The 57,671-nt window shown below is 54.9% G+C and carries 34 protein-coding genes, 1 tRNA gene and 1 pseudogene; 19 read left to right on the forward strand and 17 right to left on the reverse strand.

Annotated elements, in window-relative coordinates; genetic code table 11:
• Positions 1 to 323: 323 nt before the first annotated feature.
• Positions 324 to 2,852: a hypothetical protein gene (locus RBB63_RS10975; protein WP_309384113.1), complete on the forward strand. Its 2,529-nt coding sequence runs from the start codon at positions 324 to 326 to the stop codon at positions 2,850 to 2,852.
• Positions 2,853 to 2,925: 73 nt separating this feature from the next.
• On the opposite strand, the gene RBB63_RS10980 is transcribed toward RBB63_RS10975, so the two are convergent.
• The 3 genes from RBB63_RS10980 to RBB63_RS10990 form a co-directional block, all read right to left on the reverse strand.
• A complete protein-coding gene (locus RBB63_RS10980) occupies positions 2,926 to 4,479 on the reverse strand; it encodes a xylulokinase (RefSeq protein ID WP_309384115.1) in 1,554 nt (517 codons plus the stop codon).
• A 133-nt stretch (positions 4,480 to 4,612) separates the two neighbouring features.
• Positions 4,613 to 5,431 carry an alpha/beta hydrolase gene (locus RBB63_RS10985; RefSeq protein WP_309384117.1) on the reverse strand — a complete coding sequence of 273 codons (819 nt, stop codon included), beginning with the start codon at positions 5,429 to 5,431 and terminating at the stop codon, positions 4,613 to 4,615.
• A 16-nt stretch (positions 5,432 to 5,447) separates the two neighbouring features.
• A complete protein-coding gene (locus tag RBB63_RS10990; protein WP_309384119.1) occupies positions 5,448 to 6,518 on the reverse strand; it encodes a 3-deoxy-7-phosphoheptulonate synthase in 1,071 nt (356 codons plus the stop codon).
• A 411-nt stretch (positions 6,519 to 6,929) separates the two neighbouring features.
• Between RBB63_RS10990 and ygfZ the strand changes: the two genes are divergently transcribed.
• Positions 6,930 to 7,811, forward strand: coding sequence for a CAF17-like 4Fe-4S cluster assembly/insertion protein YgfZ (gene ygfZ, locus RBB63_RS10995; protein ID WP_309384121.1), 882 nt, complete (start codon positions 6,930 to 6,932; stop codon positions 7,809 to 7,811).
• A 34-nt stretch (positions 7,812 to 7,845) separates the two neighbouring features.
• Here the strand turns inward: ygfZ and RBB63_RS11000 are convergent, their stop codons facing one another.
• Positions 7,846 to 7,974, reverse strand: coding sequence for a hypothetical protein (locus RBB63_RS11000; RefSeq protein WP_309384122.1), 129 nt, complete (start codon positions 7,972 to 7,974; stop codon positions 7,846 to 7,848).
• 194 nt (positions 7,975 to 8,168) lie between these two features.
• Here RBB63_RS11000 and RBB63_RS11005 point away from each other — a divergent pair, with 194 nt between their 5' ends.
• Positions 8,169 to 8,450 carry an HU family DNA-binding protein gene (locus RBB63_RS11005; RefSeq protein ID WP_309384124.1) on the forward strand — a complete coding sequence of 94 codons (282 nt, stop codon included), beginning with the start codon at positions 8,169 to 8,171 and terminating at the stop codon, positions 8,448 to 8,450.
• 917 nt (positions 8,451 to 9,367) lie between these two features.
• Entirely contained in the window at positions 9,368 to 10,528 is a 1,161-nt protein-coding gene (gene galK, locus RBB63_RS11010) for a galactokinase (RefSeq protein WP_309384126.1), read from the forward strand.
• 25 nt (positions 10,529 to 10,553) lie between these two features.
• Here galK and RBB63_RS11015 read toward each other — a convergent pair whose 3' ends face one another.
• Entirely contained in the window at positions 10,554 to 12,905 is a 2,352-nt protein-coding gene (locus tag RBB63_RS11015) for a PAS domain-containing hybrid sensor histidine kinase/response regulator (protein WP_309384127.1), read from the reverse strand.
• 300 nt (positions 12,906 to 13,205) lie between these two features.
• Between RBB63_RS11015 and RBB63_RS11020 the strand changes: the two genes are divergently transcribed.
• Positions 13,206 to 13,283, forward strand: a tRNA-Pro gene (locus RBB63_RS11020).
• Positions 13,284 to 13,601: 318 nt separating this feature from the next.
• On the opposite strand, the gene RBB63_RS11025 is transcribed toward RBB63_RS11020, so the two are convergent.
• Positions 13,602 to 14,693 (reverse strand): integrase core domain-containing protein, encoded by a 1,092-nt coding sequence (locus RBB63_RS11025; protein WP_309384129.1) that lies wholly within the window; start codon positions 14,691 to 14,693, stop codon positions 13,602 to 13,604.
• A 77-nt stretch (positions 14,694 to 14,770) separates the two neighbouring features.
• Between RBB63_RS11025 and RBB63_RS11030 the strand changes: the two are divergent.
• From RBB63_RS11030 to RBB63_RS11050, 5 genes and pseudogenes are all read left to right on the forward strand, one after another.
• Positions 14,771 to 15,027 (forward strand): annotated as a pseudogene (locus tag RBB63_RS11030) (transposase); the annotation flags it as partial.
• Between the two features lie 120 nt (positions 15,028 to 15,147).
• Positions 15,148 to 16,314, forward strand: a complete 1,167-nt coding sequence (locus tag RBB63_RS11035; protein WP_309384130.1) for a hypothetical protein — start codon at positions 15,148 to 15,150, stop codon at positions 16,312 to 16,314.
• Positions 16,314 to 17,459: a hypothetical protein gene (locus RBB63_RS11040; RefSeq protein WP_309384132.1), complete on the forward strand. Its 1,146-nt coding sequence runs from the start codon at positions 16,314 to 16,316 to the stop codon at positions 17,457 to 17,459. Before RBB63_RS11035 ends, RBB63_RS11040 begins: the two co-directional genes overlap by 1 nt.
• A 3-nt stretch (positions 17,460 to 17,462) precedes the next feature.
• Entirely contained in the window at positions 17,463 to 18,845 is a 1,383-nt protein-coding gene (locus tag RBB63_RS11045) for a hypothetical protein (protein ID WP_309384133.1), read from the forward strand.
• Between the two features lie 76 nt (positions 18,846 to 18,921).
• A complete protein-coding gene (locus tag RBB63_RS11050) occupies positions 18,922 to 19,794 on the forward strand; it encodes an MBL fold metallo-hydrolase (RefSeq protein ID WP_309384135.1) in 873 nt (290 codons plus the stop codon).
• A 306-nt stretch (positions 19,795 to 20,100) separates the two neighbouring features.
• Here RBB63_RS11050 and RBB63_RS11055 read toward each other — a convergent pair whose 3' ends face one another.
• From RBB63_RS11055 to RBB63_RS11070, 5 genes are all read right to left on the reverse strand, one after another.
• Positions 20,101 to 20,406 carry an integrase core domain-containing protein gene (locus tag RBB63_RS11055; protein WP_309384137.1) on the reverse strand — a complete coding sequence of 102 codons (306 nt, stop codon included), beginning with the start codon at positions 20,404 to 20,406 and terminating at the stop codon, positions 20,101 to 20,103.
• Between the two features lie 203 nt (positions 20,407 to 20,609).
• Positions 20,610 to 20,801 (reverse strand): hypothetical protein, encoded by a 192-nt coding sequence (locus tag RBB63_RS23660; RefSeq protein ID WP_425503896.1) that lies wholly within the window; start codon positions 20,799 to 20,801, stop codon positions 20,610 to 20,612.
• Positions 20,726 to 21,190, reverse strand: a complete 465-nt coding sequence (locus RBB63_RS11060) for a hypothetical protein (protein WP_309384139.1) — start codon at positions 21,188 to 21,190, stop codon at positions 20,726 to 20,728. The genes RBB63_RS23660 and RBB63_RS11060 overlap by 76 nt, the downstream gene beginning before the upstream one ends.
• A gap of 440 nt (positions 21,191 to 21,630) precedes the next feature.
• Positions 21,631 to 24,873, reverse strand: a complete 3,243-nt coding sequence (locus RBB63_RS11065) for a cellulase family glycosylhydrolase (protein WP_309384141.1) — start codon at positions 24,871 to 24,873, stop codon at positions 21,631 to 21,633.
• Between the two features lie 159 nt (positions 24,874 to 25,032).
• Complete coding sequence (locus tag RBB63_RS11070) at positions 25,033 to 25,728, reverse strand: hypothetical protein (protein WP_309384143.1); 696 nt, start codon at positions 25,726 to 25,728, stop codon at positions 25,033 to 25,035.
• A gap of 319 nt (positions 25,729 to 26,047) precedes the next feature.
• Here RBB63_RS11070 and RBB63_RS11075 point away from each other — a divergent pair, with 319 nt between their 5' ends.
• The 5 genes from RBB63_RS11075 to RBB63_RS11095 all read left to right on the forward strand — a co-directional run bounded on the left by RBB63_RS11075 (position 26,048) and on the right by RBB63_RS11095 (position 33,843).
• On the forward strand, positions 26,048 to 26,932 hold the full coding sequence (locus RBB63_RS11075) for a helix-turn-helix transcriptional regulator (protein ID WP_309384145.1): 885 nt from the start codon (positions 26,048 to 26,050) through the stop codon (positions 26,930 to 26,932).
• A 256-nt stretch (positions 26,933 to 27,188) separates the two neighbouring features.
• Entirely contained in the window at positions 27,189 to 28,385 is a 1,197-nt protein-coding gene (locus RBB63_RS11080; protein ID WP_309384147.1) for an exo-alpha-sialidase, read from the forward strand.
• A 10-nt stretch (positions 28,386 to 28,395) separates the two neighbouring features.
• Positions 28,396 to 29,691, forward strand: a complete 1,296-nt coding sequence (locus tag RBB63_RS11085; RefSeq protein ID WP_309384149.1) for an FAD-dependent oxidoreductase — start codon at positions 28,396 to 28,398, stop codon at positions 29,689 to 29,691.
• Between the two features lie 139 nt (positions 29,692 to 29,830).
• Entirely contained in the window at positions 29,831 to 33,013 is a 3,183-nt protein-coding gene (locus RBB63_RS11090) for a hypothetical protein (RefSeq protein ID WP_309384151.1), read from the forward strand.
• Positions 33,010 to 33,843: a hypothetical protein gene (locus RBB63_RS11095; protein ID WP_309384153.1), complete on the forward strand. Its 834-nt coding sequence runs from the start codon at positions 33,010 to 33,012 to the stop codon at positions 33,841 to 33,843. Before RBB63_RS11090 ends, RBB63_RS11095 begins: the two co-directional genes overlap by 4 nt.
• Before the next feature lie 39 nt (positions 33,844 to 33,882).
• Here RBB63_RS11095 and RBB63_RS11100 read toward each other — a convergent pair whose 3' ends face one another.
• The 3 genes from RBB63_RS11100 to RBB63_RS11110 form a co-directional block, all read right to left on the reverse strand.
• Complete coding sequence (locus RBB63_RS11100) at positions 33,883 to 34,926, reverse strand: LacI family DNA-binding transcriptional regulator (RefSeq protein WP_309384155.1); 1,044 nt, start codon at positions 34,924 to 34,926, stop codon at positions 33,883 to 33,885.
• Positions 34,927 to 35,052: 126 nt separating this feature from the next.
• Positions 35,053 to 37,800, reverse strand: coding sequence for a PKD domain-containing protein (locus tag RBB63_RS11105; protein ID WP_309384158.1), 2,748 nt, complete (start codon positions 37,798 to 37,800; stop codon positions 35,053 to 35,055).
• 246 nt (positions 37,801 to 38,046) lie between these two features.
• The gene (locus RBB63_RS11110) at positions 38,047 to 38,742 is read right to left on the reverse strand and encodes a PEP-CTERM sorting domain-containing protein (protein WP_309384160.1); all 696 of its coding nucleotides are present in this window, start codon (positions 38,740 to 38,742) and stop codon (positions 38,047 to 38,049) included.
• A 415-nt stretch (positions 38,743 to 39,157) separates the two neighbouring features.
• Here RBB63_RS11110 and RBB63_RS11115 point away from each other — a divergent pair, with 415 nt between their 5' ends.
• From RBB63_RS11115 to RBB63_RS11130, 4 genes are all read left to right on the forward strand, one after another.
• Positions 39,158 to 41,482 (forward strand): GH36-type glycosyl hydrolase domain-containing protein, encoded by a 2,325-nt coding sequence (locus tag RBB63_RS11115; RefSeq protein WP_309384162.1) that lies wholly within the window; start codon positions 39,158 to 39,160, stop codon positions 41,480 to 41,482.
• A gap of 48 nt (positions 41,483 to 41,530) precedes the next feature.
• On the forward strand, positions 41,531 to 43,891 hold the full coding sequence (locus tag RBB63_RS11120) for a hypothetical protein (RefSeq protein WP_309384164.1): 2,361 nt from the start codon (positions 41,531 to 41,533) through the stop codon (positions 43,889 to 43,891).
• Between the two features lie 110 nt (positions 43,892 to 44,001).
• On the forward strand, positions 44,002 to 44,709 hold the full coding sequence (locus RBB63_RS11125; protein WP_309384166.1) for a PEP-CTERM sorting domain-containing protein: 708 nt from the start codon (positions 44,002 to 44,004) through the stop codon (positions 44,707 to 44,709).
• Positions 44,710 to 45,021: 312 nt separating this feature from the next.
• Positions 45,022 to 47,580, forward strand: coding sequence for a GH116 family glycosyl hydrolase (locus tag RBB63_RS11130; RefSeq protein ID WP_309384168.1), 2,559 nt, complete (start codon positions 45,022 to 45,024; stop codon positions 47,578 to 47,580).
• Position 47,581: 1 nt separating this feature from the next.
• Here the strand turns inward: RBB63_RS11130 and RBB63_RS11135 are convergent, their stop codons facing one another.
• From RBB63_RS11135 to RBB63_RS11145, 3 genes are read right to left on the reverse strand one after another with little or no spacing between them, the layout of a single operon-like run.
• Complete coding sequence (locus RBB63_RS11135; RefSeq protein ID WP_309384170.1) at positions 47,582 to 49,240, reverse strand: sugar-binding protein; 1,659 nt, start codon at positions 49,238 to 49,240, stop codon at positions 47,582 to 47,584.
• 58 nt (positions 49,241 to 49,298) lie between these two features.
• On the reverse strand, positions 49,299 to 53,597 hold the full coding sequence (locus tag RBB63_RS11140; protein ID WP_309384172.1) for an Ig-like domain-containing protein: 4,299 nt from the start codon (positions 53,595 to 53,597) through the stop codon (positions 49,299 to 49,301).
• Between the two features lie 54 nt (positions 53,598 to 53,651).
• A complete protein-coding gene (locus RBB63_RS11145) occupies positions 53,652 to 57,179 on the reverse strand; it encodes an immunoglobulin-like domain-containing protein (protein ID WP_309384174.1) in 3,528 nt (1,175 codons plus the stop codon).
• Between the last annotated feature and the right edge of the window lie 492 nt (positions 57,180 to 57,671).

Genomic DNA, 57,671 nt, shown 5'->3' on the forward strand with positions numbered 1-57,671 from the left:
TCCATCCGCCACGAAAAGCTGCATGGCTCAGGCTAACAAATCTCGTGACCCGCTTTGCGTGGCGAGGTCGCCATAAGTGGACGCTTGATAATTTTTTTTGGCGCATTTTCCGTTATTTCAGCGTGTTAGAATAATAATGATTAACAAACGCCCTGCCCCGCCGAGCCAGTAGTGTCTGGGAGAGCAGCGCATCTATCGATTTGATGAAGAGAGTTAAATCAAATCTTCACACACTCCAACAACAACGGTTTATGATAGCGCCACTAGAGATAAAACCGCACACCATCCGGACCTTAACGCTGGCTCTTGCAATAACAGGCATAGTGGCCTCTACAGCCAACCTTGCATCCGCTGATCCCGATGTCTATGGGCCAACGCCTTTCTATAAAATATTGGAATCTAGCTTTTCCAAATCTTGGACGCCCGCCGCCAATGACGTCATCGACAATCGCGAGCATATCCTGCTGCTGGATGCGGCGACACAGTCCTACTGCCTAAGCATAGATTCAACCACCTCCCACACGCTCACCGTTACCAGCGTATCGGACATCACGAGCGGCACTGGGACGTACGGGACGGTCTTGCGCAGTATGTTTCAAATTCTTGATCGGCATACGCATGAGCTTTTCGAGGAGAGCCTGAGTGGCACTTACTCAATTCAACCCGAGCTCATGTCCTATTTTTCGATCGACGCCGACGCCGCGACAGGTGTCAGCGCCGCCACGTCTTTGACCGTTCGTGACCGCGCCTCTTTCTACATGGAAGAGCAAAGCATCATCGCCTACCTCATTTTCACGTTCACGGGCGACGCCGAGTCGACCAAGGTTCAGGCGACGACGCGCTTGATTTATAATGCAGTTACGGAGGAATATGAGGAAGACCCCGCCTGGTCTTCCGATCAATGGCTGGTCATGAACTCAACTTCCGTTTCGCTGACCTCAACCGAAGCCGACGCCACCGAGTTCCTCCTCGCCAACTCATTTGATCTCATTGATTTCAGCCTTGAGGATGGTTCAGATTTCAACGCCGGGAGCATCCCTTGGCAAACGAACTCATTCGCCAGCTATCCAACCGATAGCGAAGGAAATCTTGCGGTCTGGGATTTCTACGACAGCGCGCTGTTTAACTTTTTTCCCAATAAGGTTGATGACTTTTACCAGGCCCAATTTGGCGACAGCGATGACGCCGCCGAAGCAGCCGAGCAAGCGCTCAATGCGATTGAAACAATGCTGATCGCTGAGGGTTCTGCGCTGCGCTATGACAAATCGGTTTACCTCGCTTATCGCGAAAACTCCTTGAGTCATCGCTTCGGCGCCTTCGACATCTACAACGCCGCGCTGGGCGAGCGCACCGTCGCCGACATCTATTTCGTCAACGCGACGGATGACGACGGCGTTTACCATCCGTTCATGGTGATTTTTTCGCACAACGCCTCCGGCGGCCCGAACTTCCTGATTGATGTAGCCCGCCCGCCGGGAGACGGAACAACGAGCGGCTATGAAAGCCAGACCATTACGCGCAACGCGATACTTGAGGCAAGAATCACGAAGATTCCCCTAAAGGATTATGGCCTGATCACAAACCTGACCGACAATGACATGGCGGGGCTGGGTTTGGCGACATTGGCGAGCGACGCGGGGCTGCCCGAAGCAGACTGGAATGTCTTAAACTACGCTGGTAACGCAGCCACCGGAATTGGCATCGATGGCGCGAAAATATACCCTGCGATGAACAACGAAATCGTGTTGGCGACCAGCGTTGCCGAAATCACCTCCACAGGACTGCATGTTGGTCGTGGCATGAGCCTGCACTCGCACGCAGATGGGCATGGCTACAATGGCAATGGCATAAACCTTTATAATATCGAAGACTATGAGGGGCGCACACACCCGCCGCTGATAGGCTTCTCCTTTGACGGCGTGGCCATCTATGGCAAATACGAATCGGCATACAGCATGGACGGCGATGACGTGGCGCTCGACGAATTTGGCGGGCATAGTCACGGAGACTATGGTTACCATTATCACGCATTTGAGGGTTCCGTTACGCAGACGATCAGCATGCCCACAACTCCGCCATTTGATGTCACTTATAATCAGCACTATTTTTCGGTTGGTGCCTGGAAAGGCGACGTGAATGAGATCCCTGGATTCGCCGTCAACACGGAGAATCAATTTGAAGACGACGACACTAAAAAATACATCGGCGGTAGCAATACCGCCACGGCGACCATCGCCGTGATCACCACCCAACCCCAGGACGTCGCCATCACCAGCGGAGATGCGACCACCCTCACAGTCGTTGCCACGGACGCCAGTGGCTACCAGTGGTATTCCGGCGAGAGCGGCGATACGACCAACCCGATCGATGACGCCACCGCTGCTTCCGTTGCTGTCAGCCCGACCACCACCAGCACTTACTGGGTTGCCATCAATGGAACCGAAGGCTTCGTAACCAACTCTGACACCGTCACCGTTACCGTTGCCGACGCAACCTCCGCCTATGAAATCTGGGCGGCGGCCAACGTTCCCGACGCCACTGGCGAAAACGAGGACCCGGACGGAGACGGCATCGAAAACATTATCGAATACGCTCTCGGTTTAAGCCCAACGGTCACTGATTCCTTTCCACTGGTCCTCAATATCACGACCCCCAGCGCCGCTGAGTATAGCCGCCCCGAAGGAGGCGCCGAAGGCATAACCTACATTCTTCAGACGTCCGAGGACTTGGAAATTTGGACAGCCAACACCGACTTCTCAACCACTTCGCAAGGCAACGGATTTGAAACCGTGACGCATCAACTCTCCATTAGCGGCATGATCTTCGTTCGCTTGAATGTTCAATCAGAGTAAGCAGTGCCTGGGATTTTAAGAAGTTGATGGCGCGAGCAGGAACGAACGCCGCACAGGACAAATTGCTGTTCCTTTAAGCCTCTCTCAGCAATTGAGCAAAGCGCTCGGACTGCGCCTCATACGTGGCAGCACTTGCTTGCGGCAATACCTCGCTACCGGGCTCCGGCTGGCAAAACTGCGCCTCCAACTCGGTGATCGGCAAGCTGAGGCTACAGTTGGCGGCGCGCATCGCCGCGCCCAGCGCCACTGAGCCACTGATCGCCAAGCGCTGAACCTTGGTCTGAAAGACATCTGCGGCGACCTGGGCAATGGCGTCATTCGTCGAGGCGCCACCAGTCAGGTAAATCACTTTCGGCTCCAGTTGCATCCAAGCGCTGCGTAGCTTCAGGTTGATGCACTGCCCCTCCACACAGGCGCGGATGGCGGCATCGGCGTCGGCCCATTCCTCAAACGTGCTGCTGCCCGATAACACCGGAGCAATCCAATCCAGGCGCGGGCTAATTTCCGGTCGAAAGAACGGCAGCATCACGTTGCCGCCATTGCCAGGAGGCGTCGCTTGCAACGCCGTCGTAAACCGTGACCAATCGTAGCCAAACCGGTTCTTCACCTCTTCACGGGCCAGCGAGCCATTAACGAAGCACTGCAACGACATCGGCCCGCCCAGCGGATTGCCAAACACGTGGCCATAGCCAGCCGGATCGGTCACGATGCCCGGCATCGCAGCAAAGAAGGTGTCCGAAGTTCCCAGCGACACCACCACTTTGCCAGGTTGGCTCGCGCCCATGCCAACGAGGCTGCTCGGGTTGTCCCCGGTAAACACCGTCACCGGAATGCCCGCAGGCAGGCCATATTTCTCCGCGAAAAACTCAGACAAATAGCCGACTTCGGTCGCCCCGTCCACCACGGGCGGCAACTTTTCTTTCAGCCCCGGGGCCGTGGCGTCCAGCAATTGCGCATCCCAGGTCCACGTCGAGACGTTGAGCAAGTTCATGCCAGCGCCATCGCCGGTGTCCAGCGGCGCATCCGCCCCACACAACACCGAGCAAATGAACGAACTCACCAGGTGAATACGCTCCGTCCGCGCATAGCCGCCGGGATCCATTTTATAAAAACGCCGGATCTGCGGGCCGGTAAATCGCTCGATCGCGACTGAGCCGGACTTCTCGCAAACGGCCTGTTGGCCGCCCACCGCCGCCGCGATTTCGGCGCATTCCTCCCCCGTCGAGGTATCCATCCAAATCGGCGATGTGCTGCACGCCAGGCACTGGGCAAGCTGATCGCTGAGTGTGCCGTTTGCGTCGAGCATGCTCACGCGGTCCACCCATTTTCCGTTGAGATAAACCGAGCCATGCTGCTGCCCGGCGCCGGAAACCGCCGCGATCTGCGAGAGGTCGCACAGGTCGGCCAACTCCGCCAAGAGCAGCTCCAAGGCATCGAGCCACATCAGGGGGTTGGCGTGCACTTCACCTGCAGGCCCATCCGGGATAAAGCCCGACGGGGCGTTGTATTGAGGAAGGCTCTGGCCGAAATTCACCGAGGCTTCGGCCACAACGGACCCGCTGTCGGTGTCGATCACCAGACCGGAAAAACTTTGCGTGGACGCATCGAGACCTAAGACATGGGGCATGGCGAAACTTCCTTTTTGGGATTCAAGTACTTACACTATTTTAAACCGATTGGGTCAATTTGGGAATAGCGCCGCTCGCCAAAAACTTTGCAGTTTCAGTCAATTCACACCCCAGCTAATCAAGCGCCGAGTGCTAAATCAACGACTGCAAAAACTCGCCCACACGCACCGCGACCTTGCAGAGTTGATCACGGTTGTCGCCGACGATCGCGTGCCCGATGTTGTCAAACTCGGCGTACTCGGCGCGGCTGCCGCCCGCCCGCCAAGCCGCTTGCCCCAACGCGCCCTGTCGCTTATGCACAACCGGGTCCTGGCGGCCATAGATGAACACCGCAGGCGGCAAACCCGGCGCCACGTGCGTCAACGCGCTCGCTTGATGATAAAGCGACGGATTCTCCGGATAATTGACGCCGAGCAAATTCCGCTCCGCGCCCGGCTGCTCTCCATTATCAAACCAGCGCGTTATGAAATCCAATGGCCCCCAAAGCTCAACCAAGCCCTGACAGCCCGGCAGTCTGCCGGTCGTCAAAGACAACGCAGTCAACGCGCCGCCAGCAGAACTGCCGCCGACAAACAACTTGCCCGCATCTACGTTCCACGCGGCGGCGTTTTCCCTCAGCCAACTCCACGCATAGGCGACATCGTCCACCGGCTTGGGAAAGGTCGGCGACTCGGGCGTGCCCAAGCGATAATTCGGCGCAAAAACCGTCACCCCTAAATGCAGCGCTAAATAACGCCCCAGGTAAGAGCATGCCTCGGGATGCCCAGTCTGAAAACCACCGCCATGCACGAGCATGATCGCAGGCATCCCAAGCGTGGATGCTGCCGGCTGGAAAATCATCACCTGCTGTTGCCAACCATCGATTTCGCGAATCGGCAAAGCGCGGGCAGTTAGGACACCGGGGCAATCCGCCTCGACTGGCAGCGCGACGATTTCCTCAATGCTCAGCATCGACCAGCGACTGATTTTAGGCGAAGCGCGGCGCGAGCTTTTCGTAAGCGGCGCGCAGGCTCTTTTCGGTGTCTTCCCAGCCCAGGCAAGGGTCGGTGATCGACACGCCGTACTCCAAATCAGCGATCGGCTGCGGAAATTTCTGGCTGCCATGCTTGAGGTTGCTCTCGACCATCGCGCCGATCATGGCGTGGTTGCCATCGAGGATCTGCTGCACGGCTTCGTCCAGGATCTCCGGGCTCTTCGCCGGGTCCTTGCCGCTGTTGTCGTGCGCGCAGTCCACCATGACGGCTGGGATCAGCCCCTTGGCCTTAAGCTGCTCGGCGTAGTCCTTGACCTGCTGGGCGGAGTAATTCGGGCCCGCCTTGCCGCCACGGAGAACGAGGTGGCAGTTTGGGTTGCCCTTGGTGGTCACAGCCGATGCGCGGCCATTGGCCCCGATGCCGAGGAAAGTCTGTTGCTGGCTTGCCGCTTTGATCGCGTTGATCGCGGCTTCAATCGAGCCGTCTGTGCTGTTTTTGAAACCGAGCGGCATGGAGAGGCCTGACGCCATCTGGCGGTGAGTTTGGCTCTCGGTCGTGCGCGCGCCAATGGCGGTCCAGCAAATGAGGTCGGCAATGTACTGCGGCGTAATGGGGTCGAGCAGCTCGGTCGCGGTCGGCAGGCCGATGTCGATCACTTCGCGCAGGAAGCAGCGGGCGATTTTGAGCCCTTCGGGGATGTCGCACTGGCCGTCGAGCTGCGGGTCCATGATCAGGCCCTTCCAGCCAACCGTCGTGCGCGGCTTCTCAAAATAGACCCGCATGACGATGTAAACGCGGTCTTCGAGCTCCTTGGCGAGCTTGACGAGCTTGCGCGCATAGTCGCGACCAGCCTCCAGGTCGTGAATCGAGCACGGGCCCACCACCACGAGCAGGCGCGGATCATCGCCAAAAATAATGCGGTGGATGGTCTGCCGCGCCTCGGTGACGAATTCCGCCTGCGCGTCGGTCTTGGGGATGGACGTGAGCAGCTCTTCCGGGCTGGGCAGCTCCCGGATGGATTCGATGTTGATGTCGGTCGTGTTGATCACTGGCTGAACTTGCATGTTAACGAGGGCCGAAATTGGGCTTGGAAAAAACGGTCAATAACGCCCATGCCAGCGCCGGACTCAAGCCAAAAACCGGATAAGCTTATATATCGCAGCGCAGCCGATCAGGACTAAAACTTTATTGAATGCGCATTTTTCAACCACGAAGCGCACGGAGCGCACGAAGGGTGTAGCTAAATGATTTCTGATTAAGGTGGAGCCTGCTGTCCCCAGCAGGCTGTTCCATCATGCTGGCAGAGAGGCAACTGAAAGCCCGGTAGGGACACGGGCTCCACCTTTGCCACCTACTTTTTTCATCTACTTCGTGTCCTTCGTGGTTAAAAATCCCCCTGCCTCGCCGCTCACCACCTCCACGGAAAGCCCCGTCCTCGATTGACAACCAGCCCGCTTTCGCCTTGTTAATGCCCCATGCCCGCCCTCCAGGCCTACACTTCCCAGCCCGCCGTACTCGCCGTCACCGATGAAGATGCGGCCGCTTATCTGCAAAGCCAATTCTCCAACGACCTGCGCCGCAGCGAGGCGAACCCCGTCACCTACGGGCTCTTCCTCGACCGAAAAGGCAAGGTGCTCCACGACGCGTTCATCCTCCAGCGCGCCCCCGAAGATTTCCTCCTCGTCAGCTACCACAGCGACGCCGAAGCTTTGCAACGCAAAGTAGAGGAGAACATCATCGCCGACGAAGTGGAGATAGAAAATGTCTCCGCTCAATATCGCTTAGTGACACTCTTCGGCAGCGAGGGGTTGAGTGACATTACGCCGCCGGAAAAATGCTTTGCTGAGCGCGACGGCGTCCTCGTGTTCTCCGGTCGACTCGCAGGCGCAGGCAGTCTGGACTGCCTCGTTCCGTCCGATGCCGAATGGCCGCCATCCTTCATCAACACTGTGCCTGCGGACAGCAGCGCTGCACTGGCCGCGCGCATTGCCAGCGGCATTCCGGCCATTCCGCAGGACATCGGCGAAAGTGATTTACCGCATGAAGGCGGTGATTTGTCCACGGCCGCCGTGAGCTACACGAAGGGCTGCTACCTCGGCCAGGAAGTCATGGCCCGACTGCACGCGATGGGCCGGGCGCAGCGCGCGATTTACCGCGTTAACTTTGCATCGCAAAGTAATGACGGCTCACCGCTGCCAGTCTTTTCCGGCGAGCGCCAGATCGGCGCCGTCACCTCGCATCGCGACGGCGCAGGCCTGGCCTTACTCAAGCGACGTTACGTGGCGAACGACGCCCAGCTTTGCATCGCAAAGCCCGGTGGTCCGGCGCTGGAAATTTTTTCTGAAATCACGGCTTGAAATGGCGGACGACGAAGGTCAGAACGAAGACAGTTTAACGCTGCTTTGTCAGCGTTTGGGCGCGCCCGAAGAGCAGGCGCGGACGATGGCTCGTCAACTCCTGAAACGATCCGAACAAATCGCCCGAGAACGCGGTATCAAGCGGGTTGAGGCGATGGATCATCTCTTACGCCTTTTGATAAGCGGGAGTCAAGGGATTAATCCTCTAGATCCCCCACCAGAAAAAGGCTAGAGCCGACTGAAAAACTCTAAAAAAAGCAGTTTCTCGTGCTAATTTCGTTGACGAGACAAGGCACAAAGCCTCATAAGGGCATCGGTTAACACCAACTAACTAACGCAAATCCTAATCTAAATAATATGAATAAAGCAGAACTCGTAGTTGAAGTGCAAAAGAATCTCGGCAAAGACGCCACCAAAGCTTCCGCCGAGCGCGCAGTAGAAGCAGTCCTCGATGCGGTCAAGAAGGGCCTCAAGAAGGACAAGGCTGGCGTTCAGCTCATTGGTTTCGGCACCTTCACCGTTGCGAAGCGCGCAGCTCGCATGGGTGTCAACCCGAAGACCAAGGAAAAGATCAAGATCAAGGCTTCCAAGACGGTTAAGTTCAAGCCAGGCGCTGGCCTCAAGGCTCTGGTCGCCTAACCCCAAAGCGATTCATACCCAAAAAACCCGCGCTGGCAACGGCGCGGGTTTTCTTGTGCCCAGCGTCCAGCTGAATTTTGCAGTGCGAAAGCACGGAGAGGCAGGCCGGCAATGATGATCCATTCAGCGGCCAGCCCTGCGCTCTAAGTCGTTGATTATCAGCGCGGATTATTAGTCAGAGCTACTCACTAATAAAATGCTCGGACGTTCACTTTTAAGTTGTAGATCCATGCGACTCGACTAGTATTCAATCGATCACTAAACAAGTAGCACAGGCGTCCCGCCTGTGTTGTTTCAGTCAGATTGATCCGGGGCACAGGCGGGACGCCCGTGCTACTCATAAGCGGCCACGCACACGCCCCACCTTACCCACCTTACCCACCTTACCCACTTTCAAACTCATGAACATCCCCCCAAAACATCCGCCTTAGCAAACTAGAGCAGGTATCCCAGTCGACGCCATGCGAGGTCATTCGGGCCGCGCGTGTCGGCGCTCCGCGTTAGCGGGCACATTCGCCGCCGGGCTTGGTGTAAACATCCCGGTTGCGACGCCCCTTGCTGCGCGGAACCGCCCGACGCGCGACGCCCTATTGCCAGCCTGATCAGCGCAGCATCGACGTTTCCGCGCGGCCCCTGAGCTGCGCGACCAGCCTCCTGCGCCGGACTCCCGGCGATCGGGCAGGTTGTATCGTGTTCCTTGAAATGAAATTTGCGGGTAGCCCCCCCCCCCCCCCGGGGGGTGAACGTCGGGAGATTCAAAAATGAAGTTTCCTGCTGACTTTAATCTCCCACCCCAACGCGTGGGGGCATAAGAGCAGCTACACGGAGCCTGACCGCTGAACTGTAAACAACGCCCTCATCGGAGTCTGGTGAAAATTTAGCTTTAAATTTTTCTAGAACCTCCTTGCCTAGGGTACGTGATTGAAGACCTCTTTATTAAACGCTTTGGCCAGAGCCCCAAAGTCATTGCCCAGGCGCCTGGCCGTCTGGAGTTCATTGGCAACCACACCGACTACAATGGCGGCCCAGTGTTGGGCGTTGCCGTAGATCGGCGCGTTTCCGTCGCCCTCTCCCCCTGCGATGGACGCCAAGCCACACTCTGGAGCGCCAGCATGGATAGCGAGGTCACCGTGGACATCGACCACATCGAGCCACTGTCCGGCAAGGACTCCTGGGCGAATTACGCTCTCGGAGTGCTCAAGGAATTGATCGCCATCGGCATGGAGACGCCTCACGGCTTCACGATGGTCGTCGACAGCGACTTGCCCGCCGGAGCCGGTCTGAGCAGCAGCGCCGCATTCGAGCTGGCCAGCGGTTACGGCTTCACCGGCCTCTACGACTTCGAACTGGACCGCGCCGACATGGCCCGTGTGGGACGCCGCGCCGAAAACAGCTTCGTCGGCATGCCCTGCGGCATTCTCGACCAGGGAGTATCGGCCTTCGGCGACATCAATCGCCTGGTGAAAATCGATTGCGCCTCTGAAACCTTCACCCAGCTCAAGCTTCCTGAAGACGTGCATTTCTGGGTTTTCAACACCGCGAAAAAGCACTCACTGGTCGACTCGCTTTACGGCAAACGACACGAGGAGTGCATGGAAGCGCATCGCCTGCTTAAGCATCCGCTGCCCCACGCCCAAAACCTGGCGCAAGTCTCGTCCGCTCAGTTGGAGCAACACCAGGGCCTTCTCGGCGACGTGCTGACCCGCCGCGCCCGGCACATTGTGGGCGAGAGCGAGCGCGTGCTCGCCGTCGAGTCTGCGTTACAAAAAGGCGACATGGCCGCAGTCGGCAAGATGCTGTTCGAATCGCACGGAAGCTCACGCGTTAACTTCGAAAACAGCATCCCGGAGCTTGATTTACTGGTCGAGACGCTCAAGCAGTCAGAACATGTCTGGGGCGCCCGCCTGACTGGTGGCGGTTTTGGCGGCGCGGTCATGGCGGTGACCAATGGCCAATTCGACCAACACGACGCCGAAAAGATTATCGAAGCCTACGAAAAAGCCTTTGGCCAAGCCTCAACCTACTTCCACACCACGACAGGACCTGGCGCCAGCGAAGGCCACTTGGTATCGATTTAGAGCACGCTTCATCTAGCTTGGCCGATCAGGTGTTAACCGCGTCGCGCCCAATGGCGATCTTGCGCAAGACCGCGCGCACGTTACGGGCTATGATCGGCTTATTGATGAAGTTCAAGCTGGGCTGCATTGGCGGCGTTGAATTCTTGTTTTGCGGGCTGCTTTCCATCAGCACCACCAAGCTGGCTGACTCGTTTTCGTGGCCAGCCTGCCCCCCCTTGATGATTTCCGCCATCTCGCCGATTGAGAAGTCCGCAATGTCGTCATCCATCATGATGATGTCGTAGGCATTGTCCTGCAGGTGGCTGATTGACTCAATCCCGTCCTGCTGAATGGCGATCTCATAGCCCAGGCTAGCCATGATTTTTTGCATGATTTCAATCGTCGCGTGGTTGGAACACTGCATGAGGATTCGCAATGGGAAAATTTCCGCAAAACGGCGGTCTTCGATTTCCTCATAGAGCAGGCTGCTCGCGCTGGGCGCCGCCTCATTGGCATTCACCCGCGTGGGCAGCGTGAAGTAAAAGGTGGAGCCTTCGTTGATGTTGCTTTCGGCCCAGATCCTGCCGGACCAAAGCTCGACAATGCGGCGACAGATCGCCAGCCCCAGGCCCGTGCCGCCAAAGCGCCGCGTCGAACTGGAGTCCAGTTGGGTAAACGACTGAAAGAGCTTGGCCTGATCGCAGTCTTCAATGCCAATACCAGTGTCTTTGACGGCAAACAACAGCTCCGAACTCCATGGCTCGCCCTTGGGTAGCGACTGCGCGCCAACACTGATCGTGACTCCCCCCTCCTGCGTAAATTTGAGCGCGTTGGCGGTGAGGTTGAGCAACACCTGACGCAGCTCCGTGTAGTCCGCCATGATATGGTGAGGGGTTTCCGGCTGAAACTCGACCCGAAAGCTCAAATTCTTCTCCTGAGCTTCCGCTTGCGTCACTTCCTCTATCTCCTGAAACAGAGCGTCTAAATCAGTTTCCTGCTCCCTTAAGTCGACCTCTCCCGCCTCCAGACGGCTGTAGTTCAGCACATTATTGATCAGCTCAAGCAAGTTGAACGCATTGGCTTTGATGATATTGACCAACTCAGCGTCTTCCTCGCTTTTCAACGACTCCATCAGCAGATCGGCAAACCCGATAATCGAGTTCATCGGCGTGCGCACTTCATGGCTCATCACCGCGAGAAACTCGTCCTTACTCCGGTTGGCGGCGTGGGCAGATTCCCGCGATTCCTTGAGCTCGGTTTCAATGCGAATCTGATCCGTGACGTCATTAACAATCGAGGCAAATCCAACGACTTCCCCCTTGTCGTCGACCAGCGCAGAGTTCGTCCAGTCACAAATAATCACGCGGCCATCTCGGGTTATGTTGTCGTTCTGGCTGCGATTACCGCCTTTCTCTTGGCGCATTTCACGGAAGATGCGGCGACACGGCTCGATAAACGCCTCTCCGATCAGCAAAGTGAATGGTTGCCCAATCGCCTCACGCTGGCTGTAGCCGAAGATATTCTCCGCCGACTGGTTCCAGGCCCGTATCGTCCCATCAAGCTCCCATTCAATGAAGCCGAGGGGCATACGCTCGATGAAAAACGTCAACCGCTGAAACGCTTCGCGACGCTCTCCTTCCACCCGCCGCCGCAAACTGATGTCACGACAACAGCAGATGACGCCAATAATGTCCCGCTGAGTATTTTTTTCCAGACTCAGTGAAACAAATATCGGCAGCACATCGCCATTTCGCCGCCTGATATCCGTCTCAAACTGATGCCGGTCATGGATCAGCAGCGGCTCCAGCAACGAATGCATGCTAAAATCCGTTGCGCGGCCTTTCTGGAAGATCGCGGAGAGAGGCTGCCCCATGACCTCATCGCTTCCAAAGCCAAACATGGACTCCGCCCGTTGATTCCAGGACTTGATGCTCCCGTTCAAATCCGTGCCAATAATTGCCATCGAAACTTGGTCGAGCATTCGTTTCTGTTGGCTCAACTCCCTCGTTTTCTTGGCTAATTCATGGCGAGTCTTTGCCAGTTGCATCAATATCTTAAGCGTAGAGGCGGCCTCACTGACGCCCTGAGGAGCCAGAGTCGCATCGATGAAGTCAACTGAGGGATATTGACCACCCTCCTCAATGAGCCCCAATACAGCCATCGTCTCTGAGCGTAGCTGAAGCAAATCACACACATCCTTCGGCAATTCACTGGACAAAGAAACCACAACAACCAAGGCAACATCTCCTTGACTACGAATGGCTTTCAGAATTCCAGAAGCCTCCATTGGGCAGTCACAACACTCCGTCCCTGTGAGTTCGCCCAGGGTAAATTGCTCGGAAATCTCGCCCACCAACAGCAGCTTAACCGTGGTGTCGAATGGTGAATTTGAGCCCATAAATAGGAACAACACTCTATTGTAAAAAATTTGTTTGTCCAACCCAATCCTGCGGCCGCTTTGCCACAATTAATAGACAAATAAAATCCTTCAACAGAATTGGCACGCCCACTGCTTAATTATTTGCGAAGGCGGCTTCCGCTAATGCGAAGTCACCAATTGTTAAGGGGTCGACGTTTCGGGGTTTCCGTCGACCCCTTCTTTATTTTAGGTGTCCAGATCACGTCGGGAAAATTTCTCCTGAAGAATGGTTTGACAAGGCAGCCCCGGCGCCCTGTTTTCTTGCCTTTCCGTTTTAGGCGGGCTGTAGCGCAGTCTGGTTAGCGCACTACACTGGGGGTGTAGGGGTCGGAGGTTCGAATCCTCTCAGCCCGACCATTTAGAAAGGCTTCGATTTATTCGAGGCCTTTATTTATGCCCAATGCGGCATGATTGCAGGGATTGAGGCGATTTGCCCGTACGACCTAGAAATTCATCCAAACCGAAAAACATCAAAAATCATAGCCACCATCAGGCATTGAGCACCGCCTGAGAATCCGAAAATAGCCAAACTTTCATCCGAAACATCGTTCCTTGACAGTCATCTCTCACAAATGTCAGCCCAACGCAGACGTTTTCACTGAATCCGCACAGCAATAAAGAACAAGCTGACTCAACTCGCTTTCAGTGAACAACGGAATCAAACCGGCAAAAAGACTACGCAGCCTCGCGATGGTAGTAGTTCAACAGCCCGCCTAAACGGGCACTCTTGACCATCCTACCCTCGCCGTTCGACGATTGCTCATTCCCTGTGGCTGGAAATGGGATCATATTATCAAAACCATGGTGATTCCGTTCTGAGTGATAATGCTCCAGATACTGCTCAATGGCTCGGCGCACAGAGCCTTCACCGATCAAAATCAGCTGGTTCAGGCATTCATGCTTGATTGATCGCACAAACCGTTCAGCAAAAGCATTCAAATTTGGTGAACGCGCCGGAAGCTTGAGCGGCCTGATATTCACGCTGCGAAAAACCTTACCAAAGGCTCTGGTAAAATTACTGCCACGGTCATGAATGAGGTAGCCTCGGCGACCAAAGCCTTGGATCGGCCCATCAAAGCCGGTGAGTTCTCGGGCTCGTTGCTCGCACCATTCACCGGTTGGGTGTTCGGTCATATCACCGAAGATAACTCGACGACTTTCCAAGTGAATAAAGAACAGCACATCGTAGGTTGCCAGGTGGAATCCAGACCAAGCCTCGGCCGTAAAGAAATCACAGCCCCAGATCACCTCCTTGTGGCGAGCAATGAAGTCGGCCCAACTCGTTTGCTTTCTACGCTCAGGCGCTGGATTAATCCCATTACGCTCCAGAATCTGACGAACCGTTTCTTTGCAGATCGAATGGCCGAGATTACACATTCGATTCGCGATATCCAGAGAGCCAGACCTTGGATTCTCACGAGCTATTCGCATGACCAGATCCTCCACTTCTTTCGGTTTTCGCGGTCGGCCTGGATACTGACGTTTCTTGGAACCATCAAACTTCTCTGCAATGAGTCTTCGATGCCAGCGGTATAACGTATCGGGTGTCACAAGGTTTGCGTATTTCTCGATGGCTTTGCCTAATTTCTTGGCTTTCTCCGCGAGCACCTTACGTTGAGCATCGACCAGTTTAGGACACTTCCTTTTGAAATGATACTGCAATACGCGAACCTCTTCCTGAAGATAATCAATTGCATCCAACAGCTCCTGATTTAATTGATTCGTGAACAGCGCCAGCAGCTTCGCCAACAAGATTTTTCCTTCCATTCGAATCAATTTGGCGATACCGCAAGAAAGCCGCAATCCTTGCATTTATGCAGCCGGACGAATTTCTAGGTAGCACGGCCTACAATGCGCTCGATGTGACTGATTTTCACCACATGCAAATCAACCACTCAGAACTCTTCGCCGACAAGCAAAACCACATCAATGGCATCGAGAACTTTTGGAACCAGGCTAAGCGCCACCTACGCGATTTAACGGCATCAAACCAAACAACTTTTACTACTTCCTAAAAGAGTGCGAATGGCGCTTCAACGCAGGCAACCACAAAATCCTCCTCAGCCAGCTTAAACAATGGTATTCAGAGTCCAATCACTAGCCTTAGCTACTTCAGCCCTAACTATAATCAATCAATGTTCATTGGTTTTCCTAAAAAAAAATCGAACAGGATAAAATTTGGCACTTGAAATCCAGATCATTCATAAATAATGAATATCCCGTGATTCACCTAGTATTCGTTCACGGCGTTAATACTCGCTACTCAAACAATGATCCACTGAACGACGCAGAAGTAGTCGGCCGCCAGGGGGCATTCACCAAGTATTGTTTTGGTAATGGTAAGGTTACTTATTATGAGCCTTATTGGGGCCTTCATGGACCACCGCAACGAGACACCTGGAATTCATTACCCGGAACCGACGATGTCTTGCTCGCCATTGGCGGAGGTATCGGAGCCGTCCAAGCTAACGCGATCGCATCCGAAAATCATCTGCTAGCTGCAGCCCAAAAAGACTTCGGCGGCCTACTTAATTCGCTCAGCCTGACACTAATACAGGACGGCGTCTCAGAGAACGATAAGAAATTAGCTGACGCTATCGGCACATATGCGGCGGACATTGATAGTGATGGAGAAACCTCGACCGCACCTAATTGGATCAATGAAATTACGAGCGACACTGAGTTGATCGAAAGAATTGAGCAGGAGGTCACTCCTTTCATTGAAGGTCAGCCAGTCGTCGCGTTAGGCTTCGGAAACTGGATTGGCGGCAAACTACAATCCGCTAAAAACCGTGTCCTTGGCGCCGGAATCAGTTTAATCGACGACAGGCTTGTGAAATGGATACGGGGCTTCACCCCAAACTTGGCGGTATTCCTCGGAGATGCATTCATTTACATCAAACAAGACCAGCCCAGAGAAAATATTCGGGCCGCAGTTCTGTCTAAGATACTGGATGCTGCAAGGGCAGCTAAACAGGATCAGGGAAAGCTCATCTTGGTCTGCCACAGCATGGGCGCCAATATTGTCTATGACCTGCTTAACGACCCAACTGTCATTCAAAACTTGAACCATCAACTGGGACAACCCTTCAAAGTTGATCTACTGCTAACCGTCGGTACTCAGGTGGGGCTGTTTCAGGAACTCAACCTTTTCGCCAATCCAATCCCCAGTCATCTCAGTGATATGCGGTGCGACCACTGGTGGCATGTATATAACCGCATGGATATCTTATCGTTCGCCGCAAAAGAAGTTTTCAATGGCCTCGATATCAAACAATTCCGCGTCGATACCTCGGCAAACATCCTCAAGGCGCATTCCGCCTACTTCCTATCGCCTGTCTTCCAAAAACGTCTAGCTAAGCGCCTGCAAAGTGCTGGCCTGATCTAATGAGCTTAGTTTGGGAAAGAAATACTGCGGAAGACCAGCCGCGCCTCCATTGCCTGATTTTGGGCATTGGGCGCTACGAGCATCTGGATGCCGTCTTAGATCGCCAATGCTGTGTCGATAGCGCCCAGGAGTTTATTCGTTTTCTTGTTAAGAATGCGGATCGCTTTGATGCACCGCTGCAAAGCATCGAATGCGTCATCTCCGATCCCAGCATTGATCCCGCACAGACGAAGGATAAAATTTCCATTCCCGATGATCCGCTGGGTGATAAAACCGTCGAAGTCGCCAACGGCAAACTTGAAAATGTCCGAGATGCCTGCAGCGATTGGTTGGATCGGTGTCGCGAGGGGGATATCATGCTTTGCTACGCGTGTTCCCATGGCGTTGCGGGACTAGACAATTCCCATCTACTTGTGTTGGAAGACTTCGACTTAAACGCAGGTAATCCAGCCGAAAAGCTCCTTGATGTGGGAGCCATTGCACGCTTTCTGCCTGCACGAAAAAAGGCGGGGGCGTGCTGGGTTTTTTACGATGCCTGCCAAGAGGTGCTGCCCCAACTCGTAGGGCTGGTGAACGGCGCAAGCGCCTATACGCCTGTCGCAGCCACCGTTCAGGAATTGGTGAGCTGTCGCGTGCGAAGCGTGGGTTTGGCCGCCTCTAGATTCGGTCAATATGCAGAGGCAGCAAACCATGATGGGCTGACTAATTTATCACGTGCATTGCTCCATGGGCTAGAGAAATGCCTGATCGAAGACGACAGTTTGCCATGGCTTGTTACCAACAGCATCTTTCACTACAATCGCATTGGAGATCTGGCTCGCAATTTCTTTGGTTTGCGACTGGAAACCGATTTGTTCAGCGATGACCTCAAGAAAGTATCCCTGATGGAGCTGGAGGAGCTGGTCATTCCCGTCGTCGTATCGAGCAATCCTAGCCATCTAATTAGGAATGCCACGCAGGCTGAGATCCACAATGGCGACCCGAATCAGCCGCCCTTGACCCGGCCAGATGCAGCTTCCCCCTGGAAGCTTGAAATCAGGCATTCGCCAGGCGTGCATACGCTTTCTGTAACGAAAGATGATGGCAAACGAATCGACCAAGAATTCACCTTATCCCCGCCTTTTGTCTGCATTGAACTTACTTAACCGATGAAGCAGTCTTCGAATATTTATCAAGAGCGATACACGTTCCACTCCCCCGGAGATGGAGCCTACCAGTTGCAGCTCAAACATACCGAAGGGCTTGATCATGCCAGTCTGTTTCTTGCCGGTTGGAACGACACGAAAACCGTTATCCTCGCACCAGGCAGTTATTATGGCGCCATGCATCGGATAGGTTCTCAAAAAAGTGAACGACAATTTTTTGAGCTTCAACTTACAGAAAATCAGACAGAGATCCGGCTTTCGGAAGTCCATCCGCAAGAGAGGATGGAATCGACGATACAGTCGGCTACATCTAAAAGCCTTGGCCCCCGAAGAGTCCGCCGCAGCAAAATCGGCCAGCTTAGCTCGGAAGCAACTATGTCATTCCTGCAGAAGCAGGAATATCTTGAACCACCAATGGCAGCACCTGATAGTGACGCAACTGCTATCCCAGACCGCAAGAACATTGTCGTCAAAACCAATGATCAAAGCCTACCTTTTGCAGTCGCTCTCTCGGAGACTGAATCCTTCGGCGCCGAGGCAATCTGGCGACCCGCCCCCCCCCAAAGCGTAGCTGTCACAAACGAAGACGGTGAATTGGTCATTGATCTTGGATTCGATTTTCAGATCAAGCATCGATTACGAATGAACCTTAGCATTTGGGAGCGAGAGACCCTCAGGCTGAACCTACCTAAGTACCGAGACGGCATTCGTATTACGATACGCCCTTCCGAAGACGGCCAACTGGATGGAATCATCGAGTTGACACCCCTTGACGAAAGATTGCAGGTCCTGCTTGAGGCTCTTGTCAACATGCATTCTGACGATGCGCTTAAAGCTCTCTCATGGGCAACGGAAAGCATGTATTGCATAGAGGCGCGCGAATTTCTGGCGCAAAAATATGATGATCCCTGGGCCGCCGTCGTGGGTGCAGTCCTGCTCGCCAATACATCCCAAGCGGGTAAGGTTCTAGAATGGATGGATAATCTTTCCCGCATATTGCCCAGCGTTAGCGATGTTTATATCGCATCGGCGTGGGCCTGTGCATCTCAACAAGACCTTAGCCGTGGCGAAATAGAAGCAGCAGTTCTCGGTCGATTGGGAAAAGCCATCCATGTGGGGGCTCCGACCTTTCAAGCCTCCAGTTCTCTGGCGCAGCAGCTACTTGATAGCCTATCTCTAACCGCAACAGAAACCGAAACACGTACCGCCGCAAGACGCTACCTCGAAGAGTTTTCCCAGCGCTTCAGCAGTCGCGCTTACCCGGGCCCCTACTTAGTCTGGGTGGCACAAGATGCCTTCCACGAAGCCCAATTTTTAGAGGAGGATGGCTACAGCGTTATTGCGAGTGGCATGCTCAGTAAAACAGGTTTTCGATGTTACGGGTAACTTCTGGTCAATGTGCAACCGCACTCAGTTTCGCGAAGTTAATCCTAACTTAGATTTACTATAGTATAAAAATAGCATGTCAGGTTTGATCTATCATGAAATTGTCGACAAGAGGACTGGTGATTACGATCCCCTCAAAATAAGATTCTTGGGCACGGCCAGTTTCATAATCCAAAACAAAAAACGTAGCATCGTACTGGATCCTTTTGTAAGTCGCCCCTCATTCCCAAGATTGCTATTTCCACTTAATTGTAATGCAAAATTTATAGCTGACAAGTTCCCTCAGGCTAACGACATACTGATTGGCCACTCGCACTACGATCACCTCATGGATGCGCCACACCTCTGTTCGATCCGATCAGGTAGCCGCATCATTGGAGGTCGATCAACCGCTTTGATTGCTGAGGCACTTGGTGTGTCTAGAGATTCAATCATCGAAGTAACTGGCCATGAAACAATTGAGTGTGGATGTGCCCAGGTTCGCCCGATTCCATCTAAGCATGCTCCTGTCATCGGAAATAAGATATTCTTTGATGGATATGTCACGAAAAAGCCGACCCCTCCTCTCTTCATTTGGGATTATAAAACTGGTGAAGTTTTCGACTGGCATATCAAAATTGACGGCAAACAGATTGTCCACATTGGCTCATCCGACTTCATCGAAGAAGAAATCGAGAAGATCGAAACTACTCCCATTGATGTCGTATGCCTCTGCGCCGCCAATTGGCGACACCGCAAGGAGGAGTACATCCGCATGGTCATCGATAAGCTCCAACCCAAATACATCTTGCCTTGCCACTGGGACAACATCTTCAAACCATGGGGAAAAGGCAGCAGAAGACCTTCAATTTTTTTCAGACTCGGTTTACCCAACCTAATCGAAAGAATTCATGCCGAAGAAAATGTTGAGGTAATTTTATTAGATTTCGACGGAGTTCTTTTGCTATAGAACCGATTTCAACACTTAGGCTTTGACAAAATTAATCAGTACATTCGTTAGCCTAGCTAGTGTGGTCGTACTACCTAGAAATTCATCCGATAAGGAAAATACCGCAAATCCTAACAGTCATCGGTGCTTGAGCATTGCCTGAGGCATCGGGAATGGCCAAACTGTCATCCGAAACATCGTTCTTTGACAGTCATCGTCAGCAAATTTCCGCCAAAATCAGACGCTTTCACTGAATCCGTACAGCAATAAAGAACAAGCTGATTCAATTCGCTTTCAGTGAACAACAAAATCGAACCGGCAAAAATACTACGCAGCCTCGCGATGGTAGTAGTTCAACAGCCCGCCCAATCGGGAGCGCTTGACCACCCTACCCTCGCCGCTCGCTGACTGCTCATGCTCCGGCCCTGGAAATGGAATCATTTTATCCAAACCTTGGTGATTCCGTTCTGAGTGACGATGCTCCAGATACTGCTCGATCGCTCGGCACACCGAATCTTCGCCAATCAAGATTAAATGATTCAGGCATTCATGCTTGATAGATCGCACAAACCGTTCAGCAAACGCATTCAGGTTCGGTGAACGAGCAGGAAGCTTCAGCGGCCTAATATTCACGCTGCGAAAAACCTTACCGAAGGCTCTGGTAGAATTACTGCCACGGTCATGAATCAGGTAACCTCTGCGACCAAAGCCCTGAATCGGTCCATCAAAACAAGTCAACTCCCTTGCTTGCTGCTCGCACCATTCACCGGTTGGGTGTCGGTCATACCACCGAAGATAACTCGACGACTTTCCAGGTGAATAAAAAACAGTACGTACTAGGTTGCCAGATGGAATCCAGACCAAGCCTCAACGGTAAAGAAATCGCAGCCCCAGATCACATCCTTGTGACGCGCAATGAAGTCAGCCCAATTCGTTCGTTTTCTACGCTCAGTCACTGGATTAATCCCATTACGCTCCAGAATCTGACGAACCGTTTCTTTGCAGATCGAATGGCCGAGATTACACATGCGATTCGCGATATCCAGAGAGCCAGAGCGTGGATTCTCGCGAGCCATTCGCACGACCAGCCCTTCACATTTTTTGGTTTTCGTGGTCGCCCAGGATACTGCCGTTTCTTCGAACCATCAAATTTCTGAGCAACCAGTTTTCGATGCCAGCGATATAGCGTATCTGGTGTGACAAGATTCGTGTATTTCTCAATGGCTTTACCTAATTTCTTCGCTTTCTCTGCAAGCACCTTGCGTTGAGCATCAACCAATTTGGGACATTTCTTTTTGAGATGATGCTGCAACACGCGAACTTCTTCCTGCAGATAGTCAATCGCATTCAAAAGTTCCTGATTCAATCGATCCGTGAACAGTGCCAGCAGCTTCGCCAACAATACTTTTCCTTCCATTCAAACCAATTTGACGCTGAAGCATCACGTCCGCAATCCTAGCATTTATGCGCTCGGATGAATTTCTAGGTAGTACGAGAAAGGCCATTGATCAATATATGAAACATTTTCACCATGAGCGAAATCACCAGGGATTGGACAATTTGATCCCATTCCCCTACTCGCCCGCTAAGCCCGATCAATCCTCAGAGATTCGTAAATTTGAACGGCTCGGCGGTCTGCTAAATTACTACTACCGAGACAACGGAAAGGAGGAGCTTAAGGCAGCCTAAAAAATCGTCAACGCAACCGTTTTTGAGGCAATTTTTCTATTTTCGCATTTGCTTTTTTAGGTCCGCCTGAGTGGATAAAAAAGCGAACTCAATGCGAAACGGTTCGGAAACCCATCGCTTTAGCCCGACCATTAAAGCCGAAGCGATCCAGCGCTCAAGCTTGTGGCATTATCTGTCTGAATCTACAGCCTCGAAGAAGGTTGTTAGCACGGCCTCGCTGTTTCTATCCGATCCCCATGGCGAGTCACCGATCCACCAAAACCAGTTCCAATCCCGCAGATAAGCTGGGCGCGATGCGCCCTCTTCACTCTGTACCGTAGCGAGTAATGCTACGCCCTCAGACACAGCATCGGCCAGCAGTAAAGTGCTGTGTGGTGAAAGCTCAAGAGGATAGTCCAACGCGGTATCTGACCAAACGACTCGGGCTCCGTTGGAACTGCTGATGCGGACAGGCCCCTTGTAAATGCCACCGTCATCATTGGTGTTGCGCACACAGATTTCGAGCGTGTTGACATCGCCCCACCGAGTAAGGTTTGAGGGAAGCTTATAGCTACGTGGCGCAGACCACCAATTCGCACGATCCTGCGTCGTCTTTCCGATCAACTTGCCGTTGAAATAGACCCAGTCAAAATCATCGATTGCACCGGCTTCAAGCGTAAGATCGCGGCCTTTCCAGCTAGCCGGCAGCTCCACCTCTTTGCGATACCAGACATCGCCCATGTGATAGAGCGACGACCCCAAAATTTCCACTTCGCCCCAAAAGGACGGGACGTGGATTGGCCGCCACTTTGCCCCTGAGAGCACTGAGCGCTTGGGTTCGCCTTCAGACGAGTCAACAAATGCGGCCTGCCATTGCCCCTCCAAGTCGATAAAATCCAGCGCCGCAGCCGCAGAGTGAGCGAAATCAACCTCTTTAAAGAAACGGCCCGCAGCGGCCAACTGGCTGATGGTTGAAAAAGTTCCACCGCGGGCAAAAGCGTCGTAATCTAGAACACCATAGAGCAGCACATACCCGTCATAGTTCTGGTTGAGTCTTTCCAGCAGCTCAGAGTCGAGCCAACCGCTGTCGAGAATCACGCCATCGTACCCCTCGAGCAGCTCCGGATTTCTTACTATACGCAGCCCCTCAAACACAGCCAAATCGATATCGTAGCGCGCAGCGATGGCGTCCAGTTCACCGAAAGTCTTTTCCCCTGCAGCCACGCGCTGAGTATTCTCGATAAACGCGATTCGCCGAGCATGGCCAGCGTTTTCTTCCGGCCAATAGGTGCGGATCCACTCGGCCATTTTAGGCAGGTATGCCACACTCTCCTTCAGATACCAATCATCATCAGAGAAGAGCATGCCGCCCCCGCCACGAGCATGGAAGGCAAATGGGCAAAAGCCCAGCCCAAGCGCCACGTGACGATAGACCTGATCCCGTCGCCCCTCCATCTGTTGCTCTGAGTCATAGCTCTTCAACGTCAAGGCGGCTGCCTTACGAGCAGCCACGCCGCCCATGCCATAGTGCGTACCGGGTAGCGTTCCCTCTCCATACAGGGTCGAAATGGCCTGATAGTTCACCGGCACGGAACTTTTATCCCAAACGTCCCCAATCGTGTATTGAAACATGCCCTCTGCGCTCGGAATGTATTCACGAATTTCCGCCAAGATTTGCCCCGTGGTCGACTCTTGCACCCAAGCGGCCCAGCGAACGTGATCCCAAAAACGTGGGTTGTGCTCATAGGCTTCCTCAGGCGAGAGGTCACCTTGAAAGCCCAGCGGCTCAATGCTGTTGTCGTCCCAGCTCTCAGTTGCTTGAAGCATATAAGTGCGTCCCAGGACGTCATTCTGCCAAGCCGCCTCCAGCGCCTCACGGGCGCCGTAATCATCCTTGAGCCATTGATTCCATGACTCCAGCAGCGCCGGGTAGGCCTTGATGCCCAACTCGCCACGGCCAATGGGCGTCTCATTGGCAGGGACTTCGAAAGCAACGATATTGGGTATATCCTGCATCGCTTCAGCGAACAGGCTCCATGACTCAGCAAGGGCCTCAGGCCAATGGTAGGCATTGTGGTGGTCAATATTGTCGCGCAGCGGCCCCCTGCCCTCCGGACCATTCATAAACCACTGCGGGTAGGGCCAGTGGAGATCAATCGAGACACCCAACCCATAGCGCTCGGCCTCCTGCATAATTTCCCTCAACATAGCCACGTAGGCCGGATCGAGCTTTCCACGTTCAGGCTCAAGCCACTTCCAAGTAACGGTAAGACGAATCCCATTAAACCCTAGGGCTGAGATGTAGCGCATGTCCCACGGGTCCCATAGGTTATCACGCCCATTGCCTGGCCGGTAAATGCTACGGAAGAAGAATGGCCCAAACATCCGGTAAAGTTCCCCGTTTGCACGCAGAAAACGTTTACCAGTTTCATCCGTAGTCCAGCGCCTATCCTCGAGCGAAATCTGTGACTGCACGGACGTTATCCAGGCATCGATAGCTTGCTGTAGGGAATCAATACTCGACTGTTCCGGTGCGCGCTCAAGCGACGTAAAACCAGCAGTAAGGGACTTCAGCTCATCCTGAAACTTGTCCCCTTCCTCGCATACAGCGTCTGACAAGTGGTGGTATTTGGCCATACTCAGCCAGTAGTTGACTTGCTCTACCATGCTCAGCAACTGGGCCGCACGCCAGATCGTGCGCTCATCCTCTACGGTCTGTATATCCTCTGCAGCCACGACAAGCGGCACACCGCGCACCTCTACCCAAGAGAGCATCGTCTCCAGCTTGCGACGTTTATCATTGAGCATTTGCCGTGCATAATCCTTGGCCGCCGCTTCACTGGAGAAAACAAGCGAGAGTGACTCCAACGAGATCTGAACCGGCGCCTCATCCGTTTTCAGGCCGAAGCTATTTATGCGATTCCCCCACTTTTCCAACTCATCTCGCCCAACGTAGAAAGTCAGTTCGTTGAATCCGCTCTCGTAGCGAAGCTTCTCTTGACTCACCAACTTGGCGGGCCAAAAGCCTTTCCCCTTCGGCTCTGCACCACGAAAGAACTGCCCCCTCACCTCACCCGACTGCGACGCGTAAAAACACACCCGCACGCCGACAACTTTTCCCCAGGCAGCATCGGGGAACACTCCCCGGCAAAGCGCCCAAGCCTTACGCGCCCTTTCTTCGCTCACCTGATCCTTTAAACTAACCGTCCAATTCAAGACTGGGACACCTCCCTCTCCTTGCTCGATCACGAACTGGTTGACGGCCCCCGATGACTGATCCGTTCCACGTGGAGTCACCATGAAGGTGTCATAAATACGCGCAACCGGCGCCCCCGACGCCTCAGAGGATATCCACGGCTCGACCGCCTCAACAGCAGCCAATCTACTCAGACCAACGAGCAAAAACAGGACGATAAAAAACGAATGGGGCATTTTGTGTAATTTAGAAGAAAACATACATTGCTGCCGTATCCATCTCAAGCCAGAGGGAGGCCATGTTCAGGTACAGCATCTCGAACAGGCAGCATTCACGCAGCCTAATAATTCACAGCCATTGAGGTGCTCAACAGCTTAACAGAAGAACGCTTGCCTCTACTTGAGGCGGCGGCGGCGGTATACCAGCACGCCCAGCAGGGCCAAAGCCGGCAGCACAGCGCTCGAAGGCTCGGGGATCGCGGCCGTGCCGTTCAGGATCACATTATCAATGCGTGGCGTACGCAGGGAGCTGCCTGACGTATCCCAGATGTAGATGCGAAATGTCGTGGCCTCGGTCAAATCCTGATATGACGCTCCGCTGAGAGTAACGGTACGATTATCCACCTGGTCAAAAGTGAAGCTGTTTACATACTCTTGATTAAAGGAGTCAATGGTCGTCGCATAGTTGTCTACACTTGAGCGAACGAAGAAGGTCACGTTAGCGGAACCGCTCAGGCCCTGCGTCGCATTAGCAATGGTGTCAAAGGTAAGCGTCGTCAGACTGACTTCGTTGCCCTCATCTGGAGTAAGGGTAAAACCAAAGTAGCTGCCATTTGTCACTGCATCTGCCTCGCTGGCCGGTGTGCTGTTAGCGTATCCGAGCGCCATCTCAGTGCCGCCGCTAATGATCCAGGCGGGACTCCCGTCGGCGCCTGCAGGTCCGATATCGAATTCAGAAGCATCAATGCCTATGGCACTCGATGTCGCAATGGCTGAGCCAGCATGAAATTGGTAATTAATGAGTACATCATCGGCCAATGCAGGTGAAACAAGACCAATCGTAAGGAGGGTAATCGTCAGGGGATTTTTCATAGGTGTTAGTGGGTATGTAGATTTTGGGTAGTAAGCCCAAGTTGAAGAACCAGGGCAGGTTATTACTGAGACGGTCAAAGAATACCCCATCTATGTCCCAAATCGTGACGTATAAAAAAAACGAGATAAGTGTTAAAAATGTAGCACTCGAGATTTCCACAAAGAATCAGCCCCCAAACCCACATCAATCACAGCCATCTGGTAAAAAGCGGCTCACCGCATTTAAATCCTTCTAACCCTGAATCTTCTGGACGCAAACACAGTGGATAGTAAATTCTGACGGTTGGAGCTAAGCGATTTCTCCGGCCAAGGGCGCAACATGAGCCAGAGCAAGGCAAAGACTCAGATACTGAATACACTCCAGAACCGCCTGCAGGACCCAGCAGAGCGGCCCATTATACGCATCCTCCAAGGGAAGCGCCCCATCGGGAACCAGTCGTCTTTTTTCATGGAAACGGCTCGCATTATCGTGGTCCTAAAAGGCACCGGCACGTTTTGTACGATTGAGGAAGAAAAGGAAACGACACTGAACATCTCCCCCGGCCAGATGCTGTTCCTCTCGGAAGGGACTTGGATCTGCCCCGTCCCCAAAGCCTCATATACCTCACTGGGGATGATCTTTAGGGATACCTCCACGCGCATGACGATACACTCTCGAAAAGTCATTCGAAGCGGCAAGCAGCGCGTGATCCCCAGCTACGTCGCACAGTGGCAAACACGTGAAACCTTGGGCCAGCGCGGCAAGCACATTTTTGCACTGCTGCGCGAAGCGGCTCCAGATACACTAGCGTCCTCAGCCGACACTCACTTGGCAAAAGTCCTCTACGCGAACCTCATCTCATTAATCGAGAACGCGTCCGAGTCCTTCAGCCAACCACAGTCCATCCTCTGGCAGAGCGTATGCGACTACCTCTCAGAGCACTGGTCCGATAACGACCTCACACGCGAGTCCGTTGCCAGCTACTTCAATCGGCACCCCAGCCACTTTTCCCGCTTCTTTCACAAGCACGCAAAGAAGAACTTCCGCTCATACGTGAATGAGCTACGGCTCCAGCGAAGCCTAATCCTCTTAAAAGACCTCCGCTACAACGTTACCGACGTGGCAGCTATGTGCGGCTACACGGACTTACAATATTTCATACGTTGCTTCAGGGAGCGCTACGGCCTCACCCCCGGACGATACCGGAATCGAAAAGAGCTCTAGCTAAAAGCAAGCATCCGCCCTGCATGAGTGCGGAAAGCGCTACTTATTTTTATCCTCACGGCCTCAGGGGGATACCCAAACGAGGAGTCCCGTAGCGCCAGGGCACGGTCAAATCGCTACATTTTTCACAAGATTGGTCGTTATTTCCCAACCCCATATTGCTCCATATTCTTTAGAGTAAGGCTCAGAATAGTCCTCTTCGGCTAGCCAATTCCAGACAGCGTTCCGAGAGGCGCCCTCACCCCAGCCTAGTAATATGAGCCTGAACTGCGACACAGCGCACACTCCAAGAAAACCACAGCCAGCAGCACTGGCGTCGAATGAATCGGCCATCACCAATGCCTTTGAGCGTACCCTGCGATGCGGCCGCCCGCGCTTAAGCTCCGAGCGCGCCTGGATACACCTTCCGCAGGAGAACTGGGCATACTCACATCACCCACATCTAGTTTTTTTTCAAGGTCGCTTATACGCGATGTGGTCCAATGGCCACAACGATGAAGATGCTCCAGGGCAGCGCGTCCTCTTGGCCCATACGAACGACTTTGTAAATTGGTCCGCCCCCACAGTGCTCTTTGGACAAGGAGCACCCACCAACACTCCCGTTTTCGATGGAAGCGTGATGACAGCTGGCGGGTTTCACGTGCACGAAGACTCCCTGATAGCCTACGCCGGTTGCTTTGAATACTCAGGCAATAGTTTGTCTGATGGCAAACGCCCAACAGCGGACACCGGTCATACAGACACCCGACTCCTCGTGCGCACTAGCGAGAATGCCCGCGACTGGAGTGCGATTGAGAACCTGGAGCTCCCCTTCATCCCAAACCACGGCCCCCAAGCAACCGCCTCAGGTCGGCTCATCCTCAGCGGGGGCATCACCTTTCCCTATACCGATGACCCACGCGGCCTGAGCGGCTGGACGACGACGGGGATCGTGCCCGGTGAGCACATCGTGGATGATTCGGGCAACTTCCAACCCATCCAGGAGCAAATGGGCTGGGATGGCATGCCCTGCGAGGGCTCCTTCTATCAAACCGACGACGGCCACCTGCACATGCTCTTACGCACAGGCACAGGACGGCTCTGGGTGACAGAGAGTCTTGATGACGGGCAATCCTGGAGCGCTCCCTCGAAAACCACCTTTACCGACAACAGCACCAAATTCCACTTTGGACGACTTCCGGACGGGCGCTTCTACCACGTAGGTAACCCCGACCCGCAGCCGGAGTTTCACCGCAGCCCCCTTGTGCTGTCCCTCTCCACCGACGGTGTGACATTCGACAGCCCACACATCCTGGCCGACGAGCCCTACTTCCAGCAATACGAGGGTTTGCACAAGGTCGGGCAGTATGGCTACCCCCACACTCTTATTCACGACGATTACCTCTACGTCATTTTTTCCCGCAAAAAAGAGGCCATCGAAATCCTGCGCGTTCCCTTAGACTCGCTTAGCTGATCTGATATCTATGGAATTTATTAACTATCAAGAATCCGTCCCCCTGCGTTACGACGTAGATGTCGCCGTGATCGGCGGAGGCATCGCCGGTGTATCAGCCGCCTGTGCCGCCGCGCACGAAGGAGCCCGGGTTCTCCTCGTAGAATACTTTGCCACCACCGGAGGCAACGCCACGATTGGCGGCGTGGCCAACTGGAGCGGAGAGACCCGCGGCCAAGGAGCCATCTTTGACGAAATCATCGCCATGCAAGAGGCCTGGGGCGCAATCGACCCCTATCTGGGCGAATACGAACACTTCGCGCTGAGCAGCAACCGTATCTTTGAGCACTCAATACTCGAGATCATCCTGCAAAAGCTACTCCAGCGACACAAGGTACACACGCTACTGCATACCTGCTTCGTTGGCGCGCGAATGGATGGCAACCGCATTGAGGAAGTCGTTATCAGGGGAAATTCTGGCCCGGAAGCCGTCCGAGCAAAGGTGTTTATCGACTGCACTGGAGAGGCGCACGTCGCCCGCTCTGCGGGTTTCGCCACAAGCAGAGGTCGCGACGGGGATGGCATGCCCCTGCCCGCCTCACTGATGTTCTTTGTGCGTGAAATGATGGATGGCAAGCCCGTGCCACAGCTCCCGGATGGTTGGTTCAAACCCGTTAAGCATAAGGACGACCTGCCGATGACCAGCATATGGCCTCACGGCTCTCAGGCCAAGGCGCTCAAAGTGAAAATCCCTGGTTACGACAGCACCGACACCGAGGAAATGACCCGTATGGAAATGCGCGCTCGAGAGCGCATGCATGAAGTGCTAGACTACTACCAACGCGTCGAAAAGAAGCCCTGGCGGTTTGACCACTGCTCGCCGCGCATCGGCTTACGCGAAGGTCGACGCATCATCGGGGACTACGTGCTTACCTTGGATGATATTCGGGCAGGAACGGCATTTGAGGACGGCGTGGCTCGGGGTGTATTCTACCTCGATGGCATGACACCCGACTGCGAGAAGCGCACCTACATCATTCCAAAGGAAGAGCAAGGCGTACCGCCCTACCACATCCCCTTGCGCAGCCTGATCGCCCGCGATGGCGTCAACCTGCTCATGGCCGGTCGTTGCTTCTCGGCCGACCAGCTTACACTTTCTTCGGCCCGTGTCATGCCGACCTGCTCTATGATGGGGCAAGCCGTTGGGATATGGGCAGCCCAAAGCGCAGATCAGCATTGCGCACCACGAGAGGTGGAAGCAAAATACGTTACGACTAAACTGGTCCAATACGGCGCCAACTTGGAAGTCGGCGCTCACGCGATTTAGCATACATCCAACTCATAAACCATCGCCTCTTACCCCTTACCCTAACGACCTCGCGATGCCGCCCTGCAACGATAGTAATTCAGTAAGTTCTAGCCTAGTTCAAAAAATTCATAGAGCATCAGACAGAGGCTTCGCGCTCATGATCAGCCTGGTGCTGATGGCGTTCATACTGCTGCTCATCATGTCGCTGTCATCAATGGTCAGGATTGAGTTAGCAGTTTGGAGCCAATCAGAATCTCAGCAACTGGCACGACAGAACGCCCTACTTGGGCTTAAGGTAGCCCTCGGAACCCTCCAGGAAGAGCTCGGTCCCGACAGGCGGATCAGTGCGACGGCGGAACGTCGCGACACCGACCCCTATGACACCGACGACTTCGATCCGTCCACCGGCTCCACCCAAGCAGATGGCGTAAAACAAAACAGGCAACACTGGTCGGGAACGTGGGAAACCTCGGTCGACGCAGATGGCTTTGTCGACACGACATTTCGCCGCTGGCTGGTCTCAGGCTATCCGGACTCGCACCAAGCACTCCTAACGGATACCAATGCGGATGCTGCCGACTTTCCAAGCAGTGTCGATATTCTCGGCGGCCCTAACCCAGTAGAAGTCGGTATCATCGAACTGAATTCGCTGGACGGATCAAGCGGCGGCTACGCTTTCTGGATTGGCGACGAGGGAGTCAAAGCAAAAGCAAATCTGACCGCGAGCACGGGCTCCGAAAGCACGCTCAGCGCACAACGTTTTGGCATAGAAGCAATGCGAGATCTAGCCTGGTATTCAAACTACTCTGACAGCATACGCGCGCGCCTCCATGATTTCTCCAGTTTCGACGGTCTCGTCCAACAGATGACAAACTCAGACACCATTGCTCCTGAGCACTACCATAACGTTACCTTCAACAGCTTTGGCGTTTTGGCCAATACTCGTGATGCCGGCCTAAAAAAGGACCTGACAAGCGGATTATTTGACAGCAATACCAGCCCGTCCGGGCTGATCTTTGGCACTGCAAACGACTCCGCCCCCAGTATCGTTGACCCTGGGGGCCCTGATTGGGACCAACTTCGTTCATGGCTCAATCTTCAGCCAGACCCTGTCACCAACGAATTACCCATCCAGCCATCCACGACAAAACAAGCGGGTGCATATCCCTCTATAATGGTATTTCAGCTCTATGTTGTGCCATCGGTTGACGCCAATACGGGCGAAGTACGCCTGCACATGATGCCCACACTTGTCCTGTGGAATCCCTACAACGTCCCGCTAGAGGACACAGAGTTGATGATCACTTTCCTTCGCCCCGGTGGCGACGGAGCAAGCTTGAACAATGAGACAAACCTCTGGTATCGCTGGCGAAACATTCGATTCAAAGACAACAGTAACAGCGATGTGTCCATCAACGGCCAGACCCAGATCGAAATGGATTTCAGCGAAAGCCTGACCCTTTTCCTCGATAGCGGGCGCATTGAGCCCGGCGAAGCTGTCGTCTTCAGTCCCCCTGAAAGCCACACGGTCTACGACCCCACAGCTCTCAACCCGTCAATCCACATCCTTGAGCGTGGATACCACCCGGGCTTTGGCTACTACGTGGACACTGGCATACAACTCGATCCGTCAATGACACCCTATAGATACGAGATGTTTGGCGGAGGGAAACGCGCCAACGCATTTCGCCTATACAAAGTCACCCCCTCAGACAATGAGCTGCTGCAAACAACGATCTACCAGCATGATTACCCCCTCATGCGCCATTACTCAGGCTATAGAAACCTCGTCCCCTTTAACCCGGCAGTGCCATTGGACATGACCTACGCGGCGGGTTTCAAATCGATGCGTACCTTTGCCGATAACGAGATATTTTGGGACAGCTCAAAAGTCACACTGACGCCTGACGTCCACAAGTGGATCAGCCAGCTTAATCCACGCGCACAGATCAACGGCCCCACACCTCTGGTCTACGGCGGCAACATCGACACCGTGCTAAGCCCCAACCCAACCTTTCCCTCCACTGGCCAGTTTGGCGATAACGACATGGGAACAGGCGTTACGCCATGGTCTGGCAGCACCGTCAGCGTAGGCACTGTTAACGGCGCACACATTGATCACGTCTCACTCTTTCAGCCCGCGCCCGTACGAGAAAATCTGCACTCGATTGGCCAGCTGATGCACGCCCCGCTCTACAACGAATTCGACTCCGCCACTTATTATCAGCGGGTGCGGAACAGCCGATTTGGCAACCTCATTCCCGCTTACGCCATCGGTAGCAGCCTGGCAAACCGAGCCATCGACCTCGGCCAGACAGAACGTTACTGGGATGGGTCCTATAGCCCCGTAGAGTCCTTTTTCGACTTCGGAGGTGTCCTGCACGACTACTCCTACAAACTGAACAATGCCCTCTGGGACCACTACTTCTTCTCCACGCTACCCAATACGGCTGCAGACAACATGCCGCAGAACCCACGCCTCGTTGACATCACCCAAGCCGACGCAACCCCCCGATCCAATATCGATACCGCGGCGGCAGACTTAATGGTGGACGGCGCCTTCAACATCAACAGCACCTCAGTGGAAGCCTGGAGCGCCCTACTTGCTTCGTTCTACGGAACAGAAGTTACGCGCCAAGGCAACATGGTCGATGCAGCAGATGCGCAAACACCACAGTCTCCCATCACACGTCACGACAATCCGCTCGGCCCTAAGATAGGCACAGTAGATAGCATGACCTCGGCCTCACAATATACCGGCTATCGGGCTCTATCGTCTGCTGAAATTTCGACGCTTGCCCAGTACATCGTAGAGGAAGTCAAGCTCCGCGGCCCCTTCGGCAGCTTGTCTCAGTTTATAAACAGAATGCCAAACAGGCAGGACAACACCTTTAGTGAACCCGTAAATGCCTTCCGCCTTCAGGGCACACTGAGTGCCGCAATAGAGAAAGCCAACCTCAACCAAAACCTGAAGCACACTGCTGTCGCCGCACAAGCTAGCGGGATGGTCAACACCGAAGCCGAAGTCGAAGCCGGTTGGACCAGTGAAGGCCTCCCCGGGTGGCTCACCCAAGCCGACCTTCTTGCCCGACTAGGTAGCACCCTGAGTGCACGGTCAGACACGTTCCGCATTCGGGCCTACGGAGAGTCGACAAAATCCCTTACAGGAGAAAAGAGTTACGCATGCTGCGAAGCGATCGTCCAGCGTACCCCTGAGTTCGTAGATGCAAATGCAAATACTCCTGAGGCAGATTTCGATAATTTAAACCAGACCAATCGCCAGTTCGGTCGACGTTTTATCGTCGTGAGCTTTCGATGGCTAGAGGACTTTGAACTATGATCAAGCGTCTGCTAAAATATGCATGCCTTTTCCTGTGCGCCAGTGTTCAAAATATACAGGCAAACCAGGAAGAAGCCGTCTCCGTGGACTTCCGCATCTACTATTGGCCAGAGCAAACACCGATTGCCTTTCCTGGCCAAGAACCCCTGCACATCCGCCCTTCATCGCAACCGCAGAGCCAGCAGAATGCATCGGCCGAGATCCCCGAAGACGAACAGTTCGACGCACCAGAACTTTATTTCGCCAACGGCCAAGGCGAGGGCAAAGCCGTACCCCTGCAGCTCAATGAAGGCCAACTCTCAGCTTTGTACCACTATCATGGCCCGCCCCAAATTGTCTTTTTCGAGGAAGCACATTCATCGGAAGATACCCAACTGCGCATCCCCAAAGCCACGACTACCCTACCCAGCGTCTCTGCCTCTTACATTTTCATTCTCTACCCCAAAGGCGACGGAGACTACGCGATTTTTCATATCAGTAGCGAGAAACTGCTTCGGGGAAAAGACAATGTCATGGCCATCAACCTGACCGCATCTCCACTTGAATGCGCCCTTGGCGATGTCCAGTTCAGCCTGCCAGTTAGAGGCCACGCTGTCCTCGACGCGCAAAGCAAATCAGGCGTATACTATCAGGCGCTGCTGGTAGCCTCGCCCGATACAGAAGGCAATATTCGCAAACGTTTGGCGCAAATGATTACGGTAACTGGCCAGCAGAAATGGATTCTCATGCTGTATAATCGAGTGGGTAATGCCGGAGGCATCAGCCTGCAGAAGATCGACGCGCAGTTGACTCAATCAGCAAGACCGACGAATACGGGCGAGCAACTGTAACCAAGGTTACAGCCTCTACTTCTCATCCCGTACTGCCCGCTAAACGCGGCTCGGTGGAGCCATCGTTCGGCGGACCACCAGCTCCGAAGTCATTCGCTGAATCTGGATCGGAGAATCGAAATCTTTCATGCGATTACGCAGAATTTCATCGATGGTCTTAGCCATGTTCATCCGATCAATGCGAATCGTGGAAAGGCCGACGGCCTTTGCGCTGGCAATGTCATCACTGCCCAGGATTGACATTTCATCAGGTATACGGACGCCCTCGCCTTCTGCCTCGCTGATGATGGACATGGCGGTGTGGTCATTGAAAGCGACAATGGCAGTAGGCCTTTTTCCCTTCAAACGCCAGTGACTGAAAGCCCGCTGTCCAGCCACATCGCCTTCAACGCCAAAGACCGAAAGCTCTTCATCGTAGGTCAACCCCAGCTCGCGCGCCCATTCGATGAAAATCGCGTGCTTCCCCACCGGACGGTCTTTCATGCCAATGCCCACGTAAACCACTTTCTTGTGGCCCACATCACGCAGGTAGGTCATCGCCTGTCGCATGCTCATCCGGTAATCGATTGTCAAGCTGTCGAACTCATCCCCAAAGCTGTCGTAGAGAAACAGCAGCGGATAACGCCATGACTTCAGCTTCAGGTAGAGCGGCATGTTTTTCTTTTCCGCCACCGGGTTGACCACGAGCGCATCCGTCTCGCCAGCAGACCAGTGAAGCATTGTATTCGCCTCTACCTCGACAGAATTGTGCGTAAGCGCAAGCGTAGTAGACATGCCCGCATCGGCATTGATCAAGTCGAGGTGCTCGTAGAGCTCGGAGTAATTGGAGTTGCTCAAATTCGGCAAAATGATGCCGACACGCCCCGAGTAACCGCGCTTAAAATTACGGGCTGAAGGATTGGGGTGGTAGCCAATTTCCCGAGCGGCCTTGAGAATTTTCTCCCGGGTCGATTCACTGATGCCCTCGCCGCCATTGAATGCGCGCGAAATAGCCCCCTGCGAATAACCTGTTATTGAAACCAGATCTTGAACCTTGGGCCTAACGCCTTCCTTCTTCGATTTCCTGCCTCTTTTAGCGCTCATGTATTGCATAACATAGTAGCATCCTCAAAGGCATTACAATCCAACAACTACGCTATTTTCAGCATACGCAATGCTCCCCAAAACCGAGTTTGTGTATTACTTAGTAGTCCGCATGGAGCGCCTTCTCTAAGGAGCGACTCTTAGCCGCATGAACCGGCATCCGGCGCCGCCCAAAGGCGTCCGGTCAATGACTTGCATGCGAACAGTCCCATCTCCGTTGGACGAAGGCGCCGATTGCAAAGTGTACGCCGGCCCGGAATGCCAGAAGACGAGATCATCCGACACCTCAGTCTCAACGGTGACTGAGCCCAGCGCTTCCAATTGGTCAAACACCAATTGAAGGTAACGCTGACCGCCCATCTCCACAATCTCCTGCTGAGGCAATTTAAGCCCTTCAACGGTCGGGCTTTGCGGATTCGAATTGAGCACAAATTCCAGAATATTCGGCAACGAGTCGCCATCCGGATCAGCATCCACATCCGCATCGGTTCCCACCAAGCCTTCACCACCAACCCATCCAGCAAAGTAATCCGGAGGCGCGGAATTCAAGGCGTCTTCAATTTTTACATCGTCTAAAATAACCGTGATGCCCACACCAGAGTTCAGGCGCATGCGGAAATCCCGCAGCGCAGCCGTGAAACCGGATTCCATCGTCAAATTCGCATGCACTGGTTCGTCGCCGATCCAGATGGAGGTAGCGCCGGCGGACAGCGCATGAACCCCGCCATCCGGTCCAACGTAAGCAGCTTCATCAGCCGACCGATTCACATACCACGTCCAATACAGCAGCTCTCCCGTTGCCGGATAATCACCCACATTGGAACCATTTACGCGGACAGAAAATTCGTTGGCTCCCCCACCCCGCACATTAATACGCGCCGAGTGAATGCTATGGGAACCCGCCGTGCCATAGTCAATGACGCTGCCATAGTCACCCATTTCGATATAGAACAGGTCAGACGAGCTAGACGCATTGATGATCCCCATAGCGAAGGACACTTTAACCAACTCCGTCCCCTCTGGCATGGTTCGCAAAATGGTGACGCCCGCATCATCATTGCTGCTCGTTACTCCGCTGCGGACATTGCGTAAGGCGCCGCCCTCGATTGACCACACCCCACCATCAGCTTCAGCGCTGATATCATCGAAAAATTGAGTCGGATCGGCGGCAATGTAGTCCGCGTAATTCGCTGATGAGGCAAAATCCTGGAAGAACAAAGTTTTGGCGGAACCCGGTGGATCATCACTCACCGTAATGATTAAATCCGCCGTTGAGGTTTCCTCTGAATCATCAGCGGTCAGTCGTAAAATGTAAACACCCGCCATTGTGAAATCGACATAGGTATCCGGCGAAGCGACATCGCCAAAATTCACTGAAGCTGGCCCGCTAACGAGCGCCCACTCCGTTGAGACCCCCGCCCCTTCCGGCAGGCCATCGTCCGTCACCACACCGTGAATGGCGGTTCGATTCACCGGCAAACTAAGCGTGAAATCGCTATCCACCGTAATGATCGGAGTCTGATTGCCGTCGCCGCTGCCACTGTCACCAAGGTTGTTATACCACACATCAAACTCTTCAGTCGTGCGGTTATTGGCAGCGTCTATTGCCGTGACCTGAATGACATTGAGCCCGAACTCCAACTGTATGTCCGATACGATCCAATTGTCAGTTCCCGATGCGACACCAGAGAGCGGACCGCGATTATTGGCCCACCGCACCTGGGTAACGCCAACATTATCTGAAGCAGTTCCACCGACGGAAATCTTATCAGAGGTTACTTCATATCGACCAACCCCAGCAGTTGGCGAAACAATGGAGACCGTCGGGTATTCCGTTTCCGCCCCAACGGGCATGTAGCGCACGCGTAAGTTGTCACGAAATTTCGTCATCCCACCTTTACTGCTACTGTAGCTGGTACCCTCTGCTTCAATTACGATTAGGTTGTCGCCCTGAACCAGCGGAATATCATCCACACTCCAATTCGTGGAGCCCGTTGCATCACCGGAAGCCTCTTCGCCATCCGGCCCGTAGCGTGTCCATCGAACGACCGTTACGGCCGTGGTTTCATCACCAAGTGAACCGCTTAAGCTGATGCTGGAATCATTCGTAAACATAGCATCTTCTGTGGTCGGCGTTTCGATGCGTACGTAGGGATGCTGAAATTCTATAGCCGATTGATTTCTCCGCTGAGCCATCATCCACTCATAGAAGCCGGGGGTCGCAAAACCGGACCCCGAAACGCCATGCCCACCGGTAGCGTATTGAGTCAGGATAGGCTTGGCGCCGTAGAGCGTCGTAAAATTCACATAGTTTAGAGTCCCCTTAAAACTAATGCTGTCGTTATCTGCAGTTATCGCCCAAATCGGCATATCTTTCAGCGGGTAGCTTTCTTTGGGCGAGCCGTAACCAACCCCAGGCGCAATTGCCGCGATGCGATCCCGAAACTGACCGCCGTAAAACCAGGCCCCATTGCCCCCCATGGATATACCCGAAATGTAGACGCGGTCCTCATCCACCGGATAGTTTGCCACCACATAGTCCAGCAATTCCTCAAACGTATAAAGCTCGCGATAGTTTGTCCAATTGCCCGTGCCCGGCCCGTCAGTCACCACCTGCGGCGCCAGCACTAGCGAACGCTGGTAGCTCTGATTGGCCGAACTCGTCCAACGTGAAGTCGCCGGATCGAGCTGATCGCCATTGTCGCTGCCATCAGGCTTTCCCTTCTCACCTTGCCCATGGAGGTTAATGATGAGCGGGTATTGCTCGGAGCCCGCCGCATCAAAATCGTCCGGCAAATAAAGCATGTAGGGCATGGCGCAATCTCCCTGAAACAGTCCACTAACCCATTCTCCAGCGAATGCAAGTGGCCCCATCAGGGCAAATAGACAGCTAAGAGAACAAGATTTAAGAGGAGAAACATGCATGGCGGGAAAAGTATACGAAATATAAAAAAGGGGAAAGTAATGTTTTCGTTTTGGGACAATGAACTGAACGATCTTACTGCGCTACTTAAGCAAAAACCTGCGCGAAGCGCCTCGCCCAGCCGCAGCAATAATACAAGTAAGCCGGGACTAGCTAATGAAGCAAAAGCAAGCCGCCGGCATTACTGAATGGGCAAGCTACAAGCACTTGCGGCGGCGAACCATCGCCACAAGACCGATCACGCCAGCCAGGCCAAGCGCAATGGTCGATGGCTCAGGAATCACTGTGCCCGCCAGCACCACATCGTCAAAAGCCAAGTACCGCGTGCCACCGTCAGACAGCCCATAAAGTGCGAACGAGACGTTCGTCACGTTGTCGGCTATGTTTATCGTAACCTCCGTCCAGTCCTGCAAAAAGGCGCCCGATTCAGCAGCGGCAAGGGTAACCCCGCCACTTACTGGAGTAAGGATATCCAGATTCGGCGTAATGGTAGCGCTGCTTCCGTTGGTAGTCGTCGCAACGAGATAGCCGATTTCTTCAACCGAGCTCTGCCCCGACCAATAGAACGTCAGCGTCTTGCTTTCGTAGGCAGACACGTCAATATCTTCGAATACAATCCAGCCCCGGGTAGTGTTGGTAAAAGCGGCGTTGCCATCCATGTCACGCCCGCCCCAGTACTGCGCCCCTTGCTGTGGACCGGAGACTGCAGTAAAGCTGGCTAAGCCAGTCGTGGCAGCCCAGGTATCACCGCCACCGTCAAAAGTTACATTTGGATCAAGCGTGTAGTTCCAGGTGTCGCCCGAGGTTTCAAAGCCCTGGTTGGCGATCGTAACCGCTGACAATGACGCCGCGCTCAAGCCAAGGACCGATAAGGAGAGGAGGTATTTATTCATGCTAATATTAATGGGTTGGGGTGATAGAAAGTTTGCTTAAGACAACCAAAAGCTATTTAGACTTTTACGTAAAAGCAATAAGAATATTCCAAAAACAACCAGAATCTCTTTTAAATAAAAGCTAATTGAGCAAACAGACCTTCAAACCTGCTCTCATTTCAGCATTAAATCATCATCGTAATACACAACAGGCAAACGCAAGAGAGCGACAAAGCCTGACCGAATCAGCCACCACAAATCCCCTAAGCAGATAAAAATGATCACCTTACAAAACCCAACCGAAGCAGAGATTAAAAATGTTCACTGCATGCGCTCCAATAGATCAGCACAATGAAGCATCTCTCCGGAATGTTTTGCGCCGATCTGCTTTTATGATTGCGAATACGTAATAGTTTCATTTAGCTACGCCTCATACATGATCCATCCATCAGCTGAGACAATCCCCACCCCTGCGACTAGGCTCATGCCAACGATGACGCCTGTAGAGGGCTTTGGTTACTTTGATCCCGAGGCGCGCGAATTCGTCCTGACTACCCCCCATGCGCCACGTCCCTGGAAGAATATTTTGTGGAATCCGACCTTTAATGCGCAGCCCACGCAAGTCTCTGGCGGCGTCAGCTATCGACGCGAACCTCAAAGCGGCGACATCGTTCTGCTCAATTGGAGTGGCCACAAATATATATACCTACAAAACACTAATTCCGGTGAACTCTTTAGCGTCGGCTATAGCCCAATCTGTGATGACGCGCATTGTGAGTTCGAACATCGCATCGGGCTCAACACCAGCACAACCCGGCTTGAGCACTATGGGCTGGAGGTGCGCCTGACTCAGTCTGTGGATGTCACCCTCCCCCGTGAGTATTTTGAAATTACCCTGATCAATCACCGCAACATCGCAGAGCCATGGCGCGTCATTTTCTTTAGCGATATCAACCTCTCTCTCGGCGATGGCAAGTTCGGCGCGGACGACTCTTTTACCGCCAACGCCTGGCAGGACCGCCAAGTACTGCAAATCCTCAACCGCCAAGACCACACTGGCCAATACGCTGCGTGGCTAGAGTCCAGCCTACCACTCAAGGGGCATCTCTTTAACCGCGATGACTTTACTGGCGTCTACGGTTCTTACGCCCGCCCCCGGGCCATCCTCAAGCAGTGGCCCACCACCCATTCTCCCATCGACGCCCCAATTCTGGCGGGTTACGTGGATTGCTATTTAACGCCCGGTAAAGCGCGTGAACTGCACTTCACGCTCGGCCTGGGCGAACGCAAAGTAGACGACCTGCCACGCGTCAGCCAGCAGCACATCACGCTATCCAAAGCCAAGCAGCTCAAACAACTCGATGAGTTGTATGCGCGCGTTGAAGTCGAAACGCCAGACGCTGAGTTTGACCTCTTCGTCAACACCTGGATCAAGCACCAGCTGAACTACTGCGCTTACTGGACTCGTGGCTGGGGCAAAGGATTCCGCGACAGCAATCAAGATGCGTGGGCCTACACCCTGCTCGACGCCAAGCGCTCGCGCAAAATGATTTTGGACTGCCTGCCTTACCAGTTTGCCGACGGTCGCACCGTGCGCCGCTGGGGGCCAATCGTGCGTGATCAATACAACGACGGAGGCGCGTGGCTGATCTTCGCCACTCATGCTTACATTGCCGAAAGCGGGGACGCTGACATTCTGGAAATCGAAGCCCCGTTCTTTGAATCAGAAGAAAGCGGCACGGTCTACGAACACCTTAAACGCGCAGTCGATTACTTGTGGGAGCACCGTGGCGATCGCGGGCTCTGCCTCATGCCTTTTGGCGATTGGAACGACCGCCTAACCGGCATCGGACGCGAAGGTCGGGGCCAAAGCGTGTGGACCAGTATGGCGCTCGTCGAATCGTTCGCCAAGATGATGCAAATTGCCGGGCGCGTTGGGCCGCAGGAAGACGCAATTGTCTTTGCCGAACGCCATGCCGAGCTAACTGAAACCATCCGACGGGAAGCCTGGAATGGCCAGTGGTATTCCCGCGCCTTTACCGATGCTGGCCAACCTGTTGGCGCCCCCAGCAATGCGTTTGGCGCGATCTATGTTTTGCCCCAAGCTTGGAGCATGCTTGCCGGTATCGCGACGGATGAACAAATCCCGCAAATTGTGCACGCTGTCAAAGAGCGCCTGGAATGCGCGCATGGCTTCCGCCTCTTAACACCGCCTTACCAAGGATACGATCCAAGCATCGGCCACCTCAGCGCCACGCCTCCCGGCACCTTGGAAAATGGTGGCAACTACTGCCATGGCGCCATGTTTATGGCCTACGCACTTTGCATGACAAAGCAAGTGGACTACGGGCTCGACATCTTCAAACGCATTTTGCCAACCAATCCGCAGAACCCGCCCAGCGTCAGCATGCAAGAGCCTTACTCGCTCTCCAACACCTACGCAGCGCCAGAGTCAGGCGAGCGCTCTGGCCGGTCGCTGTTTTCCTGGCGAACGGGAGCCGCAGGCTGGGCGTTCCGTTGCGCAATCGAGGGCATACTTGGCGTCAAAGCGAGCTTTGCTGGCTTGGAAATTTCCGGAGACCTGCCGTCGGCGTGGCAACATGCTTCGATGACGCGCACGTATCGCGGCAAGAAGCTCATGATCCAATGGCGACGCACTGGCGATAGCTCGCGCACGCTCAATGGCATACCCGTTGCCAGCGCGCCCATCACCATCAACATGTTAGCCGAAGGCGACAATCGACTCGAAATCACACTTTAACGCAGCAGGGAAATTCACCTGCGACACACCCCAATCAATTTTCAAATTATGCATTTACCTCGCCTCAACTTCCTCATTCCAGCCCTTTGCCTTTGGGGCCTTCTTCCCCTCTCCGCTGGCGCCGCCAACTACGAAATCAGCATCCCCGCCACCGTGCCGACGCCACCCGCAGGCGCCGCGTTTTCCACAGAGCTCAATGGCCGATCCGTATCTGATCCCGGTCAGAAAATCTCCCGCCAAGTAATCCTGAAAAATCTCGGAACTACACCGCTCAACTGCCTCGTCAATTTTAGCGTGCAAGTCGACTCCAACTTCTACGAGGGCGAACCCGCACCTTCTGGTTCGATGCCCGAATATCCCGACGTTGGCAGTTTTCTCGATGAGGTGGAACAAACGGTCAGCCTGGCCCCGGGCGAAAGCAAAACACTCACGCTCGAAACCACCGAAGGTCTGCCCGTTGGGTTCTATTTCCTCAATTTCATGATCAGTGGCGGCGGCTATTTCGAGCAGCTTTACGCACGCCAATTGGTGCTGCCCAAGGCGCCGGAAAAGCTATCCGCCGAGTCCCGGTTTGGCATCAATGTGTCCGACCAAAAACTCATCGGTCTCAACCAACGACTGGGCTTTGGCTACGTGCGGTTTGAGAACCTCAAGTGGGCCTTCGTCAACCCGCGCAAAGGCTACTTTGCCTACGACGGCTCCGTCGGCCCGTGGTATGTGAAGCAGGATGAGATCGCGCAAGCCTACACCGATGCCGGCTTCCAGTTTACGAGCTACTTTTTCTTCACCCCGCACTGGGCAACCTCTGCGCCGGAGGGCGTCACCAAAAAACGCCAGCTCTCCTACCCGCCCAAGGACTACGCCGACTACGCCGAGGGAGTGTTCCAAACCATCGCGCGCTTTGGCGGCAAAGAGCACCCCGCATCCGAGCTGATGACGTCGGACAAAGTTTCTGGCAAAGACCAGCTCCGCCTCATGGAACTCTGGAACGAAGTCAATCTGGACAACCCCAAGTGGGGCTTCTGGGTCGGCACGATGGGCGAATACTTCGAGATGTTTCGCCCCGCCGCCGAGGCCGGCAAGCGCGCCGATCCCGATGTGAAAATTTCGCACTCCAGCTACGCGGGCATCGCGTTGGAACTCGTCGACCAACTGCGCACCTACACCTACGAAGATGGCAAGCATCCGCTCGATTTCACGGACATTATCAACGTCCACTTCTACAGCGGCAAGGCCCTCCCGGAAACCGCCACGCTCGACCCCAATGCCGACCGCACCGGTGAAGCCATGGCCGGCGCGTCGACTTATGAGGATAACCTGCGCGACCTCAATGCCTGGCGGAACCAATTCAAACCCGGCGCAGAAATCTGGATCACCGAAACCGGCTACGATGTCGGCGGCAAGATCGGCAGCACCCTGCGCATGCAAGCCGCGAAGATTCCCCGCTGCATCATGATGGCCCTGGCCGAAGGCATCGACCGCGTGTTCTATTATCGCGAGGCTGGCTCCACGCCGTCGCAGCACGCGGGGGCGGGGCTCGTCACCACCGACCATAAGCTGCGCCCCAGTTGGCTGACCATGGCCACGATGATTCGCCAGCTCGACGGCGCGGGGGTTAACGAAGGCATCCGCCTGCCCTATCCCGATGACAACGTGCGACTCTATTTGTGGAACACCAACCACGGACTCGTCGTCAGCGCGTGGGCGGTGGAAGGTGATGCGCGCGTCGATCTCGACCTCGGCGCCGTCACGCTAACGGACGCCTTTGGCTATGCGACGGAAAAAGAATTAAACGGCGGCTGGGCCGTCGGTGAGTTCCCCGTCTACATTTCCAACATCAAGCAAGCGCCCGCGCTCATGGCGCTCAAGGACAAGGCGCTGCTCGCCAAGCAAGAACGCGCGCAGCTCATTGCCGCGTCGCAAAAGCGCCAAGCCTACCTGTTTGACTTTGGCAGCGCAGCCTACCCGGGCCTCTTACGGGGCGAAGGTCTGATCCGCCCGTTCACCGCCGTGACCAAGGACACGCAATTTCAAAGCTCAACCGGCTACGGCTTCACCCAAGCCGCCACCCGCGACCAGGATCAGGAAAAATTCCGCAAACTGCCCTTGCTTCGCGATAAGACATTCTTCAGTCCGCGCACGGAATTCAAGCTCACCGTCAAGCCTGGCAAATACCGCGTAAAAGGTTTCGCCGAAGGCAAGCGCGGCGCTGTTGATTTGCTGCTAGCCGATGGTAATTCAGCGCCATCGAAGATCACCGTCCAACCCAGCAGTGACTCCGCCGAAGCCAATTTCAACACCGAGTTCGACTGCAAGAGCGGCGAGATCACGGTCCAATTCACCGCCGAGACGGCCCTTTCCTGGATCGCCTTCATCGAGTGGAGCGCCGAGGCTGACAACAATGGCTAGGAGCGCATCCCGGAATCCCTGACAATTTTCCTTGAGGAAGCTTAATTGCCACTATTAGGATTGCGGTAATGCAATAGCAGCAACGCTGTGCGCCCCCACTCCTAATAGACATGACTCCCAATACCCTGCATGCCCTCTTCCGGCACACTCCCTCTGTGTTCACGCGGCGCTCCTCCGGCGCCTTCCTCATCCTCGGGCTCGTCTGCGCGCCGCTTGGCGCGGCCTCAATCGCGTTTCAAGGTTATGACGGCGACGCTGCGGATACGTGGGGCTACACGCCCGACCCCGTCGAAACCAACACTTCGGGCGATGTCTGGGAGCCCTCCGCGAGCTTTAAAACGATCACCGCGCCCCAAGCCGGATCTGATTTCTGGACGATGCAGGACCTCTCGGGCGTCAACACGCTCAACACACGCTCGGGCAACCTTACCCAAACGTTCGCCACCATCGACACCTCGGGCTATACGGACATCAGCATTTCGTTCTACTATTGGATCTTCCAGATGGATTCGGGCGACGAGATGTACTACGAAATCGATACTGGCTCGGGCTTCGGCGCCCCTGTTGCCTTCGTCTCGCCCAGCGAGAACAATTTCTCCACCGACGCCTGGGTCCAGGAAACGATCAACATCGGCGATGCCAGCAGCGTCACCCTGCGCCTTTCCACAACTCCCTGGACCGGAGGCGGCAACGAGTATGCAGGCTGGGACTCCGTATCCCTCGAAGGGACCGTGGTCCCCGAACCGGCAACCTACGCGCTCATGCTCGGCGCGGCTTGTCTTGGTTTGCTTGCGTGTCGGCGGCGTCAGCGCCACTAGGGGCCCACGCGGTTTCCCCAAGGGTTTCGCGCCTCAAAGCACCGGTGTTTCGCGACACGAAGCCCAGGGCCATGGTGACCATTTCCCTCTAGGGAATCAGCAGAAGTGTCGGCGACACTACCACGAAGCGTCGGCGACACTTCGTTCTACAGTCGGCGACGCTTGGTCGCGCAGTCGGCGATACTTAGCCGACCCTGGAAGCGGTGACGGCCGAGAAATTTCGCGCGTCTGTGCTTCTCTTTTTCATACGTCAAATACTAAACGAAACCGTCATTTGGTCAACGCGCTTTCCTCTTAAAAACACAAGAAATCATGCCTTATTCTCCCATCGAACTCAGTGGCCCGGGCGTCCGCGTTCACCCCGCTGGAAAGCAATTACAAGTCGCCATGCCTCATGGCGGCATCGGCGCTGGCAGCATTTGCATGAGCGGCTACGGCGGCCTCATTAACTTCTCCGTGATGAACCGCCCCGAGCTGGCGCATCGCGAGACGTATCTGCGCCGCGAACCGTCGGCCTTCGGCATCCTGCACCTGAAGGACGACTCGAAGACGACGCGCCTGCTGGAGGGCCCGATCCCGCGCGAACAGTTGTTCTACCAGGGCCTACACAGCCAGGGCTACCGCCGCGCTGGCTACGAGGGCTACCCGCGCTTTCGCGAATGTGAGTTTCGTGGCGCCTTCCCGTTTTCGCAGGTCTGCCTGAGCGACGCCATCATGCCGGTCCAGGCAACCGTAACCGCCTGGAGTCCCTTCGTTCCGCTCGATGATAAAAACACCAGCTTGCCCACGCTGTGCCTGGAATACGCGCTAACCAATACCAGTGATGCGCGCGTAGAAGCGGAGTTCACCTTTCACATGTCACACCTCGCGCAGTCCTGGGAAGGCAAAGACGACGGCCTGAACCACGGCCTTGACGGACGCGGTGTTCGCTTCGACAGCACCCGCGCCAAGCAGGATGGCTCGTTTGGCAGCTCCGCATTTATCCTCCCTAATGGCGCTAACCGGCTGAAGGCGATGTGGCATCGCGGCGGCTGGTTCGACGGCATGACCATGCTTTGGGAAGAAGTCAGCAACGGCGCCTTTCAGGCAAACGACGGCGCCGACGCCCCGCGTTCCAAGGGCGGCAACGGCGGCTCCGCGCTAGTCGATGTCTCACTGGAGCCCGGCGAGACACTGGTCATCCCGGTCGTCATTGGTTGGCATTTCCCCAACGCGCACCTGCGGCTCGGCCACGCCGAAGAGCCCGACCAGAAGCAAGAAGTGCTGCACTGCTGCTGCGACGATGACGCTTGTGCCGAGCCCGGCTGGAGCCCCTACTACGCCGCGCATTGGAGCGACGCCGAAGCCGTTGTCCGCTACGTGGAATCACGCTACGCCTCACTGCGCGAACGCACGCTCGGCTTCCAGCAGGCGCTGTTTCGCTCCACCTTACCCGCCGAGACGATCGACGCGGTTTCGGCCAACCTTGGCATCCTCACCTCGCCCACGGTCCTACGCCAGGCCAACGGCCAAGTCTGGGCTTGGGAGGGCTGCTTCCCCGATAGCGGCTGCTGCCCCGGCTCTTGCACGCATGTCTGGAATTACGCCCAGGCCATGCCCCATCTTTTCCCGCCGCTTGAGCGCAGCTTGCGCGAACAGGAGTGGCGCTACTCCATGAATAATGACGGCCACGTGACCTTCCGAGCAGCTATTCCCGATGGCCCCACCAAACACGATTACCATGCGGCGGCCGACGGGCAGTTTGGCGGCATTCTCAAGCTTCATCGCGACTGGCAAATATCCGGCGACGATACTTGGCTGAAAGCGCTGCTGCCCAAGGCGCGTCGAGCGCTCGAATACGGCATCGCGACGTGGGACGCCGACGAAACCGGCCTACTCAACGCCCCGCATCACAACACATTCGACATCGAGTTCTGGGGTCCTGATTCACTCTGCACCACCATTTACATTGGCGCACTCTGCGCCATGGCCGAGATACTGGAATACCTCGGCGATCCGGAGTCGGCCACGCGCTACCGCGAGCTGGCGCAGAAGGCGAATCACCAGCTCGAAACCGTGCTCTTCAATGGCGAATTTTATGAGCAAAAGCTGCACTTCGACCCAGACTTCTGGCGCGCGGACGCCTACCAAAACGAGTCGCCCGACACCCTCAAGATTCTGCAAGCCGAAGGCCCCAAATACCAGATCGGCAAAGGCTGCCTGACCGATGGCGTCGTGGGCGCCAACTGGGCGCAGCTCTACGGCATCGACACACCGATGAACCCGCAATCGATCCAGAGAGCGCTCCGCAGCATTCATCGCCACAACTTCAAGACGGACCTCTCTGCGCACCCCATTCCCCAGCGCCCCGGTTATGCCATGGGCTCCGAGGGTGGCGTGCTCAACTGCACATGGCCACTGGGTGACAAGCCCAGCCTGCCCTTTGTTTACTCGGACGAAGTCTGGCCCGGCTCCGAATACCAAGCGGCCACGCACATGATCCAGCAAGGCATGATCGAAGAAGGCCTGGAGATTGTCCGCACGATCCGTTCGCGCTTCGACGGCGTGGCCCGCAACCCTTGGGATGAGTATGAATGCGGCAGCTTTTATGCGCGCTCCATGTCCAGCTACGCGCTGCTGCAAGTGCTCAGTGGCTTCCGCTACAGCGCCGTCGAGCAAAGCCTGTCGCTCAAGCCCTACACCAGCAATCGTCCGTTCCGCTGCTTCTTCAGTACGGCCAGCGGCTATGGCGAAGTGATCCTTGAAGAAAGCAAGTTGTGCATTGAGCTGCTCGAAGGCGAGCTGGCGGTGAAGACGGTTAAGCTGGACGGGCGTAGCCTCACCGCAAACGTCACCGCAACGCCCGACGCCCCGCTCAGCCTACCGCTATAACTCACTCCAGGACGAGGCGGCCAAAGCGGGTTGGCTGGTGTCCCCATCCATAAGATGGCGACCACTGGCCCGCCAGCTTTCGCTGCTTGTCATCCACTGCCAACTGGAAGCCGAGCACATCTCCGGAGCGCGGCGGCGCCATGCCAAGAGTCGACCAGGGAATGACCAACGACACAGTCCAGGAATCGCTGTCAACCTGTGTCTCCACGCTGAAGTCGCCGTTCCAACTGCGGTCATGCCCACGCCCATCCATCACGACGCCCGCCGGGTTGACGATGATGTGGAAGTAGTCGCTGGTCTGAGTGTCGGGCTGGAGAAACAGCTGCACATTGTCGTCGTGATAAACGGAGGCATCGCGGTTCTTTTGGTTCGTGCGTAGCTTACTCGTGTCTTCCACAAAGACGCGAATGCTTACATACAATGCCTCCTCGCTGTAGCTGACCCGCGCCGACATCGCGTCGGGATACTCTTGCTGGCCATTATTGGATAACAGCATACCGAGGTCGACGCCGCCCGTGGCCACATCAGCCGTTTGCGGAACCTTTGCCCGCCGCGCAATGCGCGCAAAGTAAGCGCGGTCGTCCAGTTGGAGTTCAGTTGTGAACTTCTTGAATGTCTCGCCCTGCACCCAGAACTCCGACTCCATCACCGGATAAGGCACAATGTCGTTGGGCTCACCCGTGAAGCGGATGGTGAACTCTGCTTGCGCCGTGCCACCTGCGGGAAGCGTTAGCTGCGCATCCTGAGGAGTGACTTCGTAGTGCGGATTATCGACGCGCCAATGGATGCGCTCGCCGACAGTGCGAGCCGTCGGATTATTGCGGGTCAACGTCACCGTGGCGGTCCCTTGGTCAATGGGAAATTGGCTCAGGTCGGGCCCGGCGTTGACGATATCCTCGCCCACTTGCCAACGTTCGAAGAACTCCTGCGTCTTCGCATCGGGCTCGTAAACGAAGTCCGGGTCACGCCGATGCTGATTCAGCAACCAGAGAATGTATTTGGGCGAGTCGTAGGCTTCCAGCCAGGCATCGTGCCCCACCCCGGGCAGCAGCGTCATCTCGATATCACCACCCGCAGCACGAAAGGCCTCCACGACTTCTTCCGTATGCGCTGCTGGCACGATCGTATCGGCCAAGCCATGAATCGCCCAGCCGGGCGTGGCGGCAAAGTTTTCCATGCCGTGCTTTCCGCGACCGCCGCACACAGAGAGGAAGGCCGCAAACCAGTCCGGGTAAGCGCGCATCATATCCCATGTGCCATAGCCACCCATGCTGAGACCGGTCAGGTAAACGCGGTCAAGATCGACGCGCTCTTTTTCCGTCTCCGCCAGCAGAAGCTCGTTCAGCTTATCGAGCTGCTCGCCGCTCCACCAGCCGCCGGCATGACACTGCGGCGCCAGGACTATCGCCGGAAAGCCAGGCTTGTCCTTCAGCACAACCGGCAGGTAATGATCGCGCAGCTCATTAGCGTCCGCCCCGCGATTACCCGCGCCATGCAGGAAGAGGATTAGCGGGTAGTCCTGATCATTGTCCGCATAATCCTCCGGCAGAAACTTCAAATACTCAAAGGTGCTCGTCTCGCCCTTGATCGTGACCGGAATGCTCTCCTTGGTGAACTCGCCTGCCGCATGGTCGTTGGCCCCGGCGAGTGCCGGGGCCAAGCAGTTAATAACAACCATAGCCAAGATTGCGCCAATGGCGCCATTTAATGAATCTTGATTAAAACGCATTCTCAATGAGAAGCCGATCCAGCCCGAAGGTAAAGCTCGGAGTCGCCGAGAAACGAACGCGGAAATCTTCGATGTTCACCGTTCCAGAGCCCGGTCCCACCGCGATGCCCGAGAGCACGCGCACGCCATCCAGCCAGACATCCGCCTGGCCAGCAGCCAGCGAATAGCTACCAGGGCTGGCGCTCTCCAAACCGGTGTAGTTAACGCTGCTCGTGGAATTGTTGATCAGCCAGCTAAGACTTTTTACGCTGCCATCGGCGGCTATCGATCCAGCTAGGCTTCCATTGAGCACGACCTTGTAATAGCCATCGCCGTCGCCCTTCACTTCCAGCCGCTCGTAGAGATAGCTGGAGTTGCCATTGCTCCCGTAATCAAGGAGGCCGGACCAATCACCCAACTCGACCAAGAACAACTCGCTCCAGGTTTCCTCCATGCTGCTGATGGCGAAATCCAGCGTCACGTTGATCAAGTCCGGGTTGCCAATGAGCGAATCTCCCATGCGACTGAAGCCAGCGTCATCGCTGGTCCCCAGACGCGTAATCGTCAATCGATCGTTCGCAATGGACCAGGTTCCCGCGCCAGTCTCGGCGCTGATATCATCGAAGAGATTTGCCGTCGGCGTGGACGACACATAGTTACTCACCGTGGACGAACTGGTGAAGTCCTGCACGAAGAGCGCATACGCGGCCTCGATCGCATAATCGGAAAACACCGCGCGCGTGCTCGTGACGCCGTCACCGCTTTGCGCAAACAAACCAACTTGCAAACTCTGGGCAAGGCCGGTGATCGTTACGTCGTCCACGACAGTGAAGCTCACGCCATCTTCAGAAACGGCCACGCTAACCACGTCACTCACACGCTCAATCATGAGCCAGGCATCGGGCAATGTCGCGGCGCCAGTCGGGGTTTCGAGAACCGCGCCGCCACCAGTGGTTGCACGACTGGCCAACGACAAACTCGAATTCGCCGCCATGCCAAACTGCACCATGACCGAGTCGGCCGCAGTGGACTCGCGCAGCATCAGCCCGGCCAGTGGAGCCGTGCCTTCGTTGGCTAAATCCTGGAGCAACACGAAGGCTGAGAAGTCGCCTTCAATTGTTTCCAGCTCGCCATAGAGCGCATCCGCCGTTCCGCTGGCGCCAGCGCCCTGGCCGTTGATTTCCCAGCTGCCGCCCAGGAGGATACGGCTGGAGCCGGAGCCTGCGCCAATGCCCTGACCGGTGAGGCCCGCCGTGGTGAGGTTTGCCGCTGTCGACGTGTCGTTAACGGTGACTTGGATTGTCGCCATTGCCGTATCGGCGCCATCGCTGATCGTGTAGCTGAAGGAATCGCTACCGTAGTAACCGGCATCGGGAACATACTGCACCTCGTTGCTAACGATGCTCGCCACGCCATGGCTTGCCGCGCCGACTGCCACAATGCTCAAGGCGCTCGGCCCGGAATCGGTGTCGCTGTCGTTCGCCAAGGCGTCGATCAACACGGACTGCCCTTCGTCGACCGACACGTCATCCGCAACCGCCGTTGGCGCTGTGTTGGACGACTCATTGAAGGTGTCGCTGATCGCCATTGCATCCAGCTCGAAGGTAAACGTGGTCGACGCAGAGAAGCGCACGCGGAAGTCCTCAATGTTGACCGTGCCCGAGCCCGGGCCTACTGCCACACCAGCGATTTCACGCACGCCATCCACCCAGATATCTGCCTCGCCCGCAGCTAGGCTATAGGTGGAGGGATTCGCTTGCTCATATCCCGTGTAGTTCACCGAGCTGGCGGAGTTATTAATCAGCCAGCGAACACGACGCACCGCGCCGTCTGCTGGAATCGAGCCGGACGACTCGCCATTAAGCACGAGTTTGTAAACATCGGTTCCGTTGCCCTTCACTTCCAGGCGATCAAAGAGATAAGCCGAGTTGCCATGGCTACCGTAATCGAGCAGCCCGGACCAATCGCCGAACTCGACGAGAAAGAGTTCACTCCACGTCTGCGACATATTACTCAAGGCGACATCCATGCTGAGGCTCACTAGGTCGGGATTGCCAAGCAAGGAATCGCCCATGCGACTGAAGCCCGCGTCACTGCCGGAACCACTGCGGGTAATCGACAGTCGGCCGTTGCTAATGGACCAAGTTCCCGCACCGGACTCCGCGCTAATGTCATCGAACTCCGTTGCATCCGGCAGCGTCGACACGTAGTCCTGCACATTAGTCGAGGCCGAGAAATCCTGACTAAACAACGAGCCCGAACTGGGCGGCGGCGTCACCACTTCGTTGATCGTTACGCTCACCGTTGCGCTATCGGTGTCTTCGCCATCGGTTATCATGTAGCTGAAACTATCCGATCCAAAGTAACCGGAATTGGGCGTATAAAGCACTTCGCCATTTTGAATCGCAGCGACACCATTGGTCGGCTGGCTAACCGAGGCGATGCTCAACGCGGACGGACCGCTGTCCGCATCGCTATCGTTGGCGAGGACATCGACCAGCACCGCAACATCTTCATCGGTCGTCGCCGTATCGTTCGATGCGACTGGCGCAACATTAGTTGAGCCGCCAGAGTCGCCATCAGTTTCAATCACCATCGCGCCCAGAAAACCCAAGACATTGCTACCCATGCTGGCGTCGCGCTCGACAGTGATCAGGGCCTGACCGGTTGAATCGGCCACGTAGTCGCTGATCACGGCGGTCTGGTCTGTGTTCTGACGCACGGACAAAGTCGCCGAGCTACTACCCACCGTGTAGCGGGTTAGAAACACCGCGCTGCCACCCTGATTACGTGAGGCGAAAAACGTGAAGTCATATGCCTGACCAGGATTCAACCCACTGATCAAAATCTGCCCCTGCGGATTGCTCGAAGTGGTGTTAAAGTAGTCGCGTTGAACATTGTTCGGGTAAAGCGTCGTCGAATCCGTGCCATTCGACGCACGACCGGCAAATGACGTCACGATCTCGAAGCGAAGACCACTCAGGTTTTCGTTGGCGTCGAGCACTTCATCGATGCGCGCATCGACCTCGTCGTTGACGTAGTTCCAGCCAGATGCCGAGGTCTCGGCCGGGCCGAAATCGAAGTTCGCCGTGAACGCATTGGTGTTCGGCACGATGACCGTGACCGCGTCATAGCCGCCGCGATGTTCGCTATCGATTCCCATGCAATAAATTGTGTGCACGCCGACACTCAAGTTACTGACGTTGATGCTGGCGCCCGTGCCGAGATCGCCATCCAGGCTGCTGCTCCAGTGCAGGTTGGCGCCGGCGATCGCATTACTGTCGGCATCGACTGATGATGCGCTAAAGGTAATGCTCTGCCCGTAGTCCGAGACCGTCACCGCCGCTGGATTGCTGATCGTCGTGACCGGCTTGACCTGAGCAAACAGCCAATCGAACATGCCTTGCGTGGCGTAGGCGCGGTCCCAGCTGTTGTGCGATGAACCGGTAAAAATCGTCATGCGCGGATTCCCATCAACGGTCGGCACGCGCCCACTTTCCCAAGTCCATCCATTGGTAATGTCGAACGTGGCCACATACTCGGCGTCACCTTCGTTTCCGGGATATGCGCTGCGCACATCGGTCGGCGCGGTGTCAGCCAGGCTGCCAGCAATCCGGTTCACCGTGGAGCTTGCCGTGCCAATGCCCCCATAGCCGTCGCCGTAGGCCGTGGCGCACCAGTAAGGCGTTACCTTGGCGATCTTATCAGCGCCTGGTTGATCCAGCGCGCCAGCAAGAGCTGTCGTCAAAAAAGCGGAAACATCATAAGGCAACGGATCGTTCTCGATGAAGCCATGAATGCCATTGGACCCCGCGCTCAAACCGGTCAGGTAAATGCGCCGTTGATCCACACGGTAGTGCTCTCGCGCAAAATCGAGAAACTCGCGAATGGCTGCCGGGCTCCAACCGTCGCCCGACGTTTGCGGCGACAACACCACGGTCTCGCCATCGGCAAAGTAATCATAGAGCGCATGGCTGGTCGTGTTGAGCACCTTGTTGAGTCCATGGTTCTGAATCTGAACCAATTCGGTCGATCCGTTGCCACCATTACCCGCTCCATGAAAGAAAATAAGGAGCGCATAATCCGTCGTGGGGTTATTAATATAGGCATCGGGCAAAAACTCCCAGTAGCCATTGGGAGCACCATTGGTATTGATGTTAACCGGATTCCAGGTTTCGGCCTGAGCCATCGGCGTCAGGCAAGCCAGAGCGATCACAGCGCTGGCGATTCGTTTGTGTGCTGTCAAAGCAGCAGAGCGCGCAAGCATGGGTATGCCGCAACGCAAGGTGGGAATACTACGAGTTTTCATAGGATTGTGTAGATAGGCGAAATGAGATGGAAGCAGCTTTGTTAAAAGTGCGGCCTAAAACTGATCGCGGATCACCAGATTATCAAAGCGCGCCGTGACCGCATTGACTGACGAAAAGCGCACGCGAAAATCGTCGATGGATGCGCCTGAGAAGCTCCCCTGCATCGCCCCAACAATCAGGCGCACGCCATTGACCCAGATGTCGCACTGATCCGCGCCGAGCGCATAAGTTTGCGCATCCGGGCCGACATAGTTTTGGCTTTGCCCCGTGTGATTGATATACCAGTCAAACGCGCACCAGGTATCCAATGGCAGCAGCGCCGAAGTCTGCCCATCGATTTTGATTTTAAAGTTTTCGCCCGCGTGGCCTTTGACCTCCAAGCGCTGGTATAAATCCTGATAAGAACCGCCACCATCGTAATCGCTGATGCCGCTCCAACTGCCGAGCTCGATCAGAAACAGTTCGTTCCAAACGACATCCACATCACTGATCTGCATATCAAAAGCGATGTGTAGCTGGTCTGCGTTCCCCAGGAAATCATCCGTGCGCGTGAAGCCAGCATCGTTGTCACTGCCTGAGCTCGCATTGCGAACAATCTTTAACGCACCGGCATCTATGCTAAACACTCCGCCATTGATCTCCGTAGAGATATCGTGGAACTCACCTGACGCGGGCGACGATGCATTAAAGAAATCCGCAACGATGCTCGATGAATCGAAGTTTTGCTCAAACAAGGCGCTACTTTGCACATCCACGTCAAAGTCGATCGTGCTGATGTGGTAGCCATCGCTCACGACCAAACTGATCGTTGTCGTCCCGGCTCCTGTTGCTTGCACAAGCATGCTTCGCGCCAAGCCGGTTCCCGTAATGACTACGTCCTGCGGATGCACCACCGAAGGGTCACTCGACACGACCCAAATGGTCAGCTCCCCCGCATTGCTATCACTGTCGCTAAGCGCGAGAGCAATCGGTGATGACGACGCATTCGGTTCAAGTGAAATATTTCCCACGGGCTGCAGCTCGGGATGCGCCCCCAGAGAACCATAGCCGCTTTTCTCCCGAATGATGAGACCACTGATGTTCGGCCTCCCATCGGGAACCGTCGTGTAAAATTCGAGGTCCAGTCGCCCAGTTGTATCGGTGATTAAATTCGGTAAGTAGCCGATCTCATCCGTATTGCCCAGTATGTTGATGCTGTCAGCGATATCGGACGTGAACTCGTGCAAAGTCGACGTTAACTCAACGCCTGAGCCTTCTTCATAGCCGGTGTATTCGACGTCATAATAACGCGTTGAGTCCATGCCATCAAAAACGAGCACACAGGGATTTTCATGCGGGTTGCGAATACGCAGCCCGACCTTAGTCACCTCAGCCGGGAAATCGCCGATCTGAATGCCTACGGCGTTACTATGCGTCCGGTAGTGTTCGGAGTAGCCGCCGTTGATGTTGTCAATCAGCAGCGACCAACCTGCATTCGCGCCACTGCTGTCATAAAGTGTGGTGTTCGTTGGCCCCGTGTTGCGCAAGCCCTGGGTGTCATTCGCCAAGTCTGTCCAGTCTGGCAAGTTCGCCATAGAGTTGCGATGTAAGTTCAATTTCACCGTTTTCGTAACGGCATTGCCGGGAGCAGAAACCATCACGCGGCGATAAACAGGGTCCGTGACATTGCCCGCACTGTCTGCCTCCGTCAGCTTATATTCGATGACGTACTCACCGGCAATAGAAGTGTCGACAGGCGCACCAACCCAAGAGATTTGCAAGGAGTCGGTCATGTCGCCATCGACATTATCACTCGCCGAGCAACCGGGATCGACGAAGGTTTCACCCATGAGGATACTCATATCGCCACCCACGAGATTGAGGACTGGCGGCTCGTAGTCGGCGGTATTTTGATTCGGCTGATTGTAGGTCAGCCCCATGCCACGATAGTTGTAAAACGTGTCTGCCTGAAGTCGCAGGTCGAGGGGCGGCATATTGCGCCCATTCCAAGTCATTTGCTGCCAGTAAGCCGGCGATGTATTCGGGTCGAAGTCACCAGCATGCGCTTGAATGCATTGAAAGAATTTCGTTTCACCACTGGCATCAAAATATTGGACAACGTTGCCCACTTCATATGGCACATACACGCCCAACATCTCCGAGGTTTCATAGACTGGCGTCCAGCGCGTGATCGAGGCCCAGTCGGTTTCAGTCGGAAAACCGGAATCCTCAAACACCAGCAGCGCAGGCAAGCCAAAGCCATCTCCACTGGACGTGATCAGCGAATCATCGCCGCTTCCCATTTCGTAAATAAACGCATCATGATGAAACTGATTGCCGCTAAACAGTATCGGCCCTTCGTGGTTTGAAATCAGAAAATGAGCCCCCGGTTGATCCATGCCCGGTTCGCTGTCCATCGTATGCGGGTAAGTGAAAAAACCAAAAACATTGTTGGTAATTTCGTAATCCGTCAGGCCACTGCTGTGATCTATAAATCCAGGGCGCAGCTTACCCATGCCAATGTAATTGTTGTCAATAATTAGCTTCTTCGATGGATCGGGCATTGCGCGGCCTGCCTCGATTTCCCGCCAGCGAATGGCCTCCATGTGATGCTTGCCACCAACCATAACGTTGTCGCGCACCGTGACACCGCCTTCGACATGGGACAGCTGATGCGCTCCGTTTTGAAACACGTGGAAAGGCGCACGGTAAGTCGTGGCAGTGCCCACGATGACATTGTTTTCAATGATCGATCCGGCCGACAGGTTATCCGTTTGAATTGCTTCCGTTCCGGTGAAAACAATGACGTTGTTGCGCATCGTCAGCTCCACTAAATCCTGGCCCATTGCCGTCGTGCTATAGCCAATGTAAAAGCCCTCGCCATTCACGAAGCCAGCGAAGTTATCTTGCACGTTCACTTTAACGCGCTCTGGATTCGTTGGGTTGTCCGACTTCAAATTAAAACCAGCAAACCCGCCTCCCCAGGCAGCCACGTAATCGACCTTACAGGTTTCAAAACCTTTGGCGCGCACGCAGTTTGGATTCGTAAAACCATACAGCATACCGGACCATCGCTGGTTGCCCCAGAGTCCGTATTTCTCGTAGTAATCTCCCGTATCGAAATCCTGTCCACCATTGTGGCCGAGGAAATTCGGATCACCGGTTTGCGCAACCGGATCGTATTTCCCCGTCAGGTGCACATGCGTAAAATCAACAAGCTCCAGGCTTCGGTATTGCGAGTTAACCTGAACATCACCCCAACTAACCTGCCCACCCCAATTAGTGATCACCGTGGGTTGGGCCTCGGTGTTTTGGCAGAATGAGCCATTGATAAAAATGCGGCCGTAATTACCAGCGCGAATGAGAATCTTGGCCCCGACATCCAGAACCAGCCCGTCTTTCTCGGTCAGGTAGAAACTGTTGTTTGCGGCATCGGGGATAAAGGCCAGAAAATCGCCTTCATTCACTTGCGGCCAGTAAGCGGCGTCAGTCGCCGTAGCAAGCCGGTTGATTGTCATGTCTGGCTGAGCAATCAGATTCAGTGCGGCAAAGCACAGAAGCAGTATATAAATCGAGCCATGGCGCGGGATAGGGTAAATCATACGAGATAGGGGGATGATGTTTAGCAACAGACGTTCGCTTCCAATCTGATGCAAGCAGGGGTTTGGGCTGAAGTGTTTAAGGGGTTACCACATCCAATATCTATTACGTAATATCTTCGAGCTGTATATGTCAACCGCAAAGCCCCCGTTCACAACACCAGCGACAAACATCCCCTTATGGCTAATCAACAATTACTTATGAACAATCATTGAACCCTGACACGATCACCACACGAAAATATTTTTCAAAAATATAAACTAAACGAGCTTCATCACCTCAAACACCTACTACGTTCAACTAAAATCCGTACAAAGCACCACGACTTTCACCGAGGCCAGCCCTAGCCAAAGGCCAATTAGCACCTCCCAATAAAAGACTTACACGCTCCAACAACTCGTAAACGAGCATCAATCAATCGCCCAAGCCGCCAATATCAATGCAGCCAAGGCCTCACTCACATAACCTTGATCGATAAGCGGGCGCAAACTGCC

This window comes from Cerasicoccus frondis (assembly GCA_031296915.1).
GTDB classification, from domain to species: domain Bacteria; phylum Verrucomicrobiota; class Verrucomicrobiia; order Opitutales; family Cerasicoccaceae; genus Cerasicoccus; species Cerasicoccus frondis.

Bases quoted from the DNA above. Each gene is read 5' to 3' on its own strand.
- RBB63_RS10980 (WP_309384115.1), bottom strand. From the start codon at position 4,479: ATGCCCCATGTCTTAGGTCTCGATGCGTCCACGCAAAGTTTTTCCGGT.
- RBB63_RS10985 (WP_309384117.1), bottom strand. From the start codon at position 5,431: ATGCTGAGCATTGAGGAAATCGTCGCGCTGCCAGTCGAGGCGGATTGC.
- RBB63_RS10990 (WP_309384119.1), bottom strand. From the start codon at position 6,518: ATGCAAGTTCAGCCAGTGATCAACACGACCGACATCAACATCGAATCC.
- ygfZ (WP_309384121.1), top strand. From the start codon at position 6,930: ATGCCCGCCCTCCAGGCCTACACTTCCCAGCCCGCCGTACTCGCCGTC.
- RBB63_RS11000 (WP_309384122.1), bottom strand. From the start codon at position 7,974: ATGATCCATCGCCTCAACCCGCTTGATACCGCGTTCTCGGGCGATTTG.
- RBB63_RS11005 (WP_309384124.1), top strand. From the start codon at position 8,169: ATGAATAAAGCAGAACTCGTAGTTGAAGTGCAAAAGAATCTCGGCAAA.
- RBB63_RS11015 (WP_309384127.1), bottom strand. From the start codon at position 12,905: ATGGGCTCAAATTCACCATTCGACACCACGGTTAAGCTGCTGTTGGTG.
- RBB63_RS11025 (WP_309384129.1), bottom strand. From the start codon at position 14,693: ATGGAAGGAAAAATCTTGTTGGCGAAGCTGCTGGCGCTGTTCACGAAT.
- RBB63_RS11040 (WP_309384132.1), top strand. From the start codon at position 16,314: ATGAGCTTAGTTTGGGAAAGAAATACTGCGGAAGACCAGCCGCGCCTC.
- RBB63_RS11045 (WP_309384133.1), top strand. From the start codon at position 17,463: ATGAAGCAGTCTTCGAATATTTATCAAGAGCGATACACGTTCCACTCC.
- RBB63_RS11050 (WP_309384135.1), top strand. From the start codon at position 18,922: ATGTCAGGTTTGATCTATCATGAAATTGTCGACAAGAGGACTGGTGAT.
- RBB63_RS23660 (WP_425503896.1), bottom strand. From the start codon at position 20,801: ATGTGTAATCTCGGCCATTCGATCTGCAAAGAAACGGTTCGTCAGATT.
- RBB63_RS11060 (WP_309384139.1), bottom strand. From the start codon at position 21,190: ATGGAAGGAAAAGTATTGTTGGCGAAGCTGCTGGCACTGTTCACGGAT.
- RBB63_RS11065 (WP_309384141.1), bottom strand. From the start codon at position 24,873: ATGCCCCATTCGTTTTTTATCGTCCTGTTTTTGCTCGTTGGTCTGAGT.
- RBB63_RS11070 (WP_309384143.1), bottom strand. From the start codon at position 25,728: ATGAAAAATCCCCTGACGATTACCCTCCTTACGATTGGTCTTGTTTCA.
- RBB63_RS11075 (WP_309384145.1), top strand. From the start codon at position 26,048: ATGAGCCAGAGCAAGGCAAAGACTCAGATACTGAATACACTCCAGAAC.
- RBB63_RS11080 (WP_309384147.1), top strand. From the start codon at position 27,189: ATGAGCCTGAACTGCGACACAGCGCACACTCCAAGAAAACCACAGCCA.
- RBB63_RS11085 (WP_309384149.1), top strand. From the start codon at position 28,396: ATGGAATTTATTAACTATCAAGAATCCGTCCCCCTGCGTTACGACGTA.
- RBB63_RS11090 (WP_309384151.1), top strand. From the start codon at position 29,831: ATGATCAGCCTGGTGCTGATGGCGTTCATACTGCTGCTCATCATGTCG.
- RBB63_RS11095 (WP_309384153.1), top strand. From the start codon at position 33,010: ATGATCAAGCGTCTGCTAAAATATGCATGCCTTTTCCTGTGCGCCAGT.
- RBB63_RS11100 (WP_309384155.1), bottom strand. From the start codon at position 34,926: ATGAGCGCTAAAAGAGGCAGGAAATCGAAGAAGGAAGGCGTTAGGCCC.
- RBB63_RS11105 (WP_309384158.1), bottom strand. From the start codon at position 37,800: ATGGGGCCACTTGCATTCGCTGGAGAATGGGTTAGTGGACTGTTTCAG.
- RBB63_RS11110 (WP_309384160.1), bottom strand. From the start codon at position 38,742: ATGAATAAATACCTCCTCTCCTTATCGGTCCTTGGCTTGAGCGCGGCG.
- RBB63_RS11115 (WP_309384162.1), top strand. From the start codon at position 39,158: ATGATCCATCCATCAGCTGAGACAATCCCCACCCCTGCGACTAGGCTC.
- RBB63_RS11120 (WP_309384164.1), top strand. From the start codon at position 41,531: ATGCATTTACCTCGCCTCAACTTCCTCATTCCAGCCCTTTGCCTTTGG.
- RBB63_RS11125 (WP_309384166.1), top strand. From the start codon at position 44,002: ATGACTCCCAATACCCTGCATGCCCTCTTCCGGCACACTCCCTCTGTG.
- RBB63_RS11130 (WP_309384168.1), top strand. From the start codon at position 45,022: ATGCCTTATTCTCCCATCGAACTCAGTGGCCCGGGCGTCCGCGTTCAC.
- RBB63_RS11140 (WP_309384172.1), bottom strand. From the start codon at position 53,597: ATGAAAACTCGTAGTATTCCCACCTTGCGTTGCGGCATACCCATGCTT.
- RBB63_RS11145 (WP_309384174.1), bottom strand. From the start codon at position 57,179: ATGATTTACCCTATCCCGCGCCATGGCTCGATTTATATACTGCTTCTG.